We start from the raw sequence: 53,703 nt of genomic DNA, 5'->3' as shown, positions 1-53,703 counted from the left end.
CTCGACCAGACGCGCCCACCCGACGCCGTCCACGTGGTCGACGATGGTTCGACGACCGGCGGCTACGACGAGGTCCGCTCCCGGTTCCTGCGCGCGGCCACGGCTCGCGGAGTCTCCGCCTCCTGGACACGGACGCCCAACAACGGCAAGCGCCACGCCCAAGCGGTCGCGTTCCGGGCGGCGCCGGACGCCGACGTCTACCTGACCGTGGACTCCGACACGATCCTGGACTCGCACGCGGTGGCGGAAGGGCTGGCGCCCTTCGCCTCTCCGCAGGTGATGTCGGTGGCCGGGGTCTGCCTGATCGAGAACAACCGCCGGAGCCCGGTATCCCGGATCTACGACCTCTGGTACACCTCGTTCCAGATGGTGGATCGTTCAGGGCAGTCGGTGATGGGCTCGGTCATGGTCAACTGCGGCGTCCTGGCCTTCTACCGCGCCGCCATCGTGCGCGACCATCTCGACGGCTACCTCAACGAGACGTTCTTCGGCCGTCCCGTCGCCTTCTCCGACGACTCGATGCTCACGCTGTACGCGCTGCTGCAGGGCCGCACGGTGCAGCAGCCGACGTGCGTGGGCTTCACCCTCGCACCCGATCGCTTGTCGCATCAGATGCGGCAGTACCTGCGGTGGGCCCGAGGCTCGACCATCCGCACCTGGTGGCGGCTCCGCTACCTGCCGCTCGGCTCCTACGCCTACTGGGCCCACCTTTTCCGCACGGCCCACTTCCCCTTGTCGACGGTGATGGCCTTTTTCCTCCTGTTCGTTCATCCGATGCTGAACCGGAGCATGATCCCGGACATCGTGGTGATCACTGTCCTGCTCTCCTATCTGCAGAACCTGCGCTACCTCACCTACCGGCGCTCCGATCAGCGGCTCGCCTCCCAACTCCTCACCTACGCTCTCAGCCCTCTCACCTCCCTGTGGATCGCGCTCTTCCTCCGCCCCGTCCGCTGGTACGCCGCCGCCACCTGCCTGCGCACCGGCTGGGGAACCCGAGCCGCCGGCGTGGAGGTCACCCCCTCCTGAGATGGGGCGCGGCGACCGTCGCTCGCGGTCTTTCGCAGGTTCCCGGAGGGGGCGGCCGTCAGTCGACGGCGTGCAGTACGGTCTCGCAGAGCGGGCCGTTCACCGAATCGGCCGGGATGAGTCGATCGGCCTCGGTGAGCATGGCGGCCGCCTCATCGGTGACGTCCAGATGGTCGTGCATCTCCTTGAGCCCCATGCCCTGCCAAATGAGCTGAAGTCCCTGGCTGTGGGACCGGTCCAGACGTCGGATCTGCCACCACAGGCCGTTCATTCGGTAGATCGCATCGATTTCATCGAACACTCCGAACCGCCAGGCTCGGGCGACCAGGCCGCAGACGATGTCCCAGAAGTCCAGCGCCGGCAGGTCCCCCATCTCCCGGCCGGTCTCCTCCGCGAGCCGCTTGACGGCGTCGAGGACGGCTGTCTCCGAGGTGACGGGCATCGCGGCGAGCTCCGTGGCGGCCGGCCAGTCGCAGCCCAGGGCCAGCAGGATCTTCGCGATCAGCGGCCAGCTGTCGTTGTCCAGCAACTCGTCCGCCCAAGAGGACGCCAGGGACTGGACCACTCGTGCGGTGTCGAGCCTCGCCATGGGGTCAGAGCCTATGCAAACGTGGGGCGCGCGCTGCGCGCTGACGGCTAGACACTTCGGAGGGCCTCGGTCGGGGACATCCGCGCGGCGCGCAGTGCCGGGTAGAGCCCGGCGATCGCGCCGGTGGCGAGGGCCAGCAGCAGCCCGCCCCACAGCGCCTGCGCCGGTATCGACACGGCCCAGTGGCGGTCGTAGGCGAGGCCCGTGGTGATCGCGGTCCCGATGGCCAGCCCGGTCGCGCCGCCGAAGGCCGACAGCACCAGCGACTCGGTGAGGAACTGCGCCGCGACGTGCGCGCGTGCGGCGCCCAGCGCCCGGCGCAGCCCGATCTCCGAGCGCCGTTCGAGGACCGAGATGACCATGACGTTGGCGATCCCGATCGCCCCCACGAGCAGTGCGATCGCGCCCAGCCCGAGGAACAGCGCCTGCCCGGACGCCTTGACCGCCAGTTGCGCGGTGAGCGCGTCGGACGGCCGGCTCACCTCGACCTGATCGGGGTTGGCCGGATTGGCGGCGGGGGCCAGGAGGTCGGCCACCTCCGGGACGTGGTCCTTCTGCGCGCGCAGGTAGACGCGGCTGGGATGCCCGTCGTATCCGAGCACGTTGCCGGCGGCCGCGAACGACACCAGCGCGGAACGGTCGATCTCCGGGGCCAGCGGCAGGGGCCGAAGGATTCCGGCGACGGTGAACCAGTGCCCGCCCAGCCAGACCCGGACCGTGGGGCCGACGTTCCGCACGCCCAACGTGGTGGCGGCGTCGTAGCCGAGCACCGTGACCGGGTACGGCGCGGAGGTGAGGAACCGGCCGGTCAGCAGCGAACCGTCCAGGGTGGTCAGCAGCGAGGCGTCGCATGCGCGTACCGCCCGTCCGCCGGTCTGCCCGGTCGGGACGTGGTCGTTGCGGTAGACCGCGGCCGTGGTGACCTGGGCGGTCGGCGCGACCGACAGCACGTTGGGGACCTGCCGGATCATCGGGGCGGCCGTGGCGGGCAGTTCGGCCTCGGTGCCGCCCATGGTGTGCCCGTCGACGACGGTCAGCATGTTGGTGCCGAGCCGGTCGATGCGGGCCAGCAGGTTCGACTGGCTGGATCTGGTGACGCCGAGCACCGCGACGATCGAGGCGATGCCGATCGCGATGCCGAGGCCCGACAGGACCGCCCTGATCCGGCGGGAGCGCAGTCCCAGGGTCCCGGTGGGCAGCAGGTCGGTGAACCGCAAGGTGCTCCTCATGCGACCAGCACCCCGTCGCGCATCTCGATCCGGCTGCGGCACGCCCGCGCGACGGCCTCCTCGTGGGTGACGATGACCAGGGTGGTGCCTTCGGCATTGAGCTCTTTGATCAGGTTCAGGATCCCGGCGCCGGTGGCGCTGTCGAGGTTGCCGGTGGGCTCGTCGGCGAACACGATCGCCGGGCGGCCGACGACCGCCCGGGCGATGGCCACCCGCTGCCGTTCGCCGCCGGACAGCTTGCCCGCGTGGTGGCCGGTCCGGTGCCCGAGGCCGACGCGCTCCAGTGCCGCCCGCGCCAGGCGACGGCGCTCTCGGGCCGGGGTCCCGCGGTACAGGAGCCCGGAGGCGACGTTCTCCAACGCGGACAGAGCGTCCAGCAGGAAGAACTGCTGGAACACCACACCGACCCGGTGCGCGCGCAACCCGGCCAGCGCCCGGTCGGACATGGCCGGCACCGACTCGCCCGCCAGCCGCACCGAACCGCTGGTAGGCCGGTCCAGACCCGCCATGAGCTGCAGCAGCGTGGACTTGCCCGATCCGGAGGCGCCGCGGACGGCGAGCATGTCGCCGTGCTCCACCGTCAGGCTCACGCCGCGTACGGCCTCGACCGGCGGTTCCCCGGCGTAGGTCTTGCGGACGTCGGTCAGCTCAAGAACCGTCATCGGGCACCTCCACGCGCTGTCCCTCCGCGAGCCCCGCGCCGCTGACCTCGACCAGCGCGGCGCTCTCGTCGAACAGCCCGGTCCTGACCGGGACATGGCGCCGCAGGGCACCGCTCACGACGACGACCTCGTAGGTGCCGCCGGGCAGCGGGCGCAGTGCCGTGGTCGGTACGGCCAGCACCCCGCGGTCCTGCTGCGCGATGATCGACACCTGGACCGACGCCTGGTCGAGCAGGCCGTGGATGGTCCCGTCGACGGTGACCGTGACCGGGGCCGTCGACTGCTCGGGCGTGTCGCTCCCGTTGCCTCCGCCGTCGCCGGTGGAGGGCGAGGTCGTCGCGACCGTGCCGATCGCGGAGACACGACCCCGCCGGGTCGTCTGGTCGGGCAGCGTCACCACGACCGGATCGCCGATCTTCACGTTCGGCAGGTCGGTCGGCGAGAGCTGCACGGTGACCGCCTGCCGCGGCGTGGTGCCGTGCTCGACGGGATGCCCGGCCTGGACCCTGGTGCCGGTCGCGACGTCGAGCGCGGATATCCGGACCGGGCCGGGGGCGAACACGATCTGGCCGAGCGGCACGGTGCCCGTCTCGGGCAGGTGGCGGTCCTCCTGCCAGTGCCAGACGGCCCAGTAGGTGGCGGACGAGTAGTGGTCATCGACGGTGAGGCCGTCGCCGTAGCCGAGGGCGGCGAGGTTGGTCTCCAGTTGCCTGACGTCCGAGCCGTCGGTCATCCCCTCCTCGAAGGCCCTCCAGACCGGCCGCGTCCCGTACATCAGCGGGACCTTCGTGCCGTCGATCTCGTAGGCGGTGTCCCCGCGCCGGATCCGGCGGCCGACCGGCGGCAGCTTCGTGACCACGCCGGATCCGGTGGCCTGCAGCTGATAGGTGCCCGCGTAGCCCAGCTTGCCGTTCAGCATCTGGCGCTGCGCGACATCGGTCCGGACGACGGCGGCGGTGCCGGTCCGGACGGTGCCGGTGCCGGGCCGGTCGGCCGCGTGACCGCGGCCGTCCAGGACCGTCCAGCTCGCGGCGCCGGACAGCCCGGCCAGTGCGACGCCGGAGAGGATCAGGAGCCGGCGCATGTCACTGCCCTCCGCCGGCCGGGCGCTTGAACCCGAAGCGCCCGGAGGGCTGGTACCGCTTGCAGGGGGCCAGTTTCGCGATCAGCGCGGGCTTGCCGATGTTCTGGAGCCGGGTGGGAAGGGTGAAGGAGCCGTCGGTGTCGGGATCCGGCCAGTCCGGAATGCCTGAACGGCGCAGGCATGCGGCGAACTGCCGCAGCTTGGCCAGGTCGGCGCTCGAAACCGGAGTCGGCTGGGCGCCGTGGGGCACCTGGGCCTTGAGCGAGGCACACGCGGCGGGCAGCCGCTGGGCGCCTCCCGTGGACGGGAAGGTCCACGTTCCGTCGGGGTTCTGGACCGGGTCGGGGAAGTTGGGCAGGCCGTGGGCCCTGGCGCACTGGGCGAGCCGGAGCATCGCGGCCCCGGCGCCGGCGCTCGACCTCGACGTGGGCTTGGCCTGCGGGCCGTGTCCCCCGCATCCGGTGAGCAGCAGGGCCAGCGCCAGCCCCGCACACGCGCTTCGAGGAGTCATGCCGTCCAATCTGGCGACGCTCGCCGCCGGGCAGATCCCCCAAAAGAGGAGTGAACGCACCGCCGTTCGAGGGACCCCGCAGACGGATCACCCGGCCTACGCTGAACCCATGCTGTCCAGATTCGGATTGAGAATCCGGATGGGGGCGTCGTACGTCGCCGTCTCCGCGGCGGCCGTACTCATCGTCGAAGCGGTCGTGCTGGCCTACTTCGTCCCGCGCATGGCCAACGCCCGCCACCAGGTGAAACAGGCCAACGCGCGGGTGGTCCAAGCCGACGTCCAGGCGGGCGTGGTCAAGAGCGGCTCGATCGTCGAGCAGGACGCCGCGGCGGCCCGTACGGCCGCCGCGGGGCGGGGCTCGCTCTCCGACCGGGCGCTCCTCGCGGCCGCGGCCAGGGCCGGCTTCGGCCGCACCGCGGCGGACCCGGTGCCGGAGCTGGTCGAGGCGCTGGCCGGGCTGGACGGCCGGGTGGTGGCGACGACCGCTCCACGGATCATGCCGATCGGCTCGACGCTGCCCCGTGCCGCCGTCACCGCGACCCATCAGGTCACCTCATTGGGCGGCGGCGCGGCCTGGGCGACCAGTCCGGTGACGACCACGACGACCAGCGGGACGAGCCGGACCTTCGCGATCGCCTACGTCAGGCTGGCCCCGGGCGGCTTGAGCCGTCCGGGTACCGACGCCAAGAGAACCGCCGCCGCGGCACAGAAAGCCCCCGACACCGACAGCATGCTGCTGCCCGGGCTGATCATGCTGGTCATGCTGGTTCCGGCGGGCGGGGTGTTCGGGCTGCTCAGCACCCGCCGCCTGATCGGCCGGATCCGGCGCCTGGCCGCCGGCACCGCGGTGATGGCGGACGGCGACCTGCGATCGCGGATCCCGGTGTCGGGCGGCGACGAGGTGGGCCGGCTGGAGCAGGCCTTCAACCGGATGGCCGAACGGCTGGAACTCGCCGTCCGGGCGGAGCGCGAGGCGGCCGTCGTGACCGCGCGGCGTGACGAGCGCAACCGGATCGCCCGGGACCTGCACGATTCGGTGTCCCAGGACCTGTTCTCGGCCAACCTGCTGGCCGGCGGTCTGCGCCGCGCGCTGCCGGCCGGATCGCACCTGCGACGGCAGGCCGAATCGATGGAGCAGACGCTGGAACGCACGATGCGGGAGATGCGTGCCATGCTGCTGGAGCTGCGGCCCGTCGCGCTGGAAGAGGCCGGGCTGGCGGCGACCCTGAAGGACCTCTGCCAAGCCTACGAGGTACGGCTGGGGATCCGGATCAGCGCGACGATCGACGCGCCGGAACTGCCCCCGGCGGTCGAGCTGGCGGTGCTCCGGGTGGTCCAGGAGGCGCTCGGCAACGCGGCCCGGCATGCCGAACCGGAACGGATCGAGCTCCGCGTGACCAAGGCCGGAGGGCAGATCATGGTCCTGATCAGCGACGACGGGCGGGGCTTCCCCCCGGCCGGGACCGCGGGGCGGCACGGGATGGGGATGGCGCTGATGCGCGAGAGGGTCACCGAACTGGGCGGCACCTTCGAGGTGGCGAGCGCGCCCGAAGAGGGCACGACCATCCAGGTGCGGATCCCGGCATGATCAGGGTGCTCATCGTCGACGATCATGAGGTGGTGCGGCAGGGGCTGCGGTTCGTGCTCGAGCAGGAGCCCGACATCACGGTCACCGGCGAGTGCGCGGACGGGCAGTCCGCGATCGAGGCGATCCAGGCGCAGCGGCCCGACGTGGTGCTCCTGGACCTGGTGATGCCGGGCCTGGACGGCCTGGGCGTCCTGCACGCCCTCCGGAACGAGGATTCCGGACCCGCCGTCATCGTGCTGACCTCCTTCTTGGCCGCGGACCAGGCGGTGGACGCCGTGCGCGCCGGCGCCTCCTCCTACCTGCCGAAGACCACCGCGGTCGATCGGGTCGTGGAGGCCGTCAGGGCCGCCGCGGCCGGCGGCAGCGTGCTGGACTCCGGGGTAGCCGCGCTCCTCGTCCGGAAGCTGCGCGAGGACGAACCGGCCGGCCCGCTGCGGGGATTGTCGCCCCGGGAGCGCGACGTGCTCGCCGAGCTGGCCAGGGGGCGCTCCAACCGGGAGATCGCCAGAGCGCTCGCGCTCGGCGAGCAGACCGTCAAGACTCACGTCTCCAGCATCCTCGCCAAATTGGGCCTCCAAGACCGGACCCAAGCAGCGATCTTCGGGCTCCAGCAGGGCCTGGTCCCCCTCCGCGACGCCCTCTCCGATAAAGACCCCTAAGCGCGCGTTCGGGATCGGATCAACCGCTCGCGCTGCTCAAGGCGGCGGAGGGCACAATCGACACCCCAGCTCACCGCTGAAGATTCCATGTTTCGGACAGGGTGAGACTTGCTCAGGGGTCGGAGTCACTCGCCAGTCGGCTTGGCGAACCACCCCAACGGTGGGTTCGGCCAGATAGGCCGAATCGGCCGGTTGCGGGATGTAGGAAGCGAGCATCGCCTTGAAGGCGGCCAGGTCCTTCTTCACGTGTGGAGGCTCGTAAGGAAGCCGGTCCCAGCCATGGCCCGACAAAGCCGTGTCGATCAACCGCAGGAAGAATTCCTTCTCCTCTGTGCAGTTGTCGGTCCAGGGCAGCTCTTCGAGGTCGAAGCCGGAGAATCCTCTGCCGTGCCGGTGCCCGTCGGCGAAATACAGGACCAGGTTCTGTTCCCATGGGGAAACGGCTAGAGCACTCCCTGCCAGCGTCAGAACATCGAAGAAGACATCGGTGGCACTGTTCGTCATGTACAGCTCATTGAACTGGTTGCCCACTGGCTTGACCTCGCCCATTTCTGTGACGCCAGTCGCTCACGGCTTAGGGGAACCAGCGTAACTCCACGAAAGCTCGGGGTGCTTGGACCGCCATCGGCTCAGCGCCAGTTGGTGGGGCGGTGGGAGGGGGCGCGGGTCGTCGCTCGCCACAGCACGGCCAGGACGTAGGCGCAGAGGACGGCGAAACCCGCCCAGAGGGGCAGCGGGAAATACCCGGCCGACGGCGCGTAGTGTGCCACCACCTGCGGATACTCGATCCTGGTCTGCTGGACGGCGAAGCCCGCGGCCGGGGTGAGGCGCAGCAGCCATCGCGCCACGGCGTCGGGCAGCAGCGGCATCGTGGCCACCGCGTACGGCACGGCGACGAGCGTCAGCGCGAGGACGGCCGCCGCCCAGCCGCGCCGCACCACGGCACCGAGCCCATAGGCGAGGACGCCGCACATCGCGAGCGCCGCCGCGACCCCGACGACGACCCGCACGGCGGTCAGCGCGGACACCGGCTGCACGGGGACGCCGTTATGCCGCAAGATCGCGACGCCGACCGGCAGGGCGATACCGACGGCCGCGAGCCCGGTCACGAAGGTCGCACCGCCGACCACGACCGCCCGGGCGATCACCACCGCGCGGCGGCGTCCAGGTGCGGCGTCCGGCGGGGTGCCGTCCCGGGTGCCGTCCTTGGTGCCTTCCTTCGCTCCGTAGCGGGCGGCCGCCATCAGGATGATGATCAGCGCGATCACCAGGCCGGGGAGGGTCTCGTCGACGGTGGTGACGCCCTCCTCCCCGCTCGGGCCGATGTCGCCCGTCCCGCTCACGGCGATGGCGCCGCCCTTCTCGATCGCGCCGGAGGCGTTGTGGTACTTCTCCCAGTCGGTCTGGTTCATCCCGCCGATGGCCTCGCTGCGCCACGCGCCGGCGGCCGCGCCCGCCGTCGTGACGTGGTCGAAGACCCCGGTGGCCTGCGTGAAGCGGATCTCCTCGACCGCTCCGCCGAGCCCGACCTTCCGCAGCGTGAGGTCGCCGGGGGAGGCGGCGAACAGCCCGACCTGCGCCGTGTCCGGGAGGTTCGGCAGTTCCACCGACCCCACGGTGCGCCAGTGCAGCCCGTCCGCGGACTCCGCGCCGGTGACGGTGGCTCCGGACCGCGTCAGCCGCAGCCAGCGGGGGGAGCGCGGCGACACGCCGTCCGGGCTCCCTGCGATGTCGTGCCGGTAGTCGTACTGCATCCGCACGCCGTGGTGTCCGGTCATCGCGAGCGCCGCGTAGGACGAGCCCGGCCGGACGCCGTCCTTGATGATGATCCCGGCCTTCGCCCACGGCACCAGCCCGGGGACGATCTTGTCGTGGTGGGGCGGCGGGTAGGTGATCGTCCCGGTCATCGCGGTCAGCCGGACGGTGATGGCGCCGTTCCGGCCGAGACCGCGGTGCAGGAACCAGAACCGGTCGCCGACGACCGAGCCGTCCGCGCTGGTCGGATCGTGGCGGCAGGGCCCGGCGCAGGACGCGTGGTTGCCGGACGCGTAGAGCAGCCCGGCGGCGATGACGGCGAGGGCCGCGGCCGCCAGGGCGATCAGCCGTCCGGGACGCCGGAAGGCGCCCCATTCCCGGCGAAGAAGTTCTCTGAATGGCATGCCGCCGTTTCTATGGAAACGGACGTAACGTGACCCGAACCGTGCTCGTCATCCCGCTGTTAGGTCCGGCCGGGCATGCTGGAGGGATGATCAGGCTGCGCAGGGGGACCGTCGGGCTCCGGTTCACGGTGTTGTACGCCGCGGTGTTCCTGGTGTCCGGGATCGGGCTGTCGGCGCTCACCTTCCTGTTCTCCGGCGACCGGGGGACGAGCGTCCCCTTGGGCGGGCAGGCCCCGCCCCAGAGCGGCGACCCGGCTGCGGCGCAGCAGCACATCCGGCGGCTTCAGGACCAGTTGGCCGAGACGAACGCGCAGCATTCCCGGCAACTGCTGGCGGGAATGCTGCTCGCCCTGGTCGTGATGGCGGTCCTTTCCCTGCTTGTCGGCCGGCTGCTCGCCCGCCGGGTGCTGCGCCCGCTCCGCCTGATCACCGCGGCGACCCGGCGGATCTCCGCCGACGACCTGGACCGGCGGCTGGCCGTCACCGGTCCGGTGGACGAGGTGAAGGACCTCGCCGACACCATCGACGGGCTACTGGAACGGCTGGAGGCGTCGTTCGCGGCGCAGCGCCGGTTCGTCGCCAACGCCTCGCACGAACTGCGCACCCCGCTGGCGACCATGCGGGCGTCGCTGGACGTCGCGTCCGCCAAGCCGGGCGCGCAGCGGCAGGCGCTCGCCCTCGCCGACCGGCTGCGTCCCGAGCTGGACCGGGTGGACCGGCTGCTCGACGGGTTCCTCGTCCTGGCCCGGGCCCAGCACGGCGCCCTGGCCGGCGGCGCCGACGTCTCCGTCGACGACCTGGTCGCGCGTGCGGTGGCCGACCGCGCCACGGGAATCGCCGCGAAACGGTTGGAGGTGACGACCGAACTGCGGGCCGGTGCGAGCATCCGGGGCGATTCCGCGCTGCTCGTCCGGATGGTTGAGAACGTCCTCGACAACGCCGTCACCCACAACGAGCCGGGCGGCCGGGTGCGCGTCGCGACCTTCCGGGAGGGCGCCGGCGTGCGGCTCGTCGTGCGGACCGGCGGAGCCGTCCTCGACCAGCGGGACGTGGACCGGCTCGCGCAGCCCTTCGCGCGCCTCGGCGACGACCGCACGGGCTCGGAGAACGGCTCCGGCCTCGGCCTGTCGATCGTCGCGGCGATCGCCGCGGCGCATGGCGGACGGCTCGACCTGCTCGCCCCGCCCGAGGGCGGCCTGCGGGTCGACATCACCCTGCCGCCCGCCCCCGCCCACGCGCCCGCGCCCACGTCCCCGCTCGTTCAGGCCGGGGCGGCGGAGTGAGGGTCCTGGTGGTCGAGGACGCCCGGTCGCTCGCCGCCGTCGTCGCCGAGGGCCTTCGCGACCAGGGGATGGCCGTCGACCTCGCCCACGACGGGCTGGGGGCCGCCGCCAGGCTCGATACCACCGCCTACGAGGTCGTGGTCCTCGACCGCGACCTGCCCGGCCTGCACGGCGACACCCTCTGCCAGATGATCAGCGAACGGCGGGACCGTCCGATGGTGCTGATGCTGACCGCGGCCGGAACGCCGGACGACCGCGTCAGCGGCCTCACCCTCGGAGCCGACGACTACCTCGCCAAGCCGTTCCACTTCCCGGAGCTGGTCCTGCGCGTCCAGGCCCTGGCCCGTCGCAGGCCGGACGGCCGGCCGCGCATCCTGCGCGCGGCCGGGATCGAGCTGGACCCGGTCCGCCGGACCGCCGTCCGCGACGGCCGGCACCTGAACCTGTCGGTGAAGGAGTTCGCCCTGCTGCACGCGCTGATGCGGGCCAGCCCCGGCTTCCTCAGCACCGAGGCGCTGCTGGAGCAGGTCTGGGACGAGAACGCCGACCCGTTCACCAACACCGTGACCGTGACGATCGGACGGCTGCGCCGCAAGCTCGGCGGACCACCCGTCATCACGACCACCCCCGGCATCGGCTACCGCCTCGCCTGATCTACGCGCCCCATGGGGTCAGGCGGCCGCTTGGACGAGGTAGACGAATGCCAGGGCGGTGGCCAAGGCGCCCAGGGTCAGGCGGAGGGCGGTCTCGGGCAGCCGGGGTTGCAGCCGCGCGCCCAGGTAGCCGCCGGCCAGCCCGCCGAGGCCGCAGCTCAACCCGAGCGGCCAATCCGGCGCGATGTCGCCGTGCGCGGTGAACGAGAGCGCGGCGTAGGTCAGAGCGCCGGTCACCGAGGTGAGGAAGGTGGAGGCGAGAGCGGCGGGCGCAACCTGCGCGACGGGCATGCCGCGGCCGACGAGGATGGGCCCGAGGATGGAGCCACCGCCGATGCCGTAGACGCCGCCGACCGTGCCGACCGCCAGCGAGAGCCCGACGACGAAGCGTTCGGACGGGGCGCTTGCACGGTCACCGCGCGGAGGGCGCAGGGTACGGGCGCACAGCCACAGGCCCAACGGTGCCAGCAGCAGGCCCACCAGGGCGCGGAAGACGGTCGGACCGGGGACGGCGAAGACCCGGATGACCGCTCCGACGACGACGCCGGGCAGGGTCCCCAGGATCAGCAGCCGGGTCAACGCACCGCTCAACTGCCCGCGACGGTGATAGCGCGCCAGCGCACCAGGCCCGGCGACCACGTTGAACAAGAGGTTCGTCGGGGTGACCGCCGGACTGGGCACGTTCAGAACGCTGAGCTGGACCGGCAACAGGAACACCGCTCCCGACACCCCGACCGGCGCCGTCACCGACGCGATGAGCGCCCCGGCCGCCAACCCGAGCAGTTCGGTTTGTCCTGTCATCGTCATCGGGCAGTCGCCGGGGCCGTCATCCGGCAAAGCATGCCTTATCGGCCGGACGGAGAAGGCTCGGTGCGGGTGCTCAGTTCCCCACGCCGAGGGTGGACATGAACGCGGACGGGTACCGATCGCCGCGCGCCACGCCCGGCGGCACCGCCTTCTCGATCTCGGCGAGGTCGTCCGCGGTGAGGTCCAGCTCCATCGCGGGCAGCGCCTCGGCCAGCCGTTCGCGGGTGCGGGCGCCGACCAGCGGCACGATGTCCCGGCCTTGCGCGGCCACCCAGGCGATGGCCAGCTGGGCGACGGTGGCCCCCTTCGCGTCGGCGATCCGGCGCAGCGCCTCCACGAGGGCGAGGTTGTGCTCCACGTTCCCGGCGGCGAACCGCGGGCTGGAGCCGCGGCCGTCGCCGGGGCCCGCGGTGCGGCCGGCCCTCCAGTGGCCGGAGATGAGGCCGCGGCCGAGCACGCCGTACGCGGTCAGGCCGATGCCCAGCTCCCGCAGCGTCGGCAGGACCTCCGCCTCCACCGCACGGGAGATCAGCGAGTACTCGATCTGCAGGTCGGCGACCGGGTGCACGGCGTGCGCCCGGCGGATCGTCGCCGCGTCGACCTCCGAGAGCCCCAGGTACCGCACGTACCCGGCGTCGATCATCTCCTTGATCGCGCCCACCGTCTCCTCGATCGGCACCGCCGGATCCAGCCGCGCGGGGCGGTAGACGTCGATGTGGTCGGTGCCGAGCCGGGTCAGCGAGTAGGCCAGGAAGTTCTTCACCGCCTCGGGGCGGCCGTCCGGCCCGCCGAACTCCGTGCCCGGGCCCCGCAGCATGCCGAACTTGACGCTCAGCTGGTAGCCGTCGCGGTCCCGGCCGCGCAGCGCCTCGGCGAGCAGCAGCTCGTTGTGGCCCATGGCGTAGAAGTCGCCGGTGTCGATCAGCGTGACGCCGCCGTCCAGCGCCGCGTGCACGGTGGCGATGCTCTCCGCGCGGTCGGCCGCACCGTAAGCGCCCGACATGCCCATCGCGCCCAGGCCCAGCGCGGAAGTGGCCGGTCCATGGTCGCCCAGTGTCCGTGTCTGCATCAGGTCTCCGTTCTCGGGGTCGTCCTCCAACCCTGCGCCCGAGCCGGGACGTGCGGGAGCGGAGCGTTCATCGTGGGAGAGCCGCTCCCTGGATACGCCCGCCCGCCGCGAGGGACGATGGGGTCGTGCAACGTGACCAGCTCGCCGACTTCCTGCGCCGCCGCCGCGAGGCGATCCGCCCGGCCGAGGTCGGCATCGCCGACGGCCCCCGGCGCCGCACCACCGGCCTGCGCCGGGAAGAGGTGGCCATGCTCGCCGGCATGTCGGTGGACTACGTTGTGCGCCTCGAGCAAGGCCGCAGCAGCCAGCCCTCGCCTCAGCTGCTCGGCGCGCTGGCCCGGGCCCTGCGGCTGTCCGACGACGAACGCGACCACCTGTTCCACCTGGCCGGCCACCGGCCCCCGCCCGCCGACGGAACGGCCCGCCTGGCCCGCGCCGGCCTGATGCGCATGCTCGACCTGCTCGGCGAGACCCCGGCGCTGGTGCTGTCCGACCTGGGCGAGGTCCTCGCCCAGAACCGGACGGCCGTCCTGCTGACCGGCGACCACACGGGCTTCTCCGGCGACCGGCGCTACGTCGTCCACCGCTGGTTCACCGACCCCGCCGCCCGCGCGGTCGCCCCGGTGGAGGAGCAGGAGCACTACGGCCGCCAGATCGTGGCCGACCTGCGCGCGGCCGCCGGCCGCCGCACCGGTGACCCCGCGGTCGCCGGACTCATCGAACGATTGCAGGCCGCCAGCGCCGACTTCCGGCGGCTCTGGGCCGAGCACGAGGTGGCGGTCCGGCGCGCCGACCGCAAGACCATGCTGCATCCGCGAGTGGGCCGCATGCTGCTGGACTGCGAAACGCTGGTCACTCCCGACCAGAGTCAGCAGCTGCTGGTGCTCACCCCCGCCGACGCCGAAACCCGCGAGCGGCTGGACCTGCTGCGAGTCCTCGGCATCGAAGACTTCCCCACCAAGGCCGCCACGCCCCAATAACTCGTCACGGCCGGGACGGCGGGGGCGGATCGTTGCGCAATCTGCTGTACATCCAGCCGTCACGCCACTGGCCGGCGCGGAACTCCACCGCGCGCAGGACGCCCTCCAGAGTGAATCCGGCCTTCTCAAGCGATTTCTGTTCCGCGACGTTCTCAGGATGGGTGGCCGCCTGGATGCGTTCGGCCGGGGTGTGGGTGAAGAGGTATTCGCAGAGCATCGCCTGAGCGCGCCAGCCGATGCCGCGCCCACGCCAGTCGGGTAGCAGGGCGATCCCTATCTCCCAGTACCGGGAGACCCCGGACCCCCGTGCCGACCAGCTCACGAAGCCTGCGGCCGTGCCGTCGGCCTCGACGATGAGCCTGCCTTCGTCCTCGCCCAGGTAGCCGTCGGAGGCGTAGCGCCGCGCCGGGGCCTGTGCGTCGCGGAACCCCGTCCAGTCCAGGCCGATCAATCCCGGCTCCGTCGCGAAACGCCGGAACATGGCGAGATCGTCTTCAGTGACCGGCCGCAGGCGTATCCCAAGGGCACTCACCACGCCACCTCCGGGGTGATGCGCTCGTCTTGTGTGATCACGTCGCTGCCCTGGACCTTACCTTCCTCCCACCGGACCGCTTGTCGCGCCTCGTGGTCGAGGACGAGGAGTTCGGGGACGGCGCGGAGCCGGATCACGTAGGCGGCGACGCGGATCCTGGGTCGGGTCACCCGAGCATTGTGAGGCCGCGTGACGGGGCGGTCACGCTGGTGGGGGGAGTTCTTACGGAGATCGAACGTGTGGGGGCGCGATCTGGTGCGGGGTCGTCGAAGATCATTGACTGGGCCCATGAACGCATCGACTTCCGCTTTCTCCGTTCGGCGTGCCGCCGGCGTCGTGCTGCCCCTCGCACTGGCCGCGGCGGTGTTCGCCCCGCTGCGGGCGTCGGCGGCCGAGGTCACGGTCGCGTCCACGACCGTGTCGCCGTCGAGGATCACCTCGGGGGAGCAGGCGATCCAGACCGTCACCCTGGCCGAGCCGGCTCCCGCCGGCGGCGTCGTCGTCGACCTCCTTGACGGCAACGAGTACGAGGACCTGACCTACTGGCAGGCGACCAAGCACAGGGCGACGGTGCCCGCCGGGGAGCGCAGCGTCAGCTTCCCGATCCGGGTGCAGTCCGCGACCAGCCCGGGGACCGTGACGCGGCTGACCGCCGGTGTCGGCGGCTCCGTCGCGGAGACGTCCGTCACCGTCGACCCGATCGACGCGCGGGTGCAGGACGTCACCTCCTTCACCGTGGACAAGCGCATCGCCGTGGAGGGAAGCAAGATCACCGGGACGGTGAAGCTCAAGTCCCCGGCGCCGATCGGCGGGCTCGCCGTGGACCTGCGCAAGATCCCGTACGAGAGCGCGGCCGTGTCGTTCCCGGCCTACGTGGTGGTTCCGGCCGGGGCGACCAGCGCCACGTTCGCCATGGACGCCACGGCCTACGACCGGCCGCGTTTCGCGACCGTCATGGCCGCCCTGAGCACCGCCAAGCAGTTCGTCGGCGCCATCGGCGTGCCCAAGAAGTACTCCGTCGGCGTCCTCGGGCCGGTGCGGCACCAGCCGGGCAACGCGGAGAACTTCGGGGCGGTCGGCCTCGGCGACATCTGGCACCCGTTCGGCGCCCGGATCAACCTGACGACCGACAACCCCGGCGTCCGCGCCTACTTCAGCGACCTGCCCTCCGACGGCAGCATCCCGTCCGGCGAGGTCGGCGCCCAGTTCAGGATCTCCGTCGACCCGTCGGTCCCGGCGGGCACCAAGGTGAAGCTCACCGCGTCGTGGGTGCTCGGGCCCTCCCCGGTCACCACGGAGTTCACCGTCGAGGACTAGCCGCAAGGCGCCTTTCGCCGGGCGGGCATCATCGCCCGTCCGGCGAGCGGCCGTCATGCGGCTGGCCCGCCCGGCGCGGCGGATCTAGATTGGGTCCACGTGCGGATCATCTCCCTGAACGCCTGGGGTGGCGCGATGTTCGACGACCTCGCCCCCTGGCTCGACGCGTGCGGCGCCGACGTCCTGTGCCTGCAAGAGGTCACCCACACGCCGGGCCTCGGCGGCTGGACGCGCTTCGACGACGCGGACCGGTCGCTGCCCCAGCGGGCGAACCTCCTGGCCGATGTCCGCGAGCGCCTCCCGCACCACCACGGGCTGTTCACCGCGAGCGACGCGGGTCCCGTCCAGGATCGGCGGCAGCGGTTCCACAGGCAGGACTTCGGGCTGGCCACCTTCGTCGCCGAGGACCTTCCCGTCGTCGGCATCCGGTCCGCGTTCGTGCACGGCGCCTACACCGAGCACCGTGACCGATGGCCGAACGACGGCCGGCCCCGCGCCGCGCTGGCCGTGCGCGTGCACGACCGCCGGGCGGAGCGGTTCGTCACCGTCGTGAACCTCCACGGCCTGCGCGATCCGCGCGGCAAGGCCGACACCCCGGCCCGCCAAGCGCAGGCCGAACGGCTCGCCGACCTCGTCGAGGGGGCGCGCGAGGACGGCGACCTGACCGTGGTGTGCGGCGACTTCAACCTGCTCCCCGACAGCACGACCTTCAAGACCCTCGCGGACCTCGGGCTGACCGACCTGGTCGGCGGCGCCGACACCCGGACGTCCCGCTACCCGAAGCCGCTTCGGCACGCGAGCTACCTGCTGGTCTCCGACCCCGGCGCGGTGGCACGGTTCGAGATCGCGGCCGCGCCCGAGGTGTCCGACCACCGGGCTCTGGTGCTCGACCTCTGACGGCGGGGAACGCGACAGGACAAGGGGGTCAGGAGCCGCTCTCGTCGGTGCGGGCGCCGGCGAGGACGGCGTCCAGCAGGCCCGGGTAGCGGGCGTCCAGGTCGTCGCGGCGCAGGGTCAGCAGGTTCTCCCGGCCGGACGGCTCCTGGAAGATCACGCCGCTGTCGCGGAGCACGCGCCAGTGGTGGGTCATCGTCGACTTGGACGTGATGCCCAGTTCGGCGAGCACGCTGCCGCAGTTGCGCTCGTCGGCGCCGTCCAGCACGCGGACGGCGGCCAGCCGCACCGGATGGCCGAGCGCCGACAGCACCCCGTCGACGCGGATCTGGTCGCGGTCCGGGTGGCGGTACCTCATGGTCCAACCGTAGCGCGACGGTCGAACGATCCGCCGGGTTCCCTTGCAAGTTTGTACGACTGTACGCGAGTATTCGTACAGTCGTACCCCGGGTGGCGGCTCCCTCCGCCGCCCGTCCCCCTAGAGACCGCGAAGGGTGTCCTTGGCATGTCCGCTGTAACGAGGCAGCCCGCCGGGCGGCCGGGCTGGATCCTGGCCCTGCTGGCGCTCGCGCAACTGATCTACGCGCTGGACCTGAACATCGTGTTCGTGGCGCTCCCGGAGATAGGCGCCGAACTCGGCTTTCCCGGCCAGACGCAGCAGCTGGTGGTGAGCGCCTACGTCGTGTTCGCGGGCGGGTTCCTGCTGTTCGGCGGCCGCGCGGCCGACCTGCTCGGCCGCCGCCGCGTCTTCGTGCTCGCCCTGGCCCTGTACGCCGTGTCGTCCCTGGCGGGCGGCCTCGCGCCGTCCCCCGCCGCGATCGTCCTGGCGCGCGCGGTGCAGGGGATCGGCGGCGCGCTGCTGCTGCCGTCCACCCTGTCGCTGATCAACACGTTGTTCGCCGAGGGGCCGCAGCGCAACCGGGCGCTGGCGGTCTGGGGCGGCGCGGGCGCCAGCGGCCTGACCATCGGGGCGCTGCTCGGCGGCGTGCTCACGGAGAACCTCGGCTGGCCCGCCGTCTTCTACGTCAACGTGCCGCTGGCCGGCCTCGTGGCGCTCGCCGCGCTGGCGGTCATCCCGCCCGACCCGGCCCGCGGGCCGCGGCGGCGCTTCGACCTGCCCGGCTCGCTGACCGTCACCGCGGGCGCGACGCTGCTGGTGTTCGCCCTGGTGGAGGGGCCCGAGGAGGGCTGGGCGGACCCGCTGGTGATCGGCGCGCTCGCGGCGGCCGCCGCGCTGCTGGCGGCGTTCGCGGTCATCGAACGGCGCAGCGCCGATCCGCTCATGCCGTTCCGGCTGTTCCGCAACCGGAGCCTGACCATCGGCCTGAGCGTCACCTTCATCTACATGGCGACCTTCGGCGTGCTGCCGTACTTCCTGACCGTGCTCATGCAGAGCGTGCACGGCTACAGCGCCTTGCAGACGGGGCTGGCCTTCCTGGTCCCGTCGGTGGCGATCGCCACCGGCACCCAGCTCGGCGAGCGGCTGACCACCCGGATCGGCCTGCGCGCCACGCTGCTCATCGGCTTCGCGATCGGGGCCGCCGGCACGGCCGTCATGGCGGCCGGGTTCGACGCCGGCGCCGGCTACGGGCTGCTCGTGCCCGGGCTCATCGTCTCCGGCGTCGGCCAGGGCATCGTCTGGACGGCCATGTGGATCGCCGCCGCCACCGGCACCGCCGCCCACGAGCAGGGCGTCGCCAACGGCATCGCCTCCACGACCCTCAACATCGGCAACGCCATCGGCCTGGCCGTGTTCACCGCGCTCGCCGAGATCGGCACCGGTGGCAAGACCGGTGGTGCCCTGCGCGCGGCCACCGCCCACGGCGAACTCGTCGTGGTGCTTCTCACCGCGGCGGGGATGGTCGCCGGGCTGCTGGTCTGCCTCGTGCTGCCGCGTGCGGGCGCGGCTGCTCCGACCGCGGCCGAGTCCGCCGACCCCGAACACCTCGTCGCCGGTTGACCGCGGTGCCCGTCCCCGTCCGGGATCCGGACGGGGGCGGGCGGCGGGCGCGGCCGGGGTTCGGCGGCGGCGGGCGTCGGATACCGTGACGCCTGTGATCTTGAGTCCGCGCTGGTCCCCGACGCGCGAGGGGATCCGGGCGTGGTGCGTTTCGCCGGTGAGGGCCGCCACCTGGCTGGCGACGGCGCAGGTCGCGGCGGGCGGTGCGGTGGGGCTGGCGGGCCTGGCCGCCGTCGCCTTCCCGATCGCGGTCGGCATCGAGCTCGCGCGGTCGGTCGTCGCCCCCGTCGTGGTGCTGGTCGTCGTCCTGGCCGTGGTGCGCGGCTGCACCGCGTTGCACCGTTCCAGGATCACCGCCTTCACCGGCGCCGATCCCGCCGGGGACCGTCCGAGGCCGTCCTGGCGGCGGTGGCCCTTCACCGCCGGAGCCTGGCGCCAGGTCGCCTACCACTTCGTGGCCGGGCCGCTCGCGGTCGCCATGGCGGCGCTGGTCGGCGCGGTCTGGAGCGGCGGGCTGCTGCTCGCCACCGCGCCCGTCCACGCCTGGACGCTGCCGCCGGACGGGCCGCTCGGCTGGAACCCCCACGCGCCTCTCGCCGTCGCCGCGATGACCGTCGCCGGGCTGCTGCTCCTCCTGCTCGGCCCCGCGCTGGCCGCCGCACTGGCGCGCGCCGATCTCGCGGTGGCGCGCGCGTTCCTCGGGCCGACCCGGCGCCAGGAGCGCGCGGCGCTGGCCCGCCGGATGTCCGGGCTGGCGGCGAGCCGGGCCGCGACGGTCGAGGCCGCCGACGCCGAGCGCCGCCGGATCGAGCGCGACCTGCACGACGGCGCTCAGCAGCGGCTCGTGTCGCTGGCGATGAACCTCGGCATCGCCCGCGCGACGCTCAAGGACCTGCCCGAGCCCGCCCGGGACGTCGTCGCCCGCTCCCATGAGGAGGCCAAGCTGGCGCTGACCGAGCTGCGCGACTTCATCCGCGGCCTGCATCCCGCCGTGCTCGACGAGCTGGGCCTCGACGCGGCGCTGTCCGGGCTCGCGGGACGGACCCCGATCCCCGTGGACGTCCGGGTCGATCTGCCCGAACGGCCCGCCCCCGCGCTGGAGTCGGTGGCGTACTTCGTCGTCTCCGAGGCGCTCACCAACGTCGTCAAGCACGCGGGCGCGTCCCGGGCCGAGGTGGCCCTCGCGCGCCGGGACGACCGGATCGTGCTGACCGTCGTCGACGACGGCCGCGGCGGCGCGAGCACGGCGGGCGGCAGCGGCCTGGCCGGGCTGTCGCGCCGGGTCGCGTCCGTCGACGGCACCCTGTCCCTGTCCAGTCCGACCGGCGGCCCGACCCGCCTGACCGTGGAACTGCCATGCGCATTGTGATCGCCGAAGACTCGTTCCTGCTGCGGGAGGGCCTCGTCCGGCTGCTGGAGCTCGGCGGCATGACCGTCGCCGCTGCGGTGGGCGACGCCGACGCCCTCCTGGAGGCGGTGGACGCGCACGACCCCGACCTGGTGGTCGTGGACGTGCGGATGCCGCCCACCCACACCGACGAGGGACTGCGCGCCGCTCTGAAGCTGCGGGAGAACGGGCCGCGCCCGGGCGTCCTGGTGCTGTCGCAGTACGTCGAGGAGCGGCACGCCGCGCAGCTGCTGCGAGGCGACACCACCGGCTTCGGCTACCTGCTGAAGGACCGGGTCGCGGACATGGAGGAGTTCCTGGCGACGGTCCGGCGGGTCGCCCAGGGCGGGACCGCGATCGACCCGGAGGTCGTGTCGCAGCTGCTGAGCCGCAGCGACGGCCCGCTCGACCGGCTGACGCCCCGCGAGCACGAGGTGCTGCGGCTCATGGCCGAGGGCCGGTCCAACGGCGGGATCGCGGAGGAGCTGGTGGTCAGCGAGAGCGCCGTCGCCAAGCACGTCGCGGGGATCTTCGCCAAGTTCGACCTGCCCGGAACCCCGCAGGAGCACCGCAGGGTCCTGGCCGTGCTGAGGTTCCTCAGCGGTGAGTGAGCGATGAGGGGCCTGCGGACGGCCTGGATCGCGCTCGGGGGAGCCGCCACCGTCGCGCTGCTGGGCGCCGGGACCGTCGGCGGGAGGGTGTGGCTGAGCGGTTCGGACGATCCTTCGCAGCCGACCGTCCGCTACTCGCGGATCCACGCGGTGACCAAGGTCGTCGTGGAGTTCGACAGCGGTGACGTGCTGGTCGCGGCGGGCGGGAGCGGGCGCGTCGACGTCGAGCGTCGGTCGCGTGACGGGCGCTTCCTCGACCTCAAGGAGGTCTGGGACGGGGACCTGCTCCGGCTGGCGGGCGGCTGCCGCGACGGGAACGGCAAGCGCGCCACGCACTGCAAGGCCGGGTACGTCCTCCGGGTGCCGGCGGCCACCGAGGTCGAGGTGCGCGCCGACACGGGCGACGTCACCGTGGCCGGGCTCACCGGCGCGGTGTCCTGGACGTCCGGCAGCGGCGATCTCGACCTCCGGGACGTGGCCGGGCGCGTCCGCGCGACGACCGACTCGGGCGAGGTGACGGCCACGGCGCTGCGCTCGTCCGCCGTGGAGGCGCGGACCAACACCGGGGACGTCGGGCTGGCGTTCGCCGCCGCGCCGCAGCGAGCGGCCGTGACGACCAACACCGGTGACATCCGGCTGGCGGTCCCGCCGGGCCGGTACCGGACCACCGCCGACACGATCTCCGGCCGGCGGGACGTCGCCGTCCCGGGGGACGGCGCGTCCCCGTCCGCGCTGGAGGCCCGCAGCAACAGCGGTGACGTGCGGCTGCGGGCCGGCTGACGGATCGGTCACGGGATCGGGGACGGATCACTCGCCGCGCGGGGCCGGCCCGCCGGCGAGAAGGCGGGTGGCGACCACGGACGTGCAGACGGCGACCGCGGCGCACATCCCGGTGACCGTGAGCACGGAGGTCCACGGGACGGTCAGCGGGAAGTCGCCCACCAGCCCGGTCAGCGCCGCCCGCTGGCCCGCCACGACGGCGACGGCCGCCGCCCCGGCGAGGATCGCGCCGGCGACCGTCGCCACCACGGTCTCGGCGGCCACGAACGTCAGCGTCTCGCGCCGCGTGGCGCCGGCCAGGGTGAGGGCCGACAGTTCGCGGCGGCGGTCCGGGGCCGCCATCACCAGGGTGTTCGCGATCGCGATCAGGGCGAACGCCAGCGCGATCCCGAACACGTTCCCGGTGGCGAGCCCGCTCTTGCGCTGCTGCTCGGCCTGCTCCGCGTCGAGCAGGGACGACCTGGCGGACATCCGCACGGGCCGGTCGCGCACGGCCGAGCGCAGCGCCGCGGCCACGGCGGAGGCGTCGCCGCCCGCCGCCACCTTCACCTCGATCTGAGCCGGGCGGCCACCGCCGGTGGAGGCGGCGGGGATGTAGCCGATCTCGCCGGTGACCGTGGTGCGGGTCAGGGCGGCCACGCGCAGCGCCGTGGACGTGCCGTCCGGCAGCCAGGCCCGCACCCGGTCCCCGGTGCGGACGCCGAACTCCCGTGCGCTGTCGCGGTCCAGGACGAGGGAGTCGTCGCCGAGCCGTTCGAGGGACCCGTCCACGACGTCCGGATGCCGCGTCGCGGTCAGCGCCCGCGGGTCGACGGCGAAGGCCGACAGCGTGCCCAGATAGCGGTCGCCGTCCCCGCTCAGCCGCACTTCGGCGGGGGTGTAGGCCGCGACCGCGGCGCCCGGGACGGCGCGCACCCGGTCGACGACGGCCGAGCCGATCCCGCCGTCGCCCTCGGCCGTCAGGACGTAGTCGGCGCTGCTCCCGGCGCGCAACCCCGCCACGTTCGCGGCGTTCGCCGCGTCCTGCGCCGTGAAGAGCGCCGCGCCGAGGCCGACGGCCAGCACCACCGGGGTGGCGACGGCGGCGGTGCGCCGCCCGGCGAACAGCGCGCCCTCGCGGACCACCATCGCGCCCGCGCCGAGCCGGCGCAGCGGCCAGGCCAGCGCGGCCAGCACGGGACGGATCAGCAGCGGGGTCAGCAGCGCGCACCCGCCCACCAGCAGGACGGGAACGAACAGGTAGTTCTGCATGCTGAGCGCCACGACCTGGTTGGACTGGACGGTGCCCGCGCTCTTGTAGACGCCGAGGGCGAGCAGGACGCCGCCGAGCACCAGCCGCACCGGCGTGGCCGCCCGGCGCCTGCCGGTGGCCTCCCGCAGCGCCTCCGCAGGGCGGACGCGCCCGGCCCGCCACGACACCACGACCGTGCCGGCCATCGCCGACAGCAGACCCAGCAGGAACGAGATCACCAGCGGGGCGGGACGGGTGTCGACCGCGAGCCAGGGCGGCGCGACGCGGTGGTCCACCATCCAGGCGCGCAGGATCCCGGTCGACCGGGCGCCGATCGCGCACCCGAGGGCCGACGCCAGGACGGCCAGCACGAACGCCTCGGCGAGCACCATCCGCCGCACCTGCCTCGGCGTCGCGCCCACCGTCCGCAGCAGCGCCATCTCCCGGCGCCGCTGCTCGACCACGAAGGCGAAGGTGGCGATGACGACGAAGACCACGACGAAGACGACCAGCATCATCGACGTGCCCGCCATCCCCTCCGCGTCGCGGAGCTGGTCGCGGCCGCCGGCCTGGTCGCGTTCGGCCAGCAGCCGGTCGTCACCCGTGAGCACTCGCACGCCCGTCCCCTGGACCGCCGCGCGCACCGACGCCGCGTCGCCGTACGCGACGACGGCGTTGACCTCGGGCGACAGCCGCGCCGCCTCCCCGTCGGCGAAGAACACGGCGTGCTCGAACCACACCGGAGCCGTGACGCCCGCGACCGTGTAGTCCCCGAAGCCGGAGCCGGTCGCGACCCGGACGGTCCCGCCGACCAGCGACGGGTCACCGCCGCCGACCACGATCTCGCGCGACGACTCCGGCGCGTGCCCCTTCACCAGCCGGTACGGGGTGAACGCGGCGGTGCTCCAGGGATGGCCCACCTGCGCGTCCGGGCCGCCGGGAAGCCGCGCGGCGAACGTCCGGTCCGCGACCGTCCGGCCGGTGCCGGACAGGGCCCGGACGGCCTGCGGGGGCAGCGGGCTCGGCCGGCTCACCGGGAACTCGCGCGGGTCGCCGTCGTCGTCCTTCAGCTCCACCGTCACCGGCGCCGTCACCACCGCCGGGGCCTGCGCGTACCGCTGCGGGCCGTGGAACTCGGTGGACGTCACCGCCCGCAGGGTGATCGCCATCACCGCGATGATGCTCGTGCCCAGGGCCAGCGCCAGGAAGGCCCCGGCGTAACTCGCCGCCCGGCTGCGCAGGGTGGCCAGCGCGATCCGGATCACTGCGCCGCCTCCAGCCCGGTGATCCGCGCCGCGACCAGCTCCGGCGTCGGGGCCTCCAGGCTCCCGGCGATCCGGCCGTCGGCGAGGAAGAGCACCTCGTCGGCGACCGACGCCGCGACCGGGTCGTGGGTGACCATCACGATCGTCTGCCCCTCGCGGTCCACCAGGTCCCGGAGCAGCGTCATGACCTCGCGGGACGAGCGCGAGTCCAGCGCGCCGGTGGGCTCGTCCGCGAACAGCACCTTCGGGCGCGTCACCAGCGCGCGGGCGATCGCGACCCGCTGCTGCTGGCCGCCCGACATCTCGCCGGGCCGGTGCCGCCGCCGCTCCGCCAGCCCCAGCCGGTCCAGCGCGGCGTCCACGTCCCGGCGCTTCGGCCGCTTCCCCGCCAGCATGAGCGGCAGCGCGACGTTCTGCTGGGCCGTCAGCGACGGCACGAGGTTGAACGCCTGGAAGACGAACCCGATGCGGTCGCGGCGCAGCCGGGTCAGCGCCCCCTCGCTCAGCCCGTTCAGCGAAGTCCCGGCCAGTTCCACGTCGCCGGCGTCGACACGGTCGATTCCCGCGGCGCACTGGAGAAGGGTGGACTTTCCCGATCCCGACGGTCCCATGACGGCGGTGAACCGCCCGCCGGGAAAGGCGACGGAGACGTCGTCCAGCGCCGCCACCCTGTTGTCGCGGCGGCCGTAGGTCTTGCTGACCCGGCTGATCCGCACCATGACTTCGCTGCTCATGGCCTCGACGCTAGAGGCCGGAGCCCTGCCGGGACCATGACGCGGAGACCCGACTCGACCCTGTACCCAGCACCAGGTGACACCTGGCCCGAGCAGCGAGCGCTACCTCGGCCTGGTCGGCGCGCTTGCCCAAGAGGGCTCGCCGGTGGAGAAGTCACCGCGCGGGACCTCGTGGCCCTCACCGCGGTCGATGACGTCGTCGAGGGCGGCGCGGGCCTCCAGGAGACCCCCGATGGCCTGGTCGAGCCTCGCGCGTTCGTCGCGCAGGCGCCCGATGACCCCCGCGCACGCGGGAGTCGGCAGGGAGTCGTCGCGCAGGCACGAGCCGACCTGGGCGATGGTGGCGGTGGACAGCCCGGCGGCCAGCAGGGCGCGGATCTTCCGCACCGCGCCCACGTCGGCCTCGGCGTAGTCGCGGTAGCCGTTGGGAGACCGCTCGGGCGTGAGCAGGCCCTGCTTCTCGTAGTAGCGGAGGAGCTGCTCGTCGACCCCCGTGCGCCTGGCGAGTTCCCCGATGCGCATGTGAACCGCCTTCGCCGCTTGACCTTGTAACTGGTTTCAGAGTTTACCTTCGTGATCGCCCACCCGAGGCGAGCTCGCCTTGCGGGGGCGGTACGGCATGACGACGCAAGGAGATCAAGGACGATGGCAGCACAGGCAGACGTTTTCGTCGTGGGCGCGACCGGGTTGCTCGGCGGCCGGATCGTGTCGGCCTTCCTGGACCGGGAGGTGACCGTGCGCGCGCTGGTGCGCCCCGGCGCCGCCGGTGAGAAGAAGCGAGCGCTCGACGCCCTGCGGGCCAGGGGAGTCGAGCTGGTCGAGGGCGACATCACCGACCCGGCCGACCGGCTTGCCGGCGCCATCGGCGAGGCGCGGACCGTCGTCTCCGCCGTCCAGGGCGGCCCGGAGCTCATCATCGACGGTCAGGCGAACCTCTTGGCGGCCGCCGAGCGGGCCGGCGCGGCCCGGTTCGTCCCCTCCGACTTCGCCATCGACATCACCAAGCTCGACGACGGCGACAACGTCATGATCGGTTGGCGGCGGCGGGCGGCGGCCCTGTTCGCGGGCTCGCGGCTGGGCGTGCTGTCGGTGCTGAACGGCGCGTTCGTCGAGGTGATGACCGGCTTCATGGACCTCATCGACTGGGAGAAGGGGACGCTGTCGCACTGGGGCGACCCCGACCAGCCGATGGACCTGACCACCGTCCAGGACACGGCCCTCTACACCGTCGCCGCCGCCCTCGACCCGGCGCTGGCGGACGGCGGGACGGCCCGCTTCGCCGGTGAGGTCGTCTCGATGCGCGAATTCCGCGAGGCCGTCGAGCGCGGCACCGGCCGGAAGCTCACCTTGCGGACGCTGGGAACGGCCGATGAACTGCGGGCCGAGATCGAGCGCCGCGCCAAGGCGACGCAGAACCCCTTCGACTACGTGGCCCTGCAGTACCAGTGGTGCATGGTCACCGGAAAGGGCAAGTTCGACGCCCTGGACAACGACCGCTACCCGGAGGTCAAGCCGACCTCCGTCGAGGACTTCGTCCGCAGCGCCGACCTGCCGGCCTGACCTGACACCTCCGGCGGGGTTCCGCGAGAGGACGCACTCGTCGTCGCGGGCCGTCCGGCGCCGGCTCGGTTAAGGGGTCGCGTCGGGACGGCCCGGCGTTCGATGATGCGAGCATGTTGGATACATCCCTTTATGTGGCCTTTCTCGTCGCCGCGCTCGCCCTGTGCCTCACGCCCGGACCCGACATGATGTTCATCGTGGCCATGGGGGGACGGGGCGGGCCCGGCACCGGCGTGATGGCCGCCGTGGGAGTGGCGACCGGCGCGCTCACCCACGCGATCGCGGCGATGCTCGGCCTGTCGGCGCTGTTCACCACCCTTCCGACGCTCTACCACGTGCTGCGCTGGGCGGGCGCCGCCTACCTGCTCTACCTCGCGGTGAGGTCGTTCCTGGACCGCGGTGAAACCGGCGAGGAGGCCGCCCCCGCGGGGCCGGGGCGGCTCCGCGCGTTCTGGCAGGGCGTCGTCACCAACCTGCTGAACCCCAAGGTCATCCTGTTCAACATCGCGTTCCTGCCGCAGTTCGTGAATCCGTCACTCGGGCACCCGATGGTGCAGTTCCTCGTCCTCGGGCTGACGCTCGTGCTCATCGGCCTCGCCGTGGACGGGACGGTCGGGCTGCTGTCCGGCCGCCTCGCCCGGCTGCTGCGGCGGAGCCGCCGTGTCGCGCGCGGTCTCAACATCTTCAGCGGCACCGTCTTCACCGGCCTCGCCGTGCGCCTCGTGGCCGTCGCGAAATAGAGGCGCCTTCTCGGCGCCTTCTCAGCGCCGCGCACCGCCGGCGGACGCGGCGGCGGTGTAGCGGCGGGCCAGGCGGGCGCAGGCGTCCTTGAGCTCGGCGGGGCCGACGATCTCGAAGTCGGCGTCGAAGCGCCCGACGGCGGCGGCCAGTCCGCGCCAGGACCACGAGCCCAGCACGAGCCGGCAGCGGTCCGGGCCGAGCTCCTCGACGAGCCCGTCCCGGGAGTAGCGGGACACCGCCGCGGCGGGCAGGTGAAGGATCACCTCGCCGCGGCAGGGCCAGTCGGCCGAGCCGCCGGAGCCGCGGAAACGGCCCGCCACGAACGCGGCCACGTCCCCACCGGGGACGGCGCGGCGGGCGAAGCGAGGCCCCGTCGGGGTGCGCGGGGTGATCCGGTCGGCGCGGAACGTGCGCCAGTCCTCGCGGTCGAGGTCCCAGGCGACGAGGTACCAGCGGCCGCCCCAGGTGACGAGGTGGTGCGGCTCGGCCCGGCGCGGCGGGGCCGGGGCGCCGCCGCCCGCCTCCGGAGGCGAGGCGGACGCGTAGTCGAACCGCACGACCTCGCGGGCGTGGACGGCGGCGCCGAGCGCCATGAGCACGCCGCCGTCCACCTGCGGTTCCGGCCGTGGCATCGGCCGCTCGACGGCGGTGACCCGCAAGGTGTCGATCCGGTGGCGCAGCCGGGACGGCATGACCTGCCTGATCGTCGCCAGCGCGCGCGCCGCGCCGTCCTCGATTCCCGCGCCGGAGGCGGCGGCGATCTGGAGGGCGACGGCGAGGGCGACGGCCTGCTCGTCGTCGAACAGCAGCGGCGGCAGTTCCGTGCCGGCCGCGAGCCGGTACCCGCCGTCCGGCCCCTTGATCGCGGCGATGGGGTAGCCGAGCTCGCGCAGGCGGTCGACATCGCGGCGCACCGTGCGCGGGCTGACGTCCAGGCGCTCGGCCAGCAGCGCGCCCGGCCAGTCCCGGCGCGCCTGGAGCAGCGAGAGCAGCTCCAGCAGCCGCGCTGAGGTCTTCTGCATGCTCCCGATTCTCGCGGAAGAAGCGGCCACAACCTGTCCGCTACCCCTGCGACGGTGGACACCGAGCCCGAGGAAACGGGCACGACCGAACCGAGCGATGAGGAGTCCGCAATGGCCGTCGACACCGTGACGCACCTGAACTTCCGAGGCGATGCGCGCGAGGCGCTGTCCTTCTACCGGACCGTGTTCGGCGGGGACATGGCTGTGATCACCTACAAGGACGCCGGGAACGTGCAGGACCCGGCCGAGGCGGACCAGGTGATGTGGGGCCAGGTGGCCGCCGGCAACGGCTTCCGCGTGATGGCGTACGACGTCCCGTCGAGCCTGCCGTGGAACCGGGGCGAGAACGCGTTCTTCGTCTCGGTACGCGGCGAGACGGCCGAGGAGATCACCGGCTACTGGGAGAAGCTCTCCGAGGGGGCGAGCGTCCGGCAGCCTCTTGGGCCCGCCCAGTGGGCGCCTCTCTACGGGATGCTCGAGGACCGGTTCGGCGTCATCTGGGTCCTGGACGTCGCCAGCGGCTACGACGCGTCCTGACCCGATGGCCGTCCTCGACACCCGGGCGCTGGGCCGCGCGACGCTCGCCCGGCAGCTGCTGCTCGACCGCGCCGACCTCCCGGCTCACGACGCGATCGGGCACCTCTGCGGCCTGCAGGCGCAGGAACCGCAGGAGCCGTTCGTCGGGCTCTGGTCGCGGCTGCGCGCGTTCGACCCGGCGGAGCTCTCCGACCTGCTGACCGAAAGGCGCGTGGTGCGGACGCACCTCATGCGCCGCACCGTCCACCTCGTCACCGCCGAGGACGCCCTGTCCTGGCGGGCCCGGCACGAGCCGATGCTGCGCCAGCGGGTCCTCGGGGTCTACCGCCGCGAGTTCGCCGGGGTGGACCTCGACGAGCTCGCGGCGGCGGGACGGGCGGCGACGGCCGACGGCGAGCCGCGCACCATGGCGGAGCTGGCGCGCGCGGTCGCCGGACGGTGGCCGGACCCGTCGCCGCGCGCCCTGGGCGAGATGCTCGTCTCCGCGCTCGTCCCGAATGCGCAGATCCCGCCGCGCGGGCTGTGGCGGACCAGGGCGGGGGTGCGCAACGTCCCGCTGTCCTCCTGGCTCGGCCGCGAGCCCGACCCTCCGTCCGCGGACGCGTCCGACCCGGTGGGGCAGGTGCTGGTGCGGCGCTACCTGGCCGCGTTCGGGCCCGCCGCCTCGGCCGACGTGCGCGCCTGGTGCGGGCTCGCGGGACTGCCCGCCGCGATCGCCGCGATGCGCGACGAGCTGGTCGCCTTCCGGGACGAGCGAGGCCGCGAACTGCTCGACCTCCCCGACGCGCCGCGCCCCGACCCCGACACGCCCGCTCCCGTGCGGTTCCTGCCCGCCTTCGACAACGCGATCCTCGGCTACCACGACCGCAGCAGGATCATCGACGACGACCACCGCGGCCTGTCCGTCACGGGCGCTCGCGTGGTGCTGGTCGACGGTCGGGCCGCCGCGACCTGGAGCGCCGATGCCAGCACCGTGGTCGTCACCCCGCTGCGCCGCTTCTCCCGCGCCGAGCGCACCGCCGTCGCCGAGGAGGGGCGGTCGCTCGCGTCGTTCCTCTCCGACGGCGACGCCGACGGCGTCCGGATCACCGATCCGGCGTAGGCGGAGCGTGTCGCGGGGAGGGCGCCGCGTCAGGCCCAGCCGTGGACGCTGAACGCCTCACCGCGCATGATCGCGGCGAGCGCCAGCGCGCAGTGCGGGATCACGTCGCCGGGCGGCCGGACCGGGTCGATCCACACCGCCTCGGACGCCTTGTCCGGCTCGGCGGCGCGCGGTTCGCCCTCCCAGCGGTCGAAGCGGAACCAGAAGTCGCTGACCGCGTGGCACGGGCCCGGCAGCGTCTCGGCGGTCCGATGCATGACATGGGCGAAACGGGCGTCCTCGCGGCGCAGCCGGACCCCCGTCTCCTCGCGGGCCTCGCGGATCGCGGCCGCCAGCACGTCCTCGCCCGGCTCGATCCGCCCGGCGGGAGGGCAGAGCCACCCGTCGGCGTACCCGGTGTTGTGGCGCCGCAGCATCAGGACCTGGCCGTCGTGGCGCCGCAGGACGACATGGGGCGCCACGAAGGACCCGTACCAGCCGCCGACCCCGTCCCCTACCGGCGGCGCTGCGACCTCGCGCGCGGAGACGATCCCGAGACGCCCGGCCATGTGCGCTTCGGCCTGGGCCGCGCCGCCCGCCAGATCGACCATGGGGACCGCGGCGGACAGCATGACGTCGGCGAGCTCGTCCAGCACATCGGACCTGCTCTTGTGGACGCCCTTGCGGGGATTGCCGCCGGTCATCCCGATGTAGGCCTCGGCGACCTCGCCGACCTCTTCGGCGAGCTTCAGCACCAGCGTCTGGGTCGGCACCTCGGCCAGGTAGCCGGTCCTGATGCGGACGGTGTCGGCCCAGAAACCGCGGCACGGCTCGGTGGTCTCGGAGGAGGTCACGGCGTCGAGCCTAGGAGCCGGAGGGGCGGCCGTCCCGGTTTCTCGAACATCCGATCGAATTTTTGCCCGGCGTCGTTCGCGGTTCCCGACTCCGCCGGAGGGCGCTCCTAACTACACTTGTAGCAGCTACCGCGACCGGGGCCGGGCTGCGATGCTTCACCGTGGCCGGGTGCTTCGGGACGGCTCCGGCGTACAAGAGAAGAGGGGATGGAAGGCATGGTCTTCAAGCAGTTGCTGGGCGCCTTCGGGGTGGGTGGCCCTTCGGTCGAGACGGTGCTGGCCGGCCCGCACGGACGTCCGGGCGAGTACCTGTCCGGCGAGGTCCGCGTGCAGGGCGGAGACCGTGACGTCCACATCCACCAGGTCGTGCTGAGCCTCGTCACCCGCGCCGAGTACGAGCACGGCGACCACGAGGGAAGCGGCGGCCTCGAGTTCTACCGCGGGGCGATCACCGGGGCCTTCCACCTGGGCGCCGGGCAGTACCAGGCGATCCCGTTCCAGATGCCGCTGCCGTGGGAGCTCCCCGTCACCGAGGTCTACGGGCAGCACCTGCACGGCATGGCCATGGGCGTGCGGACGGAACTGGAGGTCGCCGGGGCGGTGGACGCCGGCGACCTGGACCCGGTCTCGGTGCTGCCCCTGCCGTCCCAGCAGCGCGTCCTGGACGCGTTCGGGGCGCTGGGGTTCGCCTTCAAGGGCGCCGACGTCGAGCAGGGGCACATCGCCGGCCTGCACCAGGAGCTGCCGTTCTACCAGGAGATCGAGTTCCACGCGCCGCCGCAGTACGCGGGGCGGATCAGCGAGGTCGAGCTCACCTTCGTCGCCGACCCGCACGGCCTGGCGGTCGTGCTGGAGGCCGACCAGCGCGACACCTTCCTCTCCGAGGGCGACGACGTCTTCGGACGCTTCCACGTCTCCCACGAGGAAGCCCTGCACATGGCGTGGGAGCACGAGCTGGAGTCGTGGCTGCAGGCCGTGGCCGGGCACGCGGGCGGCCACGGCTTGGGCGGGCACGGCTTCGGTGGGCACGGCTTCGGCGGCCACGGGGGCGGGCACGGCTTCGGCGGACACGAGTACGGGCACGAGGGGTTCGGCCACGGCGCCCATCACGGCGAGCACCACGGCGGCCACGGGCCGGGCTGGGGCGGCGTGGCCGCGGGCGCGGCCGGCGGTCTCGCGGCCGGGTTCGTCGCCGGTGCCGTCGTCAACGAGATGCTCGATGACGACGACAACGGCGGAGACGACGACGGCGGGGACGACGACTCGTTCGACACCGGCTTCGCCCAGCAGGCCGTCCAGAGCGCCTACCAGGAAGCCGCCTACGAGCAGGCGTACGAGGACGCCTACGAAGACGCGTACGAGGACGCGATGGACACGTACGAAGGCGACGACTGACCCGAGGCGCCCCCGCGCGGCCCCGCGCCCGCCTCGGGCATCACGCCTCCCGCACGCTGATCGCGGCACGCGGGTGGCGGGGCTTCTCGATCTCGTCGAGCAGCGCGATCGCGAAGTCCGCGTAGGTGATGCGGCTGGCCGGATCGCCGTGCTCCGCCACGGCGTACCGGCCGGTCGGAGCGCCGTCGTGGTCGAAGTCGCCCGCGGGCGCCACGTACGTCCAGTCGAGGTCGGAGGCCCGGAGCTCGTCGAGGCCCGCCGCGTGCCCGAGGTAGAAGGACCGGTACTCGTTCGGGTAGCCGGGCTCGTCCATCAGCGGAGCGCCGGACGGCCCCGGCATGATCGACGCCAGCCCGACCACGAGCAGGCGGCGCACGCCGGCCTCGGCCAGCCCGGCGGCCAGCGCGCGGGACGAGGCGGTGAAGAAGTCGTGCGGCGGCGCCGCCAGGTCCGCGGCGGCGCTGACGGCGGCGTCCTGCCCGGCGGCGGCCCGCCCGACGGCGGCCGCGTCGGTGACGTCGCCCGCCACGACCTCCGCGCCGGCCAGGTCGCCGTGGCGTGCCGGGTCGCGCACCACGGCGGTCACGCTGTGGCCGCGCCGGTGCGCCTCGGCGACGGCCTGCCGCCCGGCCCGGCCGCCCGCGCCGAAGACCACGATGTTCATGGGAAACCGCCTTTCACCAGGGCCGGGAATCGGTGTGCCCGGCCACTGCGCCGACGTTAACGGGGGCCCTGGTTTCCGCTGGGATACCGGTTATCGTGAGGGCATGAGGGAGCCTTTGCCCGCCGACATGTTCGAAGAGCTGTGCCCGTCCGCGCTCAATCCGATCCGGTTCGGCGACAAATGGGCGGGGCTCGTCATCCGCTGCCTGGAACACGGACCGCGCCGGTTCTCCGAGCTGCGCGTGCCGCTGAGCCGCGTCACGCCCAAGGTCCTCACCCGGTCGTTGCGGTCTCTCGAACGGGACGGGCTCGTCGAGCGCACCGTCCACGCCGGGACGGCGCCGCATGTCGAGTACGAGCTGACCCCGCTCGGCCGCAGCATGCTCCAGCCGATGGCCGCGGCGTGCGCCTGGGCCGAGGAGCACTGGGACGAACTGCTCGACGCCCGCGAGTCCTACGACAGCGCCACCCGTCTGGACCGCACCGGATGATGACGTTCCGATGTCGGGGCGGCGTGCTTCCATGAGTGAATGGGCGGACGGTGATCGCTTCCACCCCGAGGTCCGCTCATGAGGCTCATTTGCGACTACTTCCGGGCGCCCGACAGGACGACGGCCCTTTTCCTGCACTTCCCCGAGTATTGGACGGACACCGCCCTCCCTGACGCGGAGGCGGTGCGGCTGAAGAGCATCGATCCGTACGTCATGCTCGGCAGGCTCGTCAGCCTCCTGCTGTCCCGGGCGACCTTCGAGGACGTGCTGTTCTCCGGTTTTCCCGAACGGGACGTCCCGGAGCCGGAACTGCTGACTCCGGAGGACGACGACCCCATCATCGTCGAACTGGACGTCATGGTGCGGGACACCCTGGCCAAGGCCACGCAGGCGGAAATGGACGCGGCGGCGCCGTTGTGGGCGCAGACCGAGGAGTTCGTCGGCAACGAGTTCTTCGACCTGCCGGAGGTGCGGAGATCGGTCGCCGACCTGGCGGGCCTGGCGGGCCGCGCCCGGGAGGCGGGCCAGATGATGTACTGCCTCATCTGCCCGTTCCCGCGAATAGTCGAGTGGCTGCCCCCCGAAACGGAATGACCGCGCACCCCTTCTCAAGCCCTCGTCCCCCGCATTCGGACGCCCGTCCGTGACGCATCGATGTCAGGTGGTGGCGGGATGGGGGCGGCGGGCTTCCAGGGCCAGGTATCCGGCGAGGGTCAGGACGGCGGCCGATTCGAGGCCGAGCGCCAGCCACACGGTGGTCCGGTAGCCGTACTCGTGGAAGCCGAAGAGCGTCGCCTGCTCGCTGATGAGCAGGCCGATGATCGTGCCCAGCAGGAACACGATCCCGCCGAGCGCGACGAGCGCGTGCGGAGCGCGGCCGATCAGCGGCAGGGACCGGACGAGCGGGATGGACGCGAGCGGTACGAGCAGGGAGACGCCCAGCACCACCGCGCTGGCGAAGTTGGCCGCGAACAGCGGCCCGATGATCGGGATGACGCGGTAGTAGTCGGCCATGTACTCGTACAGGTGCACCGCGCCGACGCCGAACAGCAGCAGCGCCGACAGGTGGCGCAGCAGGGCCGGGGACAGGGCCCCCGTGCCGGTGAGGTCAGGGCTGGTAGCCACCATGGGCACTCCCGGTGGTCTGGATCTGTCCTTGCGGGGTGAGGGCGAACCAGGGGGAGCCGAACTGCGTGATGCCCTGGCCCTGGGCGTCGCCGCGTCCGGTGTCGGCCTGGTAGTAGTACAGCGGGTGCCCGGCGTAGACGATCTGGCGCGGCCCGTCGGAACGGGCGATCGTGGTCAGCATGCCCGGCTGGGCCCCGCCGGACGTCCCGGGCCGCCCCTGGGACGTGGCCGGGGGCCAGATGCTCGCGCACGCGCCGAAGCAGGTGGACCGGTTCGGCGGGTCGGCGGCGAACGCGTACAGCGTGCGTCCCTTGCCGTCGACCAGGACCGGTCCGAGCTTCGGCACGGCGGCCGACGCGACCTGCTGGCGGCCGGGGTCCTGGGAGTTCGTCGCGAACGCGCAGCCGGCGGCCAGCAGGCCCGCCGCCGCGACGGCGGACCACCGCGGAAACGCGGTCCGCGCGCGCGACGTGTCAGGAGCCACCTTTCTCGACCTTCTGGCCGGCCGAGGACACCACGTACCACCCGGCGCCGAACTGGGTGAGCCCCTGCCCCTTGGCGCTGCCCTTCACGGCGCCGTCCGGCGCGTAGTAGTACAGCGGGTGCCCACCGTAGGTGACCTGCTTCTTCCCGTCGCTCCTGGTGGTCGTGCCGAGCTTGGACGCCTTGGCGTCGGTGCCGGCGTGCGGCGTGCCCGTGGTCGTGACGGGCGGCCACACCGCCGCGCAGGCCCCGGAGCAGGACGACTTGCCGCCCTGGTCCTTCTCGAACAGGTAGACCGTGCGGCCTTCGCCGTCGACCAGGACCTGCCCGAGGTTGCCGACCTTCGCCGTCGCGATCGTTCCGCCCTCGTTCGAGGTGTTCGGCGCGGACGTGGCGGCCATCGGCACGGCGGGACGGTGCGCGTGGGCGCCGCCCGAGCCGCCGCACGCGGTGGCCGCGGCCGCGAGCGCCGCGAGGGGCACCGCCATGCGCACGCCGCGGCTCCGCCACGGCCGGGTCGAGTGCGAGGTGCTGCGCAGAGTCGTTCGGGACATCGCAGGACGTCCTTCCCTGGAGAGCTCGGTACCGGTCGAGCCGATGCCTTCCTTTCCGGCTCGGCACGTACCCGGGGAAGCGGCGGGCGAACTGACTTGCCGAGACGCTGACCTGCCCTTTCTCAGCTACCGAAGAGTCCATGGCGAAGCCTTGAGGGACGGCCCTGCGCCTCCGCTCGGCCGCGCGGGGCGGGACCTTCGTTGAGCCCCCTCATCTCGGCGAACCGGCCGCCCCGGACGCGAAAGATCTCGATCCAAGAAAAGGGGGCTTGGCGGGGCGGGTGGTGGCGGCCTCCGGTCCCCGTCAAGCCCGGTGCCGGCGGACGGCGCTGTCCGCCGGCGGCTGTGCGGCGGGGCGGTCAGCACCCGCCGGGCTTGCTCGGGGGGGGCGCCGCCGCCGCCGGCGCCTTGCTGCCGGTCGGCGACGGGCTGCCCGGCGCGCCGCCGCCGCCACCCGCGCCGGCGACGGTCAGCTGGGTGTGCATGCCGAGCGCCCGGTGATTGTCGACGGGGCACCACATCTGGTAGGTCCCGGACTTGAGGGCGACCTTCAGCGTCCCGGTGGAGCCGGGCTTGACGCCCGTGATCATCTTCGTGCCGCTGATGCCCGGTCCGGAGATGGCCAGCCCGTGCACCATCGTGCCGGTGTTCTTGGCGAGGAAGGTGTAGGCGCCCGGCTTGAGGCTGGTCATGGACGGCGTCAGCGTGTACTCCTTCTCGGTCACGGTGACGGTCGTGGTCTTCGCGCCCGGGCTCGGGCTCGTGGTCGCGTGGGCGGCCCCGGCGGGGACGAGCGCGCCGGCCGCGAGGAGGGCGGCCCCGACTGTGGTGGAAATGGTGGATTTGTTCATAATTGCCGGGCTCCCCGCCGCCCCTCCCGGCCAAACCGTGCGGGTGTCGCCGAAACCGCAGGTCAATGCCCGGTTCGGCGGAGGTCGACCAGCGGGCGCGAGCCCCCGCGCGCGACGGCGTGCCGCCCCCTCGGGCCCCGGCCGTGTCACAGGCGGCCGGGGCTGTCTCGTCTCGGGTCCGAAAGTCGGGGCCCGAAGCGGGAAGGTGAAGGTCATGCGCGTGTTCGTGGCAGGCGGGAGCGGGGTGCTGGGGCGGCGGCTGGTGCCGCAGCTCGTGGCGCGGGGCCACCAGGTGACGGCGACGACGACGAGCGCCGCCAAGCTCGACGTGCTGGAGCGGCTCGGCGCCGAGCCCGTCGTGATGGACGGGCTGGACGCGGCGTCCGTCGGCGAGGCGGTCGCGGCCGCCCGGCCGGACGCGGTCGTCCACCAGATGACGGCGATCTCGATGGCGCACGCCGGCAAACCGGACATCAAGCACCCGGACCGCTGGTTCGCGCTCACCAACCGGCTGCGCACCGAGGGGACCGACCACCTGCTGGCCGCCGTCGAGGCGACCGGCGTGCCGCATGTCGTCGCGCAGGGCTACGCGAGCTGGAACGGTATCCGCGAGGGCGGCTGGGTGAAGACCGAGGACGACCCGCTCGACCTGCTCGAGGGGACGGCGGCGCAGGTCGGGATGGAGGCGATGCGGCACGTCGAGGAGTCGGTCCTCAAGGCGGGCGGCGCGGTGCTGCGGTACGGGGCGTTCTACGGGCCGGGCGCCATCGACGACCAGGTGGAACTGGTGCGCAAGCGGCAGTACCCGCTCGTCGGGCGCGGCACCGGGTACAGCTCGTGGATCCATCTCGACGACGCGGCGAGCGCCACCGTCCTGGCCGTGGAGCGCAAGGCGCGCGGCGTGTTCAACATCGTGGACGACGAGCCCGCCCCGGCGAGCGAATGGCTGCCCCACCTGGCCGCGTGCGCGGGGGCGAAGCGGCCGATTCGGGTCCCGGTGTGGCTGGCCCGGCTGCTCGCCGGTGACCAGGCCGTCATCATGATGACGGAGGGGCGGGGGTTCTCCAACGCCAAGGCCAAGCGCGAGCTGGGCTGGGAGTTGCGCCACCCGTCGTGGCGGCAGGGCTTCAAGGAGGAGCTGGCGTGAGCAGGGCCGAGGAGTTCCAGGAGCTGCGGCCGCTGCTGTTCTCGATCGCGTACCGGATCCTCGGCAGCGTGAGCGAGGCCGAGGACGCGGTGCAGGAGACGTGGCTGCGGTACGAGGGTTCGGCGGCGCGGCCCGTCTCGGCGAAGGCGTACCTGTCGGCCGTGGTGACGCGGATCTCGATCGACGTGCTTCGCTCGGCCCGCGTCCGGCGGGAGCAGTACGTCGGGCTGTGGTTCCCCGAGCCGCTGCTGGCCGACCCCTACGAGGACCCGCAGCGGTCGGCGGAACTGGCCGACTCGCTGTCGATGGCGGCCCTGCTGCTCCTCGAACGGCTCAGCCCGCTGGAGCGGGCGGTGTTCGTGCTGCGGGAGGTGTTCGGGTTCGGTTTCCCGGACATCTCGTCGGCGGTGGGGAGGTCGGAAGCGGCGTGCCGCCAGCTCGCCGTGCGCGCGCGCCGGCACATGGACGCGGGACGTCCGCGGTTCGAGGCGGACCGGCGCGAGCGCGAGGAGCTCGCCGGACGCTTCTTCGACGCCTTCACCGAAGGGGACGTCGACGGTCTGCGGGAGCTGCTCGCCGCCGACGCGCAGCTGGTCAGCGACAGCGGCGGCAAGGCGCCGCGATGGGGCGAGGGCGTCGCCGGGGCCGCGAAGGTGGCGCGCGCGCTGGCCACGCTGGTGCGGCCGTTCCTGGAGATCGGCGGCGCGGTGGAGCCGTGCGAGGTGAACGGCCAGCCGGGCGCGGTGTTCCGCGACCGGGACGGCAGGGTCGTCAACACGTGGTCGCTGGACATCCTCGACGGGCGGATCCAGATGATCCGCACGGTGCTCAACCCGGACAAGCTCGGGCATGTGGGGCCCGTCGCGGACGCCTGGGCGGTCGTCCGGGAGACGGCGCGGGTGCACCGGACGCCCGGCTGACGGCCCGCCTCGCGCCCTCACCGGCGGAACCCGCGGGCAGGACGGACCGTCTGATCTCGGGCGCCGGCGAGCACATGGGGGATACCGGATGAGGGTTCGGAAGATGCCGTTCCGGCGCGGCCGCCTCCCCTGGGTGATCGCCGCGGTGCTGGTCGTCGTCGCGGGGGCGGTGGTGACGGTGGTGGCCGTCCTGGACGAGCCCGCCCGGACCCACATCTGCGGCTGCAAGCCGCCGCCGGACACCAGCGGGCTCGAACGCGTGCCCCGCGCCTGGCAGGAAGCAGCGGCGCACCGCGACGCCCAAGCGGCGTGGCGGCTGCTCACGCCCGAGGCGCAGCGGCGGTACGGGTCGCCGCGCGGCCTGCGGACGAAGCTGGCCCGCCTCGCGCCGGACCCGCACGGCTCCGCGAAATGGACGCTCGTCGATGAGATCACGCAGGGCCGCGGTACCCCCAGCGCGTTCCTGTACCTGCTCGTCGAGAAGCGGACCCTGCGGCCCGCCGGAGCCGTCGTCGTCCACTCGCGGGCCGACGGCTCCGCCGACGGGCGGGTCGATCCCGTGCCCGGCGCGACCGTCCGCATCCTCGAACCGGCGGCGCGCGCCAAGGTGGACGCCCGGCCGGCGATGCGCGTCGCGACCGCGCGGCCACTGGCGTACGTCGCCGTGCAGCCGGGCGGGCTGACGCACGGCACCGTGGGGGCGATCCGCGGCCCCGACGGCCGCGACGAGGCGTTCCGCGAGCCGCTGCGTCCCGGCCCGGCCCTGATCGTCGCGGTCCAGGCCGACGCGGACGGCCGCTTCGCGTACGGGAGCGTCCGCGTCACGATCCGGTGACCGACCCGGCCGGCTCGATGACGCAGGCGGGCGCGGCCGAATAACCTCACCTGGACGGTCATGTTACGCTCGCGTTCCACCTGGCTACTCTCTGTGCCCAGAGGTGAACGGGTGGACACTGGGGCCGGTGTGGCGCCCCGGCGGCCCGGCCCGGCCGCCTCCGCGCTGCGGATCAGGTAATCCGGTCGACCCTGGAGGGCTCCCATGCCCGGCTACCGCGACTTCGTCCCCCGCCAAGGCTTCCAGCCGGCCCTGGCGCTGTCCCCCGACGCGGGCACCGTGGCCTATTCGAGCAACGCCGCCGGGCGGTTCGACCTGTGGACGGTCCCCGTCGCGGGCGGCGTGCCCCGGCGGCTGACCCGGCTGCCCGGCCGGGCCGTCCGGCGGATCGCGTGGGCCCCGGACGGCAAGAGCCTGGTCTTCACCGCCGACCGCGACGGCGACGAGCAGTACCGGCTGTACCGCCTCGACCTGGACGGCGACGGCGGCCGGCCGGGCGCGGGCGGCCCCGCCGAGATCGGCGCGGGCCCGCGGTGCCAGCGGATCCTGCCCGCCGCGCCGTTCGACGCCGAGGGGCGCCGCCTGGTCTACGCGGCGAACGACCGCGACGAGACCGTCCAGGACGTGCTCGTCCGCGACCTCGCCGAGGAGACCGAGCGGCGGATCGTGCCGCCGCCGGGCGTGGTCTTCCAGCCGGTCGGGATCTCCCCGGACGGGCGGTGGCTGCTGACCGGCGGGTTCCGGTCCCACACCAGGGTCGCCGCGTACCTGACCGACCTGGGGAACGCGTCCGCCGCGCCGGTGTGCGTCACCGCCGACCATGGCGACGGGCTGTTCGAGCCGGGCCCGTGGGCGGCCGACTCCACGGGCTTCTACCTGCGCACCGACCTGTGGGGTGAGTTCGTCGCCGGGGCGTTCTACCGGCTGGCCACCGGGACCCTCGAACCGGTCGCCCAGCACGACTGGGACGTGGAGCGCATCGAGGTCGCGGGCGAGACGCTCGCCTGGTCGGTCAACGAGGACGGGCGCTCCGTCCTGTACGCGCGCCATGCCGACCGCCCGCTGCCGCTCCCCGCCGTCCCGCCGGGCGTCGTGTCCGCGCTGGCGCTCGCGCCGCGCGCCGAGCCGCTGGTCGTCCTGCTCGACACCGCCACCCGGCCCGCCGAGGTCGCCGTCCTCGATCCGTCGGACGGCGTCCGCTACCTCACCGACGCCCGGCCGCCCGCGTTCAAGGCGGGGACGGCGGAGCCGGTCGAGCCGGAGCCGGTCGTCTACCCGTCGTCGGCGGGACGGTACGTCCACGCGCTGTACTACCGGCCGCGCACGCCGGAACCGCACCCCGTCCTGCTGTCGATCCACGGCGGCCCGGAGGCGCAGGAACGGCCCCAGTACCTCCGTTCGGGCCTCTACCAGCACCTTCTCGCGCAGGGCATCGCGATCTTCGCGCCGAACATCGCGGGGTCCACCGGCTACGGCGCCCGGCACCAGAAGCTCGTGCACCGCAACTGGGGCGGGTTCGACCTGGACGACCTCGACCACGCGGTCTGCCACCTGCGGTCGGAGCCCGGCGTCGACGCCGCGCGCATCGCGGTGATGGGCGGCTCCTACGGCGGGTTCGCCGCGCTGTCGTGCCTGGCGAGGCTGCCCTACCGGTGGGCGGCCGGGGTGTCGCTGTGCGGGCCCGCGAACCTCGTCGCGCTCGCCCGCGCCTGCCCGCCGACCTGGAAGCACTTCGTCGCGGCCGTCCTCGGCGACCCGGAGACCGACGCCGGGTACCTCGTGCAGCGGTCGCCGATCACCTACGCCGACACGATCACCGCGCCGCTGCTGGTGCTGCAGGGCGCCCGCGACCCGCGGGTCCCCCGCGCGGAGTCCGACCGGCTCGTCGACCGGCTGCGGAGCCGCGGCGTCGACGTCCGGTACCGGGTCTTCGACGACGAGGGCCACGGGTTCACCGACCGCGAGAACGAGCTGCTCGCCTACGAGGAGATCGCGCGGTTCCTCTGCGACCACCTCATCGGCTGACCGGCGGACCCGTCGCGCCGTCCGCGGAACCGCCGATCAGCGCCGAGATCCCGCCGGCCGTCAGAGCGGGGGTTCCAGGTGGGACCAGGGGCGCTCGGCCTCCAGCTGGGCGGCCAGCGCGAGCAGCACGCCCTCGCCGCCGAGGGGGCCGACGAACTGGACGCCGAGCGGCAGGCCGCCGGGCGTCCGGTAGGTCGGGACGCTCATCGCCGGGCGCCCGGTGATGTTCGCGAGCTGCGTGTACGGGACCGGGGCGAGGTTGGCGATGACGGCGTCGCGCCACTGCTTCGTCCGCGTCAGCGGACCGGCGAGGCCGAGCGCGAGCGCCGCCCGGCCGATGGCGCGCAGCGGGGCGGGCGTGTCGAGTTCGCCGATGCGGATCGGCGGCCTGGCGAGGGTCGGGGTGAGCAGCAGGTCGTAGCGGGAGTGGAACGCCGCGAGCTGCCGGCCGTAGGCGTTCCAGCGCTCGTGGGCGGCGAAGTAGGCGGGTGCGGACTGGACGCGTCCGGCCGCCGCGACGAGATGGGTGTCCAGCTCGAACGCCCCGCGGGGCGCGCCGGTCGCGCGGCGGATCTCGTCGACGGTGTACGCGAGCTGCGTCGACCACATCGCCAGGAAGTCGAACGCGAGGCGCCGCTCGTCGATGCCGGTCTTCGCGGGCTCGACGTCGTGGCCGAGGCCCTCCAGGAGCCTCGCCGCGTCCTCGACGGCGGCGACGGCCTGCGGGTCGACGTCGGTGCCGAGCGGCGACTCGGTGGCGAAGCCGATGCGCAGCCGCTCGGGTGCGCGCCGCGCCAGCTCGGCGTAGGGCAGGTCGGGCTTGGCGGGCAGGTAGGGGCCGCCGGGGTCGGGGGTCGCGGTGAGCACGTCGAGCATCGCGGCGCTGTCGCGGACGGTCCGGGAGACGACGCCGTCGACGGCCGCGCCGTGCAGGTGCTCGGCGTACGACGGACCGGCGGGGACGAGGCCGCGGCCGGGTTTGAGGCCGAACAGCCCGCAGCAGGCCGCGGGGATGCGGATCGAGCCGCCGCCGTCGTTGGCGCCCGCGACCGGGACGATCCCGGCGGCGACCGCGGCGGCCGACCCGCCGGACGATCCGCCGGGCGTGCGGGCGAGGTCCCACGGGTTGCGGGTGGGGCCGTTCACCTCGGGCTCGGTGATCCCCTTGGCGCCGAACTCGGGGGTGTTGGTCTTGCCGAACACGACGAGCCCCGCGTCCAGCCACCGGCGGACGACCTCGGCGTGTTCGGCGGCGGGGACGTCGCGCAGCGCCCGGTTGCCGCTGCCGGTGGGCAGCCCGGCGTAGTCCTGCGACAGGTCCTTGACCAGGAACGGCACGCCGGCGAACGGCCCGGTCGGCGGCCCGGCGGCGCGGGCGCGCGCGAGGTCGTGCATGGGCCGGACGATCGCGTTGATCTTCGGGTCGACGGCCTCGGCGCGCGCGATGGCGGCGTCCAGGAGCTCGGCCGGGGTGGTCTCGCCGGCGGTGACGAGCGCGGCCAGCCCGACCGCGTCGCGGGCGCGGTACTCGGCGTACTCCACGGCACCCCTCCATAAAACTAGAAGCCGTAGTTTTAGCGTCGGGGGGACACTACACTGGCCGCCGTCCGCCGTCGAGGGGCGGATTCGGGGCGGACCGGGGGAGGGGCGCATGGGCAGGCCGCCGCGCCGGCTGGTGACCCGCGAGGCGATCATGCGGGCCGCCCTCGCGCTGGTCGACGAGCACGGCGCCGACGCGCTGTCGGTCAACCGGGTCGCCGCCGAGCTGGGCGTCAAGGGCCCGTCGCTCTACAACCACATCTCCGGCCGGGACGAGGTCGTCGACGGCATCCGCGAACTGATCGTCGGCGAGATGACCCTCGACCCGTCCATCACGCCGTGGACGGCGGCGGTGGACGGCTGGGCCCGCTCCTACCGCGCCGCCTTCGCCGCGCACCCGCGCGCCGTCCCGCTGCTGGCCGCGCGGCCCGTCCGGTCGCGGGCCGCGCTGCACGCCTACGCCGACGCGTTCACCGTCCTGCGCCGCGCCGGCTGGCCCGAGGACCGGCTGCTGCCGCTGGTGCACGCGGTCGAGTACTTCCTGCTCGGCTCCGTCCTCGTCCTCGACGACCCGCCCGACGGCCCCCTCCCCGGCGAGGACGTCCCGCCCGGTCTCGAACCGATGCTGCACGCCCCGCCCGGCCACCGCGACCTGGCCTTCGAGGCCGGCCTCGCCGCCCTCATCCGGGGCTTCGCCGCCGAACTGGCCGCCCTCCGCCCCTGACCCGCGGGTCAGCCGGCCCGGCGCGGGCGGTAGGTGAGGTGGGTGACCAGGTCGGTGTGCCGCACGCGGACGGGCTCCAGGTCGAAGGAGCCGACGCCGGTGAACAGCCGCTCGCCGGCGCCGAGGACGACCGGGGCGACGTGCAGGCGCAGCTCGTCGATCAGCCCGGCGGCGAGGTACTGGTTCACGGTCGAGGCGCCGCCGGCGACCGCCACGTCCGCGTCGCCCGCGGCCTCCCGCGCCCGCGCCAGCGCCGACTCGATGCCGTCGGTGACGAAGTGGAACGTCGTGCCGCCCTTCATGGTGACGGACGCGCGCGGGCGGTGGGCGAGGACGTACACCGGCGCGTGGTACGGCGGCTCGTCGCCCCACCAGCCGGTCCAGTCGAGGTCCCAGTCGCCGCGGTCCGGGCCGAACATGTTGCGGCCCATGATGAACGCGCCCGCCGCGGTGATCGCCTCCAGCTCCTTGGCGTTGGCCTCGGGCCGCTCGAACATCCAGCGGTGCAGCCGGTCCTCGGCGCCCTCGCCGATCGGGTTCTCCAGGCTCTGGTTCGGGCCGGCGACGTAGCCGTCCACCGACATCGCGATGTCGCAGGTGACCATGCTCATGGGACCGTCTCCCTCGGGTGCTCGACGCCCCTGCGGCGCCTCTCACCCGTTGGTCGGTGCCCGCGCGGCCTTCTCGACATGCCTATGGAAACTTTTCCGGCGGATCGCGCTACTGCGCGGCGAGGGGCTTCGCGGGCTCCTGCGCGGTGAGGGGCTTCGCGATGTCCTCCAGGCCCTTGCGCTCGGCCTTGACGCCGAGGACCGCCTCGACCAGCCCCGCCGCGATCATCAGGACGGCGCCGACGACGAACGCGATCGCGGTGTCGCGGGGCGCGCCCGTCCCGACGAGCTTGGCGAACAGGAGCGGCCCAGAGATCCCGCCGGCCGCGGTGCCGATCGCGTAGAAGAACGCGATGGCCAGCGCGCGCGTCTCCATCGGGAACACCTCGCTGACCGTCAGGTACGCCGAGCTGGCGCCGGCGGACGCGAAGAACAGCACCACGCACCAGCAGGCCGTCAGCGTCGTCGCGGTGAGGTGCCCCTCGTTGAACAGCCACGCGGTGAGCAGCAGCAGCGCACCGGACAGCACGTACGTTCCGGCGATCATCGGCTTGCGGCCCCAGGTGTCGAACAGCGGCGCCAGCAGCAGCGGGCCGAGGAAGTTGCCCACCGCGATGACCGCGTAGTAGTAGCCGGTGCCGGTGTCGATGTGGAAGAACGTCTTGAGGATGTCGGCGTACCCGAAGGTGATCGCGTTGTAGAGGAACGCCTGCCCGATGAACAGCGCGAAGCCGAGGAAGGAGCGCTTGGGGTAGTTCCGTACCAGCGTCCTGGCGATCGCCCCGAACCCGATGCTCTTGCGCTGGTGGATGCGGATGCTCCCGCCCGGCTCCGGCAGCCGCCCGCCGGTCTCCGCGTGGACGGTCCCCTCCGCCTCGCCGACCAGCCGCTCGGCCTCCTCCGTCCGGCCGTGGATGATCAGCCAGCGCGGGCTCTCCGGGACGTGCCGCCGCACCAGCAGCACGACCAGGCCGAGGACGACGCCGAGCGCGAACGCCAGCCGCCAGCCGACGTCCACCGGGAACTCGCCGAGGATCGGGACCGTCAGCAGCGCGCCCGCCGCCGCGCCGATCCAGAAGCTGCCGTTGATGACGATGTCGATCCGGCCGCGGTGCTTGCTCGGGATCAGCTCGTCGATCGCCGAGTTGATCGCCGCGTACTCGCCGCCGATGCCGAACCCGGTGATGAACCGGCACAGGAAGAACCACCACGCCGTCCACGACAGCCCGGTCAGCGCGGTGCCCGCCAGGTACACCAGCAGCGTGATCATGAAGAGCTTCTTGCGCCCGAACCGGTCGGTCAGCCAGCCGAAGAACAGCGCGCCGAGGCACGCGCCGGTCACGTAGATCGCGGCGCCGAACCCCGACACCTGGCCGGCGGTGATGGCCACGCCGCTGCCGTGCTTCGCCAGCTGCGGCGCGAGGTTGCCGACGATCGTCACCTCGAGGCCGTCCAGGATCCAGACGGTGCCGAGCCCGATGACGATCATCCAGTGCCAGCGCGCCCACGGCAGCCGGTCCAGCCGCGCGGGGATCTCCGTGTCGACGACGCCCTTTTCCGTGCGTAGCTCTGTCACGGAGACTCCGATTGCCGAACGGCCGCCGATCAAACTTCGAGTTGACGGAGTCATGGGAATCGGCAGGTCATCGGCTTCCCTTCGCCGTACCCGCGCCGCGCGCGGTGTGCGGCGGCAGCCTCCGGCGGGCCTGCCGCTGGGCGCCCGCGCAATGGCGGGGAGGCCGGTGGTTTCGCCGATGGCGGGACGCGGAGGCGGCCGTACGGTCGGGCCGCACGCAATTCCGGGTGGAATTCGCGCCGAGCCCAGAATGGGGTGATCGAATGCGCCGAAGACTCCGAACGACGATCGTGGCGATGGTCGCTTTCCTGGCGGCCCTCGCCGGGACGGGACATGCGCTGGCCGCCGCCCCGGCCACGCAGACGGTGACGGTGAGGTACGGCCCGTGGACGATCCCGGGCGGCACCATGGACCGTCCCGGCGAGCTGCCGAACGTGGTGTCGGCGGCGCCGAAACCCTGCTCCAACTGCGACATCGTCGGCGAGAAACCGGACCTGGTGTACGCCGACGGCAGCACCGCCGACATGAACAGCGGCCCGATGCTGCACCACTTCGTCATCTCGAACCTGGCCGCGCACGACACCGTCTGCCCGTTCAGCCCGCTCGGCGACCGCATCTGGGCGTCCGGCGACGAGCGCACCGAGAAGACCATGCCGGACGGTTACGGGCTGCCGGTGAAAAGCTATGACCGCTGGGCGATGCTGACCGATCTGATGAATTACTCGGCGGAACCGAAGACGGTCTACATTTCCATCACGTACACCATTGCGGCCGCCGGGGCGACCACGCCGGTGCGGTCGCTGTGGCTGGACGCGGGCGGCTGCCTCACCTCCGACTACAGCGTCCCGGCCGGGCCGAGCACGCACACCTGGAGCTGGACGTCCACGGTCTCCGGCCGCATCGTGTTCGCCAACGGCCACCAGCACGCCGGCGGCGTCCACGTGAAGGCCGCCGACGACACCACGGGCACGCTGATCTGCGACTCCCCCGCCACCTACGACACGATGGGCGGGATGCGGACCATCGTGAAGATGGGCACCTGCTCCGGCGACCCGCTCGCGACGGTCGCGCGCGGCGACCGGCTGACCGTGAGCAGCTACTACGATTCGCCCGCCGCGAGGAACGACGTGATGGGCATCGTCCACGCCTACATCGCGGAGGGCTGAGCGATGGTCCGTGCACGCATCCGCGGCAGGGCCCTGGCCGGTGCCGCCGCCCTCGCCGCCGCGCTGCTCGCGCTCCCGTCCGCGTCGGCGGCGCCGTCCGGCGCGGTCCCGTACGTCGCCGGCTGGACGGTCGCGGGCCAGAACGCGGCCAACACCCGGTACGCCGCGACCGAGACGGTCATCTCGCCCGGCAACGCCTCGCGGCTCAAGCCGCGCTGGACCGCGACGCTGGCCGGCAACGTGGCCGCGACGCCGACGGTGTCGCTCGGCACCGTCTACGTCCCCGACTACGGCGGCAAGCTGTCGGCGGTGGACGCGCTCACCGGCGCCGTCCGCTGGCAGCGCCCGGTGTCGGACTACAGCGGCGTGTCCGGCGACGTGTCCCGGACGAGCCCGGCCGTCGCCGGGACGGAGATCGTGTTCGGCGACGGCGTGTCCAGCGTGCCGTCCGACGGCGGCGCCCGCGTCATGGCCGCCGACCGGCTCACCGGCGCGAAGCGCTGGAGCACGCTGATCGACGCCGACCCCGCCGCGATGGTGACGACGTCGCCCGTCGTGAACGGCGACACCGTCTACGTCGGGACGGCGAGCCGCGTCGAGTTCGGCGACGGCCACCCCGTGCGGTTCCGCGGCAGCGTCGTGGCGCTCGACGCGGTGACCGGCGCCGTCCGGTGGCGGCGGTACATGGCGCCCGACGGGTACACCGGCAACTCGGTGTGGGGCGGCTCGTTCGCCCTCGACAACACCACCGGGCGGCTGTTCGTGACGACCGGCAACAACTACACGGTGCCGGACGGCGTCTGCACCCGCCCCGGCCAGCAGGACTGCCGGCAGGGCCCGGACGACAACTACACCGACTCCGTCGTCGCCCTCGACCTGCGGACCGGCGCCGTCGACTGGTCGTTCAAGACGCTCACCGCCGACGTCGGGACCGAGGACTGCGACACCTGCGGCCCCGACTTCGACTTCGGGTCCGCGCCGAACCTGTATCAGGTCGCCGACGGCGGGCACCTGCGCAGCATCCTCGGCATCGGCCAGAAGAGCGGCATCTACTGGGCGCTCGACCCCGCCACGGGAAAGGAGATCTGGCACACCCAGGTCGGCCCCGGCAGCGACCTCGGCGGCATGGAGTGGGGGTCGGCGACCGACGGGAAGCGGATCTACGTCGGCATCGGCAACGCCGAGCACGAGGAGTACGACATCGTCGGCGCGGACGGCACGAAGACCACCGTCGACGGCGGCTCGTGGGCGGCGCTCGACGCCGCCACCGGCAAGATCCTCTGGCAGGTCGGCGACCCGTACGGGACGCTCGACATCGGGTTCCTCAGCGCGGCGAACGGCGTCGTGTACGCCGGCGGCATCAACGGCGCGGCCGACACCATGTTCGCGCTGAACGCCGCGAACGGCAGCGTCCTGTGGCGGTTCGACAGCGGCGGCGCCGTGATCGGCGGCGCGGCCGTCGTCGCGGGGACCGTCTACTGGGGCTCCGGATACTGGTTCGGGCTCTGCTCCGACGGCACCTACGACTGCGCGCAGAACAACAAGCTGTACGCGTTCTCCCCGTCCTGACCCCGCCGCGTCCCGTTCTAGCATGAGGTCCGGAAGGACTTCGGAGACGGGGAGACGGTGGGACCACGGCAGCGGGCACGGCGGCGCCTCCATCGGGGGACGCCGCTGTGCCTGCTGCTGCTCTTCTCCGGGCTGATGGCCATGCACGGCCTCCAGGCGTCCCCCGGCCCGATGGAGATGGCCGCCGCGCCGCTGGCGAGCGCCGGCGCCACCGAGCACCACCACGTGGTGGTCGGCGACCCTCCGGGCGACCACCACCCGGACCATCCGAGCGGGCAGATGTGCCTGGGGATGCTGCTCGTGTCCCTGCTGTTCGCGCTGCTGTTCGGCCTTCTCCGGGTGACGCGGGCCGCGGTCGCGGCGCGTCCGGTGGTCCGGACGCCCGGTCCGCGCGGCGGGCGCTCCCCGCCCGCTCCGTCCCTTCACCGGTTGAGCGTGCTCCGGCTGTGACAGACCGTCCGGCGCGCCGCTTCGGCGTGCCGCGAAGACCTGTCATGTACCGGCACACGAAAGGCTCGATCAGTGAAACGCGCAATCGCGCTCGTCGCCGTCCCCGCCCTGGCCTTCGCCCTCGCGGCGTGCGGCGACTCCGACGACAAGGGCGGCTCCAAGCCGTCCGCGTCCCCGTCCATGTCCATGTCCATGTCCGCTGCGCAGGCGTCGCACAACGAGCAGGACGTGATGTTCGCGCAGATGATGATCCCGCACCACCGGCAGGCCGTGGAGATGGCCGGGCTCGCCCCGTCCCGCGCCGCGTCCGCGCAGGTCAAGGCGCTCGCCGCGGGCATCGAGAAGGCGCAGGCGCCGGAGATCGCGACGATGACCGGCTGGCTGAAGGACTGGGGCGCGCCCGCCGCGATGACCGGCATGCACCACGACATGCCCGGCATCATGGGCGAGAAGGACATGACCTCGCTCAAGGGCCTCAAGGGCGCCGCGTTCGACAAGGCGTTCCTGCGGATGATGATCGAACATCACCAGGGCGCCGTGACGATGGCGCGGGCCGAGGGCCGCTCCGGTCAGAACACCGACGCCAAGGCGCTGGCCGCGAGCATCGTCCGCACGCAGACCGCCGAGATCGCCAAGATGCGCGGCCTCCTGAAGTAACGCGGAACGGCGGCCGGACGGGCACCCCGTCCGGCCGCCTTCGCCTTCCGCCGCCTCAGCGGCCCTGGAGGCCGCGGACGTTGTCGCCGAACGTCCAGCCCTTCGAGCCGTCCCAGTTGATGGACCAGGTCATCAGGCCCTTCAGGGCGCCGCCGAACTGGTTCCATGCCTGGCCGACCAGGCTCGGTGCCATGTAGCCGCCGCCGGCGCCCGGCTGCGCGGGCAGGCCGGGCACCTGCTTGTCGTACGGCACCTTCACGGTCGTGCCCTGGATGGTCAGGCCGCTGTCGAGGCACTGGGTCTGCTTGACGAAGCCCTCGACGGTCCCGGCGGAGTACGAGTCACCGGAGCAGCCGTACATGCTGCCGTTGTAGTACTGCATGTTCAGCCACCACAGCCGCCCGTTGTCCGCGTACTTCTTGATGATCGGCAGGTAGGCGCCCCAGATCGAGCCGTAGGTGACGCTGCCGCCGGTGACGTACGCGGTCTCGGGGGCCATCGTCAGCCCGAAGTTCGACGGCATCTGCGCGAGCACCCCGTCGATGATCCGGATCAGGTTGGCCTGCGACGTCGACAGCTGCGTGATGCTGCCGCTGCCCGACAGCCCCGTCTCGATGTCGATGTCGATCCCGTCGAAGTTGTACTTCTTCAGGATCGGCACGATCGTCTGGACGAACCGGTCCGCGACGCTGCTGGAGCTCAGGTCGATGCCCGCGGCGGCGCCGCCGATGGACATCAGGATCGTCGCGCCCGCCGCCTTCGCCGCGCACATCTGGGCCGGGGTGGCGACCTTGACGGTCGAGTCCATGCCGTCCTCCCACAGGACGGTGCCGTCCGACCGGATCACGGGGAACGCCGCGTTGATCACGTTGTAGCCGTGCTGCCTGATCGCCGGGTCGTCGATCGGCGTCCAGCCGAACGGCGGGTGCACGCCGTTGGACGCGCCGTCCCAGTTCTCCCAGTAGCCCTGGAGGACCTTGCCGGCGGGCCGCGACTTCACCGCGCACGTCCCGTCCCCGGGCGGCGGTGACGTCGGCGGAGTGGTCGGCGGTGTCGTCGGCGGGGTGGTCGGGGGCGTCGAGACGTCGCACGCCCCCAGGTCGCGCCAGAGCGTCGGCGTGGACGCGGGGTTCCAGTTCGCGCCCGGGTAGGCGGTGTGGGCGACGAGCGCCTCGTAACCGTCGCCCTTGTAGGTGACCTTGTCGCCGACCTTGTAGGTGGTGCCCTCCGCCCACGCCGCGTACGCGCAGGCGATCGACGGGGCGGACCGCGCCGACGACGGCGCCGACAGCGCGACCAGCGCGCCGAGCGACAGGACGACCGCCGCGGCGGCCGAGGCCAGCGCGGCGGCGGCCGCGGACCATCGCTTGTGCTTGAACTGCATCGGGACGACTCCTCGGTAAAGCGGGACACAGAGGAGCCGGTGTCAGAGCCGAACCGTCCCGCGGACGGGACCCTCCCAAGTCGAGGCGCAAACGACCGGCACGGACGCCATGCGAAGGGTAACCTGGCCGGGCCAGCCCGGAAAGGGCCCTAGGCGCCCGTTTCGGGGCCGAGGGCGCGCTGCATCAGGATCGTGCTGATCCACCGGCCCTGCTTGTGCCCGACGTCGCTCAGCCGTCCCGCCTCGACGAACCCGAAGCGCCGGTGCAGCGCCACCGACCCGTCGCCGGCGGCGTCGGCGATCACCGCGATCATCTGCCGCATCCCCGCCTTGGCCGCCCGCTCCACGAGCTCGCCGAGCAGCGCCATGCCGAGGCCCTTGCCGAGATGCCGCGGGTCGAGGTAGATCGTGTCCTCGACGGTGTACCGGTACGCCGGCTTCGGCCGCCACGGCCCCGCGTACGCGTACCCGGCCACCTCGCCGTCCACCTCGGCGACGAGGAACGGCAGGCCGCGCCCTTCCAGGTCGTCGAGCCGCTCCCGCCACTCCGCGACCGTCTGCGGCGTCTCCGCGAACGTCGCCACGCTGTTCAGCACGTAATGCGCCGCTATCGCCGCCACGCCCTCCAGATCGTCCGCGCGCGCGGCCCGCACCAGCGTCATGAGCGTCCTCCTCAAGCCTGGTCCGAGAATGCCACCCGGCGCCGCTCGACGTCGATCTCCCCGACGACGACGCCGATCGGTTCGCCCACCTGGACGTCCTCGCCCGTCACGTCGCGGAGCAGGCCCTCGACGCCGTCCGCGACGCGCACGAACACCCCGAACGGAACGACCTTGGTCACGGTGCCGTCCAGCACGTCCCCGGCCCGGTGGCCGCGGGCGAACGCCCGGAACGGGTCGGGCCGCGTCGCGCGCAGCGACAGCCGGGCCTCGCCGTTCGCGGTGTCGAACTGGAGGAACTCGCACGTGATCCGCTGGCCCACCCGCACGGCGTCCGACGGCGCGTCCAGCGAGGACCACGACAGTTCGGGCACCGTGATGAAGCCGACGCCCGGGTGGACGGGGTGGCGCGGGCCGTCGTCCAGGTCGACGAAGACCCCGAAGCGCTCGATCGCCGCCACCGTGCCCGACAGCGGCTCCCCGGCCCGCAGCCCTGCCAGGAACGTCCACAGCTCCGGATGCTCGGTCGCGGCGAGGGAGAGCCAGGCCCTGTCGCGGTCCAGGTCCACGGAGAGGACCACGGCGGTGATCCGCCGCCCCGGCTCGATGGGCGCGCGCCGGTCGCGCCAGGACCGGTCGAGCGATCCGATCACGCCCAAGGGCCGCGCCGGGAACCCGTCCAGGACCACCGAAACGCCCTGGCGGCCGTCGTCCGCGACGACTCCGCCGCAAAGGTCGCCCGGACGCAGGGTACGAAGGAAGGTTTGGGGTGAAACGTCCGGTCCGGGCATGGCGATCATGGTCTCACGGGATGGGACGGGCGTTCGGTGGAAGCATGGAAGGGAAGGACGAGGCCGCCGGGTGGGAGGAGTGACGGAGATGAAGCTGGCGACGTTCAAGGCGCTGGTCTCGCTGGACGAGCAGGCGATCGGGACCGACCTCCCCGCCGAGGGCTGCCCGTTCACCCTGCGCGAGAAGGGCGCGGAGCACAAGCCGAACGCGTTCCACAAGGTCGTCATGACGACCGACGACGGGGAGCCGCTGCGGCCGGGCGACATCGACCACATCGTGACGATGACGCTGGTGACGGAGACGGCCGGGCCCGACGCGTTCAAGGCCGGGTGCCGGTTCGACCTGTGGCACGGAGAGAAGGTCGGGCACGGGCTGGTGTCCCGGCGCCTGGTGTTCTGAGGTCGCGCGCCGGTCCGGGGCACGCGCCGGTCCGGGGTCACGCGGCGGTGAAACGCCGTTCGGACTCCATGGCGGACGCGACGTCCGCCGGGTAGCTGCGCCGCGCCCGCAGCAGGATCAGGCCGTTGACCAGGAGCGGGATCAGCGCGAGCAGGAACACCCGGTCCAGGCCGGTGCCGGAGTGGTCGCCGGGGGCGAACACCCCGGACAGCCAGCCGAACAGGACGGGCGCGACCGCCTCGCCGGCCATCCGCAGGATCGTCCGGATGCTCTCGGCGCGGCCCCACAGCCCGAAGTGGACGACGTCGAGGCGGACGGCGTCCAGCGGCGGGTTCGCGCCGGCGAGCGCGGCGGCGGCGAGGAAGAACAGCGGCATCGCCGCCCAGGCCGAGGTGGTCAGCAGACCGGGCAGGAACAGCAGCGCGGACGCGGTGTAGGCGACGCTCGGCACCACCACGCGGGCGGCGATCCGGCCCTGCCGGACGAGGCGGTCGGCGAGGCGGCCGGCGGTGAGGACGCCCGCGAGCGCGCCGAGGCCGATGACGGGGACGAGCAGGCTCAGCCCGGCGCGCCCGATCCCGTACCGGTGCTGGACGAAGACGATCGCGAAGGTGCGCAGCCCGGCGAAGAAGAAGTAGCCGATGGCGGACGCGACGATGATGAGCGCGTTGGTGCGGATGCGCAGGACGTGCCCGGCGGCCTGGAGCAGCGTCATCCGGGACGGGTCGGTGGTCAGCACGTTCTCCGGGCGGGGCCGCACGTCCGATTCCTCCACCGCCTGCTGGGCGGCCTCGCCGCCGGCGCGCGCGCTGGAGCGGGCGGGGCCCTGCGCGCCGCGCCCGGGCTCGGGCAGCAGCCGCCAGACGGCCGCGGCGAG

General features: G+C 73.2%; 58 protein-coding genes (1 of these 58 only partly in view). 29 read left to right on the top strand and 29 right to left on the bottom strand.

The window, feature by feature from the left end:
* Positions 1–1,029 carry the 3' portion of a glycosyltransferase gene (locus ABZ914_RS00825; RefSeq protein WP_500190693.1) on the top strand. Its footprint begins 282 nt before the window's first position, so the window shows 1,029 of its 1,311 coding nt (coding positions 283–1,311); its start codon lies beyond the left edge, outside the window; the stop codon is at positions 1,027–1,029.
* Between the two features lie 58 nt (positions 1,030–1,087).
* Here the strand turns inward: ABZ914_RS00825 and ABZ914_RS00820 are convergent, their stop codons facing one another.
* From ABZ914_RS00820 to ABZ914_RS00800, 5 genes are read right to left on the bottom strand one after another with little or no spacing between them, the layout of a single operon-like run.
* A complete protein-coding gene (locus ABZ914_RS00820) occupies positions 1,088–1,618 on the bottom strand; it encodes a hypothetical protein (protein WP_500190691.1) in 531 nt (176 codons plus the stop codon).
* Positions 1,619–1,665: 47 nt separating this feature from the next.
* Entirely contained in the window at positions 1,666–2,847 is a 1,182-nt protein-coding gene (locus tag ABZ914_RS00815) for an ABC transporter permease (protein WP_500190690.1), read from the bottom strand.
* A complete protein-coding gene (locus tag ABZ914_RS00810) occupies positions 2,844–3,509 on the bottom strand; it encodes an ABC transporter ATP-binding protein (protein WP_500190688.1) in 666 nt (221 codons plus the stop codon). Before ABZ914_RS00810 ends, ABZ914_RS00815 begins: the two co-directional genes overlap by 4 nt.
* Positions 3,496–4,593 carry a peptidoglycan-binding protein gene (locus ABZ914_RS00805; RefSeq protein WP_500190686.1) on the bottom strand — a complete coding sequence of 366 codons (1,098 nt, stop codon included), beginning with the start codon at positions 4,591–4,593 and terminating at the stop codon, positions 3,496–3,498. Before ABZ914_RS00805 ends, ABZ914_RS00810 begins: the two co-directional genes overlap by 14 nt.
* 1 nt (position 4,594) lies before the next feature.
* On the bottom strand, positions 4,595–5,104 hold the full coding sequence (locus ABZ914_RS00800) for a hypothetical protein (protein WP_500190684.1): 510 nt from the start codon (positions 5,102–5,104) through the stop codon (positions 4,595–4,597).
* A gap of 109 nt (positions 5,105–5,213) precedes the next feature.
* Here ABZ914_RS00800 and ABZ914_RS00795 point away from each other — a divergent pair, with 109 nt between their 5' ends.
* Positions 5,214–6,692: a HAMP domain-containing sensor histidine kinase gene (locus ABZ914_RS00795; RefSeq protein WP_500190682.1), complete on the top strand. Its 1,479-nt coding sequence runs from the start codon at positions 5,214–5,216 to the stop codon at positions 6,690–6,692.
* Positions 6,689–7,351, top strand: coding sequence for a response regulator (locus ABZ914_RS00790; RefSeq protein WP_500190681.1), 663 nt, complete (start codon positions 6,689–6,691; stop codon positions 7,349–7,351). Before ABZ914_RS00795 ends, ABZ914_RS00790 begins: the two co-directional genes overlap by 4 nt.
* A 36-nt stretch (positions 7,352–7,387) precedes the next feature.
* Here the strand turns inward: ABZ914_RS00790 and ABZ914_RS00785 are convergent, their stop codons facing one another.
* Together ABZ914_RS00785 and ABZ914_RS00780 are read right to left on the bottom strand one after the other, a co-directional pair.
* Entirely contained in the window at positions 7,388–7,900 is a 513-nt protein-coding gene (locus ABZ914_RS00785; RefSeq protein ID WP_500190679.1) for a hypothetical protein, read from the bottom strand.
* Positions 7,901–7,980: 80 nt separating this feature from the next.
* The gene (locus ABZ914_RS00780; RefSeq protein WP_500190678.1) at positions 7,981–9,510 is read right to left on the bottom strand and encodes a hypothetical protein; all 1,530 of its coding nucleotides are present in this window, start codon (positions 9,508–9,510) and stop codon (positions 7,981–7,983) included.
* 29 nt (positions 9,511–9,539) lie between these two features.
* Here ABZ914_RS00780 and ABZ914_RS00775 point away from each other — a divergent pair, with 29 nt between their 5' ends.
* Entirely contained in the window at positions 9,540–10,793 is a 1,254-nt protein-coding gene (locus ABZ914_RS00775; protein ID WP_500190676.1) for a sensor histidine kinase, read from the top strand.
* The gene (locus ABZ914_RS00770) at positions 10,790–11,446 is read left to right on the top strand and encodes a response regulator transcription factor (RefSeq protein ID WP_500190674.1); all 657 of its coding nucleotides are present in this window, start codon (positions 10,790–10,792) and stop codon (positions 11,444–11,446) included. The genes ABZ914_RS00775 and ABZ914_RS00770 overlap by 4 nt, the downstream gene beginning before the upstream one ends.
* An 18-nt stretch (positions 11,447–11,464) precedes the next feature.
* On the opposite strand, the gene ABZ914_RS00765 is transcribed toward ABZ914_RS00770, so the two are convergent.
* Entirely contained in the window at positions 11,465–12,283 is an 819-nt protein-coding gene (locus tag ABZ914_RS00765) for a TSUP family transporter (RefSeq protein ID WP_500190672.1), read from the bottom strand.
* A 43-nt stretch (positions 12,284–12,326) separates the two neighbouring features.
* Complete coding sequence (locus tag ABZ914_RS00760; RefSeq protein ID WP_500190671.1) at positions 12,327–13,322, bottom strand: aldo/keto reductase; 996 nt, start codon at positions 13,320–13,322, stop codon at positions 12,327–12,329.
* 125 nt (positions 13,323–13,447) lie between these two features.
* Here ABZ914_RS00760 and ABZ914_RS00755 point away from each other — a divergent pair, with 125 nt between their 5' ends.
* Complete coding sequence (locus ABZ914_RS00755) at positions 13,448–14,302, top strand: helix-turn-helix transcriptional regulator (protein ID WP_500190669.1); 855 nt, start codon at positions 13,448–13,450, stop codon at positions 14,300–14,302.
* Between the two features lie 4 nt (positions 14,303–14,306).
* Here ABZ914_RS00755 and ABZ914_RS00750 read toward each other — a convergent pair whose 3' ends face one another.
* Together ABZ914_RS00750 and ABZ914_RS00745 are read right to left on the bottom strand one after the other, a co-directional pair.
* Entirely contained in the window at positions 14,307–14,834 is a 528-nt protein-coding gene (locus ABZ914_RS00750) for a GNAT family N-acetyltransferase (protein WP_500190667.1), read from the bottom strand.
* A complete protein-coding gene (locus ABZ914_RS00745) occupies positions 14,831–15,004 on the bottom strand; it encodes a hypothetical protein (protein ID WP_500190665.1) in 174 nt (57 codons plus the stop codon). Before ABZ914_RS00745 ends, ABZ914_RS00750 begins: the two co-directional genes overlap by 4 nt.
* Before the next feature lie 118 nt (positions 15,005–15,122).
* On the opposite strand from ABZ914_RS00745, the gene ABZ914_RS00740 reads away from it, so the two are divergent.
* A complete protein-coding gene (locus ABZ914_RS00740) occupies positions 15,123–16,151 on the top strand; it encodes a hypothetical protein (protein ID WP_500190663.1) in 1,029 nt (342 codons plus the stop codon).
* 99 nt (positions 16,152–16,250) lie between these two features.
* Positions 16,251–17,048, top strand: coding sequence for an endonuclease/exonuclease/phosphatase family protein (locus ABZ914_RS00735; RefSeq protein WP_500190661.1), 798 nt, complete (start codon positions 16,251–16,253; stop codon positions 17,046–17,048).
* A gap of 28 nt (positions 17,049–17,076) precedes the next feature.
* Here ABZ914_RS00735 and ABZ914_RS00730 read toward each other — a convergent pair whose 3' ends face one another.
* Entirely contained in the window at positions 17,077–17,403 is a 327-nt protein-coding gene (locus tag ABZ914_RS00730) for an ArsR/SmtB family transcription factor (protein WP_190850570.1), read from the bottom strand.
* 147 nt (positions 17,404–17,550) lie between these two features.
* Between ABZ914_RS00730 and ABZ914_RS00725 the strand changes: the two genes are divergently transcribed.
* From ABZ914_RS00725 to ABZ914_RS00710, 4 genes are all read left to right on the top strand, one after another.
* A complete protein-coding gene (locus ABZ914_RS00725; protein WP_500190659.1) occupies positions 17,551–19,005 on the top strand; it encodes an MFS transporter in 1,455 nt (484 codons plus the stop codon).
* A gap of 157 nt (positions 19,006–19,162) precedes the next feature.
* Entirely contained in the window at positions 19,163–20,374 is a 1,212-nt protein-coding gene (locus ABZ914_RS00720) for a sensor histidine kinase (protein WP_500190657.1), read from the top strand.
* A complete protein-coding gene (locus ABZ914_RS00715; RefSeq protein ID WP_500190655.1) occupies positions 20,362–21,003 on the top strand; it encodes a response regulator in 642 nt (213 codons plus the stop codon). Before ABZ914_RS00720 ends, ABZ914_RS00715 begins: the two co-directional genes overlap by 13 nt.
* Positions 21,004–21,006: 3 nt before the next feature.
* Positions 21,007–21,783, top strand: a complete 777-nt coding sequence (locus ABZ914_RS00710) for a DUF4097 family beta strand repeat-containing protein (protein WP_500190654.1) — start codon at positions 21,007–21,009, stop codon at positions 21,781–21,783.
* Between the two features lie 27 nt (positions 21,784–21,810).
* Here ABZ914_RS00710 and ABZ914_RS00705 read toward each other — a convergent pair whose 3' ends face one another.
* From ABZ914_RS00705 to ABZ914_RS00695, 3 genes are all read right to left on the bottom strand, one after another.
* Entirely contained in the window at positions 21,811–24,279 is a 2,469-nt protein-coding gene (locus ABZ914_RS00705) for an FtsX-like permease family protein (RefSeq protein ID WP_500190652.1), read from the bottom strand.
* On the bottom strand, positions 24,276–25,013 hold the full coding sequence (locus ABZ914_RS00700; RefSeq protein WP_500190650.1) for an ABC transporter ATP-binding protein: 738 nt from the start codon (positions 25,011–25,013) through the stop codon (positions 24,276–24,278). Before ABZ914_RS00700 ends, ABZ914_RS00705 begins: the two co-directional genes overlap by 4 nt.
* 102 nt (positions 25,014–25,115) lie before the next feature.
* Complete coding sequence (locus ABZ914_RS00695) at positions 25,116–25,535, bottom strand: MerR family transcriptional regulator (RefSeq protein ID WP_500190648.1); 420 nt, start codon at positions 25,533–25,535, stop codon at positions 25,116–25,118.
* 123 nt (positions 25,536–25,658) lie between these two features.
* On the opposite strand from ABZ914_RS00695, the gene ABZ914_RS00690 reads away from it, so the two are divergent.
* Together ABZ914_RS00690 and ABZ914_RS00685 are read left to right on the top strand one after the other, a co-directional pair.
* Positions 25,659–26,573 carry an NmrA family NAD(P)-binding protein gene (locus tag ABZ914_RS00690; protein WP_500190647.1) on the top strand — a complete coding sequence of 305 codons (915 nt, stop codon included), beginning with the start codon at positions 25,659–25,661 and terminating at the stop codon, positions 26,571–26,573.
* Between the two features lie 113 nt (positions 26,574–26,686).
* On the top strand, positions 26,687–27,313 hold the full coding sequence (locus ABZ914_RS00685) for a LysE family translocator (protein WP_190850546.1): 627 nt from the start codon (positions 26,687–26,689) through the stop codon (positions 27,311–27,313).
* Between the two features lie 21 nt (positions 27,314–27,334).
* On the opposite strand, the gene ABZ914_RS00680 is transcribed toward ABZ914_RS00685, so the two are convergent.
* The gene (locus ABZ914_RS00680; protein WP_500190644.1) at positions 27,335–28,336 is read right to left on the bottom strand and encodes a helix-turn-helix transcriptional regulator; all 1,002 of its coding nucleotides are present in this window, start codon (positions 28,334–28,336) and stop codon (positions 27,335–27,337) included.
* Positions 28,337–28,447: 111 nt separating this feature from the next.
* On the opposite strand from ABZ914_RS00680, the gene ABZ914_RS00675 reads away from it, so the two are divergent.
* The gene (locus tag ABZ914_RS00675; protein WP_500190642.1) at positions 28,448–28,873 is read left to right on the top strand and encodes a VOC family protein; all 426 of its coding nucleotides are present in this window, start codon (positions 28,448–28,450) and stop codon (positions 28,871–28,873) included.
* A 4-nt stretch (positions 28,874–28,877) separates the two neighbouring features.
* Positions 28,878–29,975, top strand: coding sequence for a winged helix DNA-binding domain-containing protein (locus tag ABZ914_RS00670; RefSeq protein ID WP_500190641.1), 1,098 nt, complete (start codon positions 28,878–28,880; stop codon positions 29,973–29,975).
* Between the two features lie 29 nt (positions 29,976–30,004).
* Here the strand turns inward: ABZ914_RS00670 and ABZ914_RS00665 are convergent, their stop codons facing one another.
* Positions 30,005–30,808, bottom strand: a complete 804-nt coding sequence (locus ABZ914_RS00665; RefSeq protein ID WP_500190639.1) for an NUDIX domain-containing protein — start codon at positions 30,806–30,808, stop codon at positions 30,005–30,007.
* A 207-nt stretch (positions 30,809–31,015) separates the two neighbouring features.
* Here ABZ914_RS00665 and ABZ914_RS00660 point away from each other — a divergent pair, with 207 nt between their 5' ends.
* Complete coding sequence (locus tag ABZ914_RS00660; RefSeq protein WP_500190637.1) at positions 31,016–32,203, top strand: sporulation protein; 1,188 nt, start codon at positions 31,016–31,018, stop codon at positions 32,201–32,203.
* Between the two features lie 40 nt (positions 32,204–32,243).
* Here ABZ914_RS00660 and ABZ914_RS00655 read toward each other — a convergent pair whose 3' ends face one another.
* A complete protein-coding gene (locus ABZ914_RS00655; protein WP_500190635.1) occupies positions 32,244–32,867 on the bottom strand; it encodes an NAD(P)-dependent oxidoreductase in 624 nt (207 codons plus the stop codon).
* Between the two features lie 103 nt (positions 32,868–32,970).
* Here ABZ914_RS00655 and ABZ914_RS00650 point away from each other — a divergent pair, with 103 nt between their 5' ends.
* Together ABZ914_RS00650 and ABZ914_RS00645 are read left to right on the top strand one after the other, a co-directional pair.
* On the top strand, positions 32,971–33,357 hold the full coding sequence (locus tag ABZ914_RS00650; RefSeq protein ID WP_500190633.1) for a winged helix-turn-helix transcriptional regulator: 387 nt from the start codon (positions 32,971–32,973) through the stop codon (positions 33,355–33,357).
* Positions 33,358–33,435: 78 nt separating this feature from the next.
* A complete protein-coding gene (locus ABZ914_RS00645) occupies positions 33,436–33,951 on the top strand; it encodes a hypothetical protein (protein ID WP_500190632.1) in 516 nt (171 codons plus the stop codon).
* 63 nt (positions 33,952–34,014) lie between these two features.
* Here the strand turns inward: ABZ914_RS00645 and ABZ914_RS00640 are convergent, their stop codons facing one another.
* The 4 genes from ABZ914_RS00640 to ABZ914_RS00625 all read right to left on the bottom strand — a co-directional run bounded on the left by ABZ914_RS00640 (position 34,015) and on the right by ABZ914_RS00625 (position 36,373).
* Positions 34,015–34,485: a hypothetical protein gene (locus ABZ914_RS00640; protein ID WP_500190630.1), complete on the bottom strand. Its 471-nt coding sequence runs from the start codon at positions 34,483–34,485 to the stop codon at positions 34,015–34,017.
* On the bottom strand, positions 34,466–34,969 hold the full coding sequence (locus tag ABZ914_RS00635) for a COG4315 family predicted lipoprotein (RefSeq protein ID WP_500190627.1): 504 nt from the start codon (positions 34,967–34,969) through the stop codon (positions 34,466–34,468). The genes ABZ914_RS00640 and ABZ914_RS00635 overlap by 20 nt, the downstream gene beginning before the upstream one ends.
* Complete coding sequence (locus ABZ914_RS00630) at positions 34,959–35,522, bottom strand: COG4315 family predicted lipoprotein (protein WP_500190626.1); 564 nt, start codon at positions 35,520–35,522, stop codon at positions 34,959–34,961. The genes ABZ914_RS00635 and ABZ914_RS00630 overlap by 11 nt, the downstream gene beginning before the upstream one ends.
* A gap of 359 nt (positions 35,523–35,881) precedes the next feature.
* The gene (locus tag ABZ914_RS00625; protein ID WP_500190624.1) at positions 35,882–36,373 is read right to left on the bottom strand and encodes a hypothetical protein; all 492 of its coding nucleotides are present in this window, start codon (positions 36,371–36,373) and stop codon (positions 35,882–35,884) included.
* Positions 36,374–36,587: 214 nt separating this feature from the next.
* On the opposite strand from ABZ914_RS00625, the gene ABZ914_RS00620 reads away from it, so the two are divergent.
* From ABZ914_RS00620 to ABZ914_RS00605, 4 genes are all read left to right on the top strand, one after another.
* Positions 36,588–37,520 (top strand): NAD-dependent epimerase/dehydratase family protein, encoded by a 933-nt coding sequence (locus ABZ914_RS00620; RefSeq protein ID WP_500190623.1) that lies wholly within the window; start codon positions 36,588–36,590, stop codon positions 37,518–37,520.
* A complete protein-coding gene (locus ABZ914_RS00615; RefSeq protein WP_500190621.1) occupies positions 37,517–38,440 on the top strand; it encodes an RNA polymerase sigma-70 factor in 924 nt (307 codons plus the stop codon). Before ABZ914_RS00620 ends, ABZ914_RS00615 begins: the two co-directional genes overlap by 4 nt.
* An 88-nt stretch (positions 38,441–38,528) precedes the next feature.
* Positions 38,529–39,275: a hypothetical protein gene (locus ABZ914_RS00610; protein WP_500190620.1), complete on the top strand. Its 747-nt coding sequence runs from the start codon at positions 38,529–38,531 to the stop codon at positions 39,273–39,275.
* 204 nt (positions 39,276–39,479) lie between these two features.
* Complete coding sequence (locus ABZ914_RS00605; RefSeq protein WP_500190618.1) at positions 39,480–41,300, top strand: S9 family peptidase; 1,821 nt, start codon at positions 39,480–39,482, stop codon at positions 41,298–41,300.
* 60 nt (positions 41,301–41,360) lie between these two features.
* On the opposite strand, the gene ABZ914_RS00600 is transcribed toward ABZ914_RS00605, so the two are convergent.
* The gene (locus ABZ914_RS00600) at positions 41,361–42,842 is read right to left on the bottom strand and encodes an amidase (protein ID WP_500190617.1); all 1,482 of its coding nucleotides are present in this window, start codon (positions 42,840–42,842) and stop codon (positions 41,361–41,363) included.
* A 109-nt stretch (positions 42,843–42,951) separates the two neighbouring features.
* On the opposite strand from ABZ914_RS00600, the gene ABZ914_RS00595 reads away from it, so the two are divergent.
* Positions 42,952–43,563, top strand: a complete 612-nt coding sequence (locus ABZ914_RS00595; protein WP_500190615.1) for a TetR/AcrR family transcriptional regulator — start codon at positions 42,952–42,954, stop codon at positions 43,561–43,563.
* 8 nt (positions 43,564–43,571) lie between these two features.
* Here ABZ914_RS00595 and ABZ914_RS00590 read toward each other — a convergent pair whose 3' ends face one another.
* A complete protein-coding gene (locus tag ABZ914_RS00590) occupies positions 43,572–44,174 on the bottom strand; it encodes a dihydrofolate reductase family protein (protein ID WP_500190613.1) in 603 nt (200 codons plus the stop codon).
* A gap of 109 nt (positions 44,175–44,283) precedes the next feature.
* Positions 44,284–45,750, bottom strand: a complete 1,467-nt coding sequence (locus tag ABZ914_RS00585; protein ID WP_500190611.1) for an MFS transporter — start codon at positions 45,748–45,750, stop codon at positions 44,284–44,286.
* A gap of 296 nt (positions 45,751–46,046) precedes the next feature.
* Between ABZ914_RS00585 and ABZ914_RS00580 the strand changes: the two genes are divergently transcribed.
* From ABZ914_RS00580 to ABZ914_RS00565, 4 genes are all read left to right on the top strand, one after another.
* Positions 46,047–46,916: a hypothetical protein gene (locus ABZ914_RS00580; RefSeq protein WP_500190609.1), complete on the top strand. Its 870-nt coding sequence runs from the start codon at positions 46,047–46,049 to the stop codon at positions 46,914–46,916.
* A gap of 3 nt (positions 46,917–46,919) precedes the next feature.
* On the top strand, positions 46,920–48,485 hold the full coding sequence (locus ABZ914_RS00575) for an outer membrane protein assembly factor BamB family protein (RefSeq protein WP_500190607.1): 1,566 nt from the start codon (positions 46,920–46,922) through the stop codon (positions 48,483–48,485).
* Between the two features lie 57 nt (positions 48,486–48,542).
* Complete coding sequence (locus ABZ914_RS00570; RefSeq protein WP_500190605.1) at positions 48,543–48,935, top strand: DUF6153 family protein; 393 nt, start codon at positions 48,543–48,545, stop codon at positions 48,933–48,935.
* Positions 48,936–49,007: 72 nt separating this feature from the next.
* Complete coding sequence (locus ABZ914_RS00565; RefSeq protein ID WP_500190604.1) at positions 49,008–49,592, top strand: DUF305 domain-containing protein; 585 nt, start codon at positions 49,008–49,010, stop codon at positions 49,590–49,592.
* A 55-nt stretch (positions 49,593–49,647) separates the two neighbouring features.
* On the opposite strand, the gene ABZ914_RS00560 is transcribed toward ABZ914_RS00565, so the two are convergent.
* From ABZ914_RS00560 to ABZ914_RS00550, 3 genes are all read right to left on the bottom strand, one after another.
* A complete protein-coding gene (locus tag ABZ914_RS00560; RefSeq protein ID WP_500190602.1) occupies positions 49,648–50,976 on the bottom strand; it encodes a carbohydrate-binding protein in 1,329 nt (442 codons plus the stop codon).
* Between the two features lie 149 nt (positions 50,977–51,125).
* The gene (locus ABZ914_RS00555; RefSeq protein WP_500190600.1) at positions 51,126–51,638 is read right to left on the bottom strand and encodes a GNAT family N-acetyltransferase; all 513 of its coding nucleotides are present in this window, start codon (positions 51,636–51,638) and stop codon (positions 51,126–51,128) included.
* Positions 51,639–51,649: 11 nt separating this feature from the next.
* Positions 51,650–52,324: a S1 RNA-binding domain-containing protein gene (locus ABZ914_RS00550; RefSeq protein ID WP_500190599.1), complete on the bottom strand. Its 675-nt coding sequence runs from the start codon at positions 52,322–52,324 to the stop codon at positions 51,650–51,652.
* A gap of 190 nt (positions 52,325–52,514) precedes the next feature.
* On the opposite strand from ABZ914_RS00550, the gene ABZ914_RS00545 reads away from it, so the two are divergent.
* Complete coding sequence (locus ABZ914_RS00545) at positions 52,515–52,826, top strand: hypothetical protein (RefSeq protein WP_500190597.1); 312 nt, start codon at positions 52,515–52,517, stop codon at positions 52,824–52,826.
* A gap of 37 nt (positions 52,827–52,863) precedes the next feature.
* On the opposite strand, the gene ABZ914_RS00540 is transcribed toward ABZ914_RS00545, so the two are convergent.
* Positions 52,864–53,703 (bottom strand): MFS transporter (locus ABZ914_RS00540; RefSeq protein WP_500190595.1); only part of this gene is annotated, 840 nt, incomplete at its 5' end.

This window comes from Spirillospora sp. NPDC046719 (genome assembly GCF_040645715.1).
Lineage (GTDB): Bacteria > Actinomycetota > Actinomycetes > Streptosporangiales > Streptosporangiaceae > Spirillospora.
Note: the sequence above shows the minus strand (reverse complement) of the source record. Positions and strands in the feature narration are given on the sequence as shown.

What these genes read in the sequence shown, in the direction of transcription:
- ABZ914_RS00645 (WP_500190632.1), top strand. Translation starts at nt 33,436, where the DNA reads ATGAGGCTCATTTGCGACTACTTCCGGGCGCCCGACAGGACGACGGCC.
- ABZ914_RS00795 (WP_500190682.1), top strand. Translation starts at nt 5,214, where the DNA reads ATGCTGTCCAGATTCGGATTGAGAATCCGGATGGGGGCGTCGTACGTC.
- ABZ914_RS00555 (WP_500190600.1), bottom strand. Translation starts at nt 51,638, where the DNA reads ATGACGCTGGTGCGGGCCGCGCGCGCGGACGATCTGGAGGGCGTGGCG.
- ABZ914_RS00730 (WP_190850570.1), bottom strand. Translation starts at nt 17,403, where the DNA reads ATGAGGTACCGCCACCCGGACCGCGACCAGATCCGCGTCGACGGGGTG.
- ABZ914_RS00620 (WP_500190623.1), top strand. Translation starts at nt 36,588, where the DNA reads ATGCGCGTGTTCGTGGCAGGCGGGAGCGGGGTGCTGGGGCGGCGGCTG.
- ABZ914_RS00660 (WP_500190637.1), top strand. Translation starts at nt 31,016, where the DNA reads ATGGAAGGCATGGTCTTCAAGCAGTTGCTGGGCGCCTTCGGGGTGGGT.
- ABZ914_RS00810 (WP_500190688.1), bottom strand. Translation starts at nt 3,509, where the DNA reads ATGACGGTTCTTGAGCTGACCGACGTCCGCAAGACCTACGCCGGGGAA.
- ABZ914_RS00695 (WP_500190648.1), bottom strand. Translation starts at nt 25,535, where the DNA reads ATGCGCATCGGGGAACTCGCCAGGCGCACGGGGGTCGACGAGCAGCTC.
- ABZ914_RS00710 (WP_500190654.1), top strand. Translation starts at nt 21,007, where the DNA reads ATGAGGGGCCTGCGGACGGCCTGGATCGCGCTCGGGGGAGCCGCCACC.
- ABZ914_RS00575 (WP_500190607.1), top strand. Translation starts at nt 46,920, where the DNA reads ATGGTCCGTGCACGCATCCGCGGCAGGGCCCTGGCCGGTGCCGCCGCC.
- ABZ914_RS00580 (WP_500190609.1), top strand. Translation starts at nt 46,047, where the DNA reads ATGGTCGCTTTCCTGGCGGCCCTCGCCGGGACGGGACATGCGCTGGCC.
- ABZ914_RS00685 (WP_190850546.1), top strand. Translation starts at nt 26,687, where the DNA reads ATGTTGGATACATCCCTTTATGTGGCCTTTCTCGTCGCCGCGCTCGCC.
- ABZ914_RS00780 (WP_500190678.1), bottom strand. Translation starts at nt 9,510, where the DNA reads ATGCCATTCAGAGAACTTCTTCGCCGGGAATGGGGCGCCTTCCGGCGT.
- ABZ914_RS00625 (WP_500190624.1), bottom strand. Translation starts at nt 36,373, where the DNA reads ATGAACAAATCCACCATTTCCACCACAGTCGGGGCCGCCCTCCTCGCG.
- ABZ914_RS00805 (WP_500190686.1), bottom strand. Translation starts at nt 4,593, where the DNA reads ATGCGCCGGCTCCTGATCCTCTCCGGCGTCGCACTGGCCGGGCTGTCC.
- ABZ914_RS00595 (WP_500190615.1), top strand. Translation starts at nt 42,952, where the DNA reads ATGGGCAGGCCGCCGCGCCGGCTGGTGACCCGCGAGGCGATCATGCGG.
- ABZ914_RS00655 (WP_500190635.1), bottom strand. Translation starts at nt 32,867, where the DNA reads ATGAACATCGTGGTCTTCGGCGCGGGCGGCCGGGCCGGGCGGCAGGCC.
- ABZ914_RS00680 (WP_500190644.1), bottom strand. Translation starts at nt 28,336, where the DNA reads ATGCAGAAGACCTCAGCGCGGCTGCTGGAGCTGCTCTCGCTGCTCCAG.
- ABZ914_RS00820 (WP_500190691.1), bottom strand. Translation starts at nt 1,618, where the DNA reads ATGGCGAGGCTCGACACCGCACGAGTGGTCCAGTCCCTGGCGTCCTCT.
- ABZ914_RS00760 (WP_500190671.1), bottom strand. Translation starts at nt 13,322, where the DNA reads ATGCAGACACGGACACTGGGCGACCATGGACCGGCCACTTCCGCGCTG.
- ABZ914_RS00725 (WP_500190659.1), top strand. Translation starts at nt 17,551, where the DNA reads ATGTCCGCTGTAACGAGGCAGCCCGCCGGGCGGCCGGGCTGGATCCTG.
- ABZ914_RS00715 (WP_500190655.1), top strand. Translation starts at nt 20,362, where the DNA reads ATGCGCATTGTGATCGCCGAAGACTCGTTCCTGCTGCGGGAGGGCCTC.
- ABZ914_RS00545 (WP_500190597.1), top strand. Translation starts at nt 52,515, where the DNA reads ATGAAGCTGGCGACGTTCAAGGCGCTGGTCTCGCTGGACGAGCAGGCG.
- ABZ914_RS00740 (WP_500190663.1), top strand. Translation starts at nt 15,123, where the DNA reads ATGAACGCATCGACTTCCGCTTTCTCCGTTCGGCGTGCCGCCGGCGTC.
- ABZ914_RS00785 (WP_500190679.1), bottom strand. Translation starts at nt 7,900, where the DNA reads ATGGGCGAGGTCAAGCCAGTGGGCAACCAGTTCAATGAGCTGTACATG.
- ABZ914_RS00640 (WP_500190630.1), bottom strand. Translation starts at nt 34,485, where the DNA reads ATGGTGGCTACCAGCCCTGACCTCACCGGCACGGGGGCCCTGTCCCCG.
- ABZ914_RS00800 (WP_500190684.1), bottom strand. Translation starts at nt 5,104, where the DNA reads ATGACTCCTCGAAGCGCGTGTGCGGGGCTGGCGCTGGCCCTGCTGCTC.
- ABZ914_RS00560 (WP_500190602.1), bottom strand. Translation starts at nt 50,976, where the DNA reads ATGCAGTTCAAGCACAAGCGATGGTCCGCGGCCGCCGCCGCGCTGGCC.
- ABZ914_RS00700 (WP_500190650.1), bottom strand. Translation starts at nt 25,013, where the DNA reads ATGAGCAGCGAAGTCATGGTGCGGATCAGCCGGGTCAGCAAGACCTAC.
- ABZ914_RS00605 (WP_500190618.1), top strand. Translation starts at nt 39,480, where the DNA reads ATGCCCGGCTACCGCGACTTCGTCCCCCGCCAAGGCTTCCAGCCGGCC.
- ABZ914_RS00610 (WP_500190620.1), top strand. Translation starts at nt 38,529, where the DNA reads ATGAGGGTTCGGAAGATGCCGTTCCGGCGCGGCCGCCTCCCCTGGGTG.
- ABZ914_RS00790 (WP_500190681.1), top strand. Translation starts at nt 6,689, where the DNA reads ATGATCAGGGTGCTCATCGTCGACGATCATGAGGTGGTGCGGCAGGGG.
- ABZ914_RS00630 (WP_500190626.1), bottom strand. Translation starts at nt 35,522, where the DNA reads ATGTCCCGAACGACTCTGCGCAGCACCTCGCACTCGACCCGGCCGTGG.
- ABZ914_RS00690 (WP_500190647.1), top strand. Translation starts at nt 25,659, where the DNA reads ATGGCAGCACAGGCAGACGTTTTCGTCGTGGGCGCGACCGGGTTGCTC.
- ABZ914_RS00650 (WP_500190633.1), top strand. Translation starts at nt 32,971, where the DNA reads ATGAGGGAGCCTTTGCCCGCCGACATGTTCGAAGAGCTGTGCCCGTCC.
- ABZ914_RS00815 (WP_500190690.1), bottom strand. Translation starts at nt 2,847, where the DNA reads ATGAGGAGCACCTTGCGGTTCACCGACCTGCTGCCCACCGGGACCCTG.
- ABZ914_RS00670 (WP_500190641.1), top strand. Translation starts at nt 28,878, where the DNA reads ATGGCCGTCCTCGACACCCGGGCGCTGGGCCGCGCGACGCTCGCCCGG.
- ABZ914_RS00590 (WP_500190613.1), bottom strand. Translation starts at nt 44,174, where the DNA reads ATGAGCATGGTCACCTGCGACATCGCGATGTCGGTGGACGGCTACGTC.
- ABZ914_RS00675 (WP_500190642.1), top strand. Translation starts at nt 28,448, where the DNA reads ATGGCCGTCGACACCGTGACGCACCTGAACTTCCGAGGCGATGCGCGC.